The organism is Prevotella sp. P4-119, assembly GCF_002251345.1.
In the GTDB taxonomy this organism is placed as follows: domain Bacteria; phylum Bacteroidota; class Bacteroidia; order Bacteroidales; family Bacteroidaceae; genus Prevotella.
The window spans coordinates 1-57,671 of sequence record NZ_NPJB01000023.1 but is presented as its reverse complement, the minus strand read 5'-3'; the positions used below and the strand labels follow the sequence as shown (position 1 = coordinate 57,671).

51 protein-coding genes (1 of these 51 running past the window's edge) are annotated in these 57,671 nt (G+C 47.2%); 29 read left to right on the top strand and 22 right to left on the bottom strand.

The window, feature by feature from the left end; genetic code table 11:
* The 4 genes from CIK89_RS02400 to ruvB all read right to left on the bottom strand — a co-directional run.
* Positions 1–652, bottom strand: partial view of an L-lactate permease gene (locus tag CIK89_RS02400; RefSeq protein ID WP_094389839.1) — the beginning only. 932 nt of this gene lie to the left of the window's left edge; only the first 652 of its 1,584 coding nucleotides appear in the window; its start codon is at positions 650–652; its stop codon lies off the left edge, out of view.
* Between the two features lie 55 nt (positions 653–707).
* Positions 708–1,133, bottom strand: a complete 426-nt coding sequence (ybeY, locus tag CIK89_RS02395; protein WP_094389838.1) for an rRNA maturation RNase YbeY — start codon at positions 1,131–1,133, stop codon at positions 708–710.
* Positions 1,134–1,198: 65 nt separating this feature from the next.
* Positions 1,199–1,663: a pantetheine-phosphate adenylyltransferase gene (gene coaD / locus CIK89_RS02390; RefSeq protein ID WP_094389837.1), complete on the bottom strand. Its 465-nt coding sequence runs from the start codon at positions 1,661–1,663 to the stop codon at positions 1,199–1,201.
* A 5-nt stretch (positions 1,664–1,668) separates the two neighbouring features.
* Entirely contained in the window at positions 1,669–2,706 is a 1,038-nt protein-coding gene (gene ruvB / locus CIK89_RS02385) for a Holliday junction branch migration DNA helicase RuvB (protein ID WP_094389880.1), read from the bottom strand.
* A gap of 86 nt (positions 2,707–2,792) precedes the next feature.
* Between ruvB and CIK89_RS02380 the strand changes: the two genes are divergently transcribed.
* The 8 genes from CIK89_RS02380 (at position 2,793) to rseP (ending at position 12,907) form a co-directional block, all read left to right on the top strand.
* Entirely contained in the window at positions 2,793–3,893 is a 1,101-nt protein-coding gene (locus CIK89_RS02380) for an SGNH/GDSL hydrolase family protein (RefSeq protein WP_094389836.1), read from the top strand.
* Between the two features lie 19 nt (positions 3,894–3,912).
* Positions 3,913–5,931, top strand: coding sequence for a helix-hairpin-helix domain-containing protein (locus CIK89_RS02375; protein WP_094389835.1), 2,019 nt, complete (start codon positions 3,913–3,915; stop codon positions 5,929–5,931).
* 1,207 nt (positions 5,932–7,138) lie between these two features.
* On the top strand, positions 7,139–7,828 hold the full coding sequence (gene tsaB / locus CIK89_RS02360; RefSeq protein WP_094389832.1) for a tRNA (adenosine(37)-N6)-threonylcarbamoyltransferase complex dimerization subunit type 1 TsaB: 690 nt from the start codon (positions 7,139–7,141) through the stop codon (positions 7,826–7,828).
* A gap of 19 nt (positions 7,829–7,847) precedes the next feature.
* Positions 7,848–8,459 carry a DUF4290 domain-containing protein gene (locus tag CIK89_RS02355; protein WP_094389831.1) on the top strand — a complete coding sequence of 204 codons (612 nt, stop codon included), beginning with the start codon at positions 7,848–7,850 and terminating at the stop codon, positions 8,457–8,459.
* A 29-nt stretch (positions 8,460–8,488) separates the two neighbouring features.
* Positions 8,489–9,793: a UDP-N-acetylglucosamine 1-carboxyvinyltransferase gene (gene murA / locus CIK89_RS02350; RefSeq protein WP_094389830.1), complete on the top strand. Its 1,305-nt coding sequence runs from the start codon at positions 8,489–8,491 to the stop codon at positions 9,791–9,793.
* 52 nt (positions 9,794–9,845) lie between these two features.
* A complete protein-coding gene (gene rimM, locus CIK89_RS02345; protein ID WP_094389829.1) occupies positions 9,846–10,355 on the top strand; it encodes a ribosome maturation factor RimM in 510 nt (169 codons plus the stop codon).
* Positions 10,352–11,512 (top strand): 1-deoxy-D-xylulose-5-phosphate reductoisomerase, encoded by a 1,161-nt coding sequence (locus CIK89_RS02340; RefSeq protein ID WP_094389828.1) that lies wholly within the window; start codon positions 10,352–10,354, stop codon positions 11,510–11,512. Before rimM ends, CIK89_RS02340 begins: the two co-directional genes overlap by 4 nt.
* Positions 11,513–11,536: 24 nt before the next feature.
* Entirely contained in the window at positions 11,537–12,907 is a 1,371-nt protein-coding gene (gene rseP / locus CIK89_RS02335; RefSeq protein WP_094389827.1) for an RIP metalloprotease RseP, read from the top strand.
* Positions 12,908–13,799: 892 nt separating this feature from the next.
* Here rseP and CIK89_RS02330 read toward each other — a convergent pair.
* The 3 genes from CIK89_RS02330 to CIK89_RS02320 form a co-directional block, all read right to left on the bottom strand.
* Positions 13,800–14,483, bottom strand: coding sequence for a hypothetical protein (locus CIK89_RS02330; RefSeq protein WP_094464334.1), 684 nt, complete (start codon positions 14,481–14,483; stop codon positions 13,800–13,802).
* 93 nt (positions 14,484–14,576) lie between these two features.
* Entirely contained in the window at positions 14,577–15,134 is a 558-nt protein-coding gene (locus CIK89_RS02325; protein WP_094389825.1) for a hypothetical protein, read from the bottom strand.
* A 31-nt stretch (positions 15,135–15,165) separates the two neighbouring features.
* On the bottom strand, positions 15,166–15,675 hold the full coding sequence (locus CIK89_RS02320; protein ID WP_144007213.1) for a hypothetical protein: 510 nt from the start codon (positions 15,673–15,675) through the stop codon (positions 15,166–15,168).
* Positions 15,676–16,732: 1,057 nt separating this feature from the next.
* Here CIK89_RS02320 and CIK89_RS02315 point away from each other — a divergent pair.
* From CIK89_RS02315 to CIK89_RS02290, 6 genes are all read left to right on the top strand, one after another.
* On the top strand, positions 16,733–16,996 hold the full coding sequence (locus CIK89_RS02315) for a hypothetical protein (RefSeq protein ID WP_216820462.1): 264 nt from the start codon (positions 16,733–16,735) through the stop codon (positions 16,994–16,996).
* Positions 16,997–17,264: 268 nt separating this feature from the next.
* Positions 17,265–17,726, top strand: a complete 462-nt coding sequence (gene rplM / locus CIK89_RS02310; RefSeq protein WP_094389823.1) for a 50S ribosomal protein L13 — start codon at positions 17,265–17,267, stop codon at positions 17,724–17,726.
* 11 nt (positions 17,727–17,737) lie between these two features.
* Complete coding sequence (gene rpsI, locus CIK89_RS02305) at positions 17,738–18,124, top strand: 30S ribosomal protein S9 (RefSeq protein ID WP_094389822.1); 387 nt, start codon at positions 17,738–17,740, stop codon at positions 18,122–18,124.
* A gap of 120 nt (positions 18,125–18,244) precedes the next feature.
* Positions 18,245–19,087: a 30S ribosomal protein S2 gene (rpsB, locus tag CIK89_RS02300; protein ID WP_094389821.1), complete on the top strand. Its 843-nt coding sequence runs from the start codon at positions 18,245–18,247 to the stop codon at positions 19,085–19,087.
* 40 nt (positions 19,088–19,127) lie between these two features.
* On the top strand, positions 19,128–20,126 hold the full coding sequence (tsf, locus tag CIK89_RS02295; RefSeq protein ID WP_094389820.1) for a translation elongation factor Ts: 999 nt from the start codon (positions 19,128–19,130) through the stop codon (positions 20,124–20,126).
* 319 nt (positions 20,127–20,445) lie between these two features.
* A complete protein-coding gene (locus tag CIK89_RS02290) occupies positions 20,446–20,928 on the top strand; it encodes a hypothetical protein (protein WP_144007330.1) in 483 nt (160 codons plus the stop codon).
* 208 nt (positions 20,929–21,136) lie between these two features.
* Here CIK89_RS02290 and CIK89_RS02285 read toward each other — a convergent pair whose 3' ends face one another.
* From CIK89_RS02285 to CIK89_RS02240, 9 genes are all read right to left on the bottom strand, one after another.
* Positions 21,137–21,334, bottom strand: a complete 198-nt coding sequence (locus CIK89_RS02285) for a DUF4842 domain-containing protein (protein WP_158214958.1) — start codon at positions 21,332–21,334, stop codon at positions 21,137–21,139.
* A 169-nt stretch (positions 21,335–21,503) separates the two neighbouring features.
* The gene (locus CIK89_RS02280) at positions 21,504–22,409 is read right to left on the bottom strand and encodes a DMT family transporter (protein ID WP_094389817.1); all 906 of its coding nucleotides are present in this window, start codon (positions 22,407–22,409) and stop codon (positions 21,504–21,506) included.
* A 415-nt stretch (positions 22,410–22,824) separates the two neighbouring features.
* Positions 22,825–24,813: an alpha/beta hydrolase-fold protein gene (locus CIK89_RS13785; protein WP_254046598.1), complete on the bottom strand. Its 1,989-nt coding sequence runs from the start codon at positions 24,811–24,813 to the stop codon at positions 22,825–22,827.
* A gap of 23 nt (positions 24,814–24,836) precedes the next feature.
* On the bottom strand, positions 24,837–26,975 hold the full coding sequence (xyn10D/fae1, locus tag CIK89_RS02270; RefSeq protein ID WP_094389816.1) for a bifunctional endo-1,4-beta-xylanase/feruloyl esterase: 2,139 nt from the start codon (positions 26,973–26,975) through the stop codon (positions 24,837–24,839).
* 277 nt (positions 26,976–27,252) lie between these two features.
* The gene (locus tag CIK89_RS02265; RefSeq protein WP_094389815.1) at positions 27,253–27,717 is read right to left on the bottom strand and encodes a copper resistance protein NlpE; all 465 of its coding nucleotides are present in this window, start codon (positions 27,715–27,717) and stop codon (positions 27,253–27,255) included.
* Positions 27,718–27,850: 133 nt separating this feature from the next.
* On the bottom strand, positions 27,851–28,810 hold the full coding sequence (locus tag CIK89_RS02260) for a hypothetical protein (protein ID WP_094389814.1): 960 nt from the start codon (positions 28,808–28,810) through the stop codon (positions 27,851–27,853).
* A gap of 1,402 nt (positions 28,811–30,212) precedes the next feature.
* On the bottom strand, positions 30,213–31,595 hold the full coding sequence (locus CIK89_RS02250) for a right-handed parallel beta-helix repeat-containing protein (RefSeq protein WP_094389812.1): 1,383 nt from the start codon (positions 31,593–31,595) through the stop codon (positions 30,213–30,215).
* 15 nt (positions 31,596–31,610) lie between these two features.
* The gene (locus tag CIK89_RS02245; RefSeq protein WP_094389811.1) at positions 31,611–34,409 is read right to left on the bottom strand and encodes a TonB-dependent receptor; all 2,799 of its coding nucleotides are present in this window, start codon (positions 34,407–34,409) and stop codon (positions 31,611–31,613) included.
* A gap of 41 nt (positions 34,410–34,450) precedes the next feature.
* Positions 34,451–35,422, bottom strand: a complete 972-nt coding sequence (locus tag CIK89_RS02240; protein WP_094389810.1) for a metallophosphoesterase — start codon at positions 35,420–35,422, stop codon at positions 34,451–34,453.
* Positions 35,423–35,782: 360 nt separating this feature from the next.
* Here CIK89_RS02240 and CIK89_RS02235 point away from each other — a divergent pair, with 360 nt between their 5' ends.
* From CIK89_RS02235 to ispF, 4 genes are read left to right on the top strand one after another with little or no spacing between them, the layout of a single operon-like run.
* On the top strand, positions 35,783–36,400 hold the full coding sequence (locus tag CIK89_RS02235; RefSeq protein ID WP_094389809.1) for a fumarylacetoacetate hydrolase family protein: 618 nt from the start codon (positions 35,783–35,785) through the stop codon (positions 36,398–36,400).
* The gene (gene porU / locus CIK89_RS02230) at positions 36,401–39,943 is read left to right on the top strand and encodes a type IX secretion system sortase PorU (RefSeq protein WP_094389808.1); all 3,543 of its coding nucleotides are present in this window, start codon (positions 36,401–36,403) and stop codon (positions 39,941–39,943) included.
* 23 nt (positions 39,944–39,966) lie between these two features.
* Positions 39,967–41,130: a type IX secretion system outer membrane channel protein PorV gene (gene porV / locus CIK89_RS02225; protein WP_094389878.1), complete on the top strand. Its 1,164-nt coding sequence runs from the start codon at positions 39,967–39,969 to the stop codon at positions 41,128–41,130.
* A 32-nt stretch (positions 41,131–41,162) separates the two neighbouring features.
* Positions 41,163–41,636: a 2-C-methyl-D-erythritol 2,4-cyclodiphosphate synthase gene (gene ispF / locus CIK89_RS02220; RefSeq protein ID WP_094389807.1), complete on the top strand. Its 474-nt coding sequence runs from the start codon at positions 41,163–41,165 to the stop codon at positions 41,634–41,636.
* Positions 41,637–41,684: 48 nt separating this feature from the next.
* On the opposite strand, the gene CIK89_RS02215 is transcribed toward ispF, so the two are convergent.
* Both CIK89_RS02215 and CIK89_RS02210 read right to left on the bottom strand, forming a co-directional pair.
* Positions 41,685–42,473 (bottom strand): glycosyltransferase family 2 protein, encoded by a 789-nt coding sequence (locus tag CIK89_RS02215; protein ID WP_094389806.1) that lies wholly within the window; start codon positions 42,471–42,473, stop codon positions 41,685–41,687.
* 15 nt (positions 42,474–42,488) lie between these two features.
* Positions 42,489–43,763, bottom strand: coding sequence for a glycosyltransferase family 4 protein (locus CIK89_RS02210; RefSeq protein ID WP_094389805.1), 1,275 nt, complete (start codon positions 43,761–43,763; stop codon positions 42,489–42,491).
* A gap of 397 nt (positions 43,764–44,160) precedes the next feature.
* On the opposite strand from CIK89_RS02210, the gene CIK89_RS02205 reads away from it, so the two are divergent.
* The 11 genes from CIK89_RS02205 (at position 44,161) to CIK89_RS02155 (ending at position 54,791) form a co-directional block, all read left to right on the top strand.
* Positions 44,161–44,628: a nucleoside deaminase gene (locus CIK89_RS02205; protein ID WP_094389804.1), complete on the top strand. Its 468-nt coding sequence runs from the start codon at positions 44,161–44,163 to the stop codon at positions 44,626–44,628.
* Positions 44,629–44,679: 51 nt separating this feature from the next.
* Positions 44,680–45,249 (top strand): hypothetical protein, encoded by a 570-nt coding sequence (locus tag CIK89_RS02200; RefSeq protein WP_094389803.1) that lies wholly within the window; start codon positions 44,680–44,682, stop codon positions 45,247–45,249.
* A gap of 201 nt (positions 45,250–45,450) precedes the next feature.
* A complete protein-coding gene (locus CIK89_RS02195; protein WP_094389802.1) occupies positions 45,451–46,326 on the top strand; it encodes a YicC/YloC family endoribonuclease in 876 nt (291 codons plus the stop codon).
* Positions 46,327–46,333: 7 nt separating this feature from the next.
* Positions 46,334–46,903: a guanylate kinase gene (gene gmk, locus CIK89_RS02190; RefSeq protein ID WP_094389801.1), complete on the top strand. Its 570-nt coding sequence runs from the start codon at positions 46,334–46,336 to the stop codon at positions 46,901–46,903.
* Entirely contained in the window at positions 46,900–47,481 is a 582-nt protein-coding gene (gene nadD / locus CIK89_RS02185) for a nicotinate (nicotinamide) nucleotide adenylyltransferase (RefSeq protein WP_094389800.1), read from the top strand. Before gmk ends, nadD begins: the two co-directional genes overlap by 4 nt.
* A 30-nt stretch (positions 47,482–47,511) precedes the next feature.
* A complete protein-coding gene (locus tag CIK89_RS02180) occupies positions 47,512–49,326 on the top strand; it encodes a phosphoethanolamine transferase (RefSeq protein WP_094389799.1) in 1,815 nt (604 codons plus the stop codon).
* Complete coding sequence (locus CIK89_RS02175) at positions 49,326–50,408, top strand: acyltransferase (RefSeq protein ID WP_094389798.1); 1,083 nt, start codon at positions 49,326–49,328, stop codon at positions 50,406–50,408. The genes CIK89_RS02180 and CIK89_RS02175 overlap by 1 nt, the downstream gene beginning before the upstream one ends.
* A gap of 1 nt (position 50,409) precedes the next feature.
* Entirely contained in the window at positions 50,410–51,396 is a 987-nt protein-coding gene (locus CIK89_RS02170) for an acyltransferase (protein ID WP_094389797.1), read from the top strand.
* On the top strand, positions 51,393–51,977 hold the full coding sequence (locus tag CIK89_RS02165; protein ID WP_094389877.1) for an HAD family hydrolase: 585 nt from the start codon (positions 51,393–51,395) through the stop codon (positions 51,975–51,977). The genes CIK89_RS02170 and CIK89_RS02165 overlap by 4 nt, the downstream gene beginning before the upstream one ends.
* Positions 51,974–53,338, top strand: a complete 1,365-nt coding sequence (locus CIK89_RS02160; RefSeq protein WP_094389796.1) for a DUF6080 domain-containing protein — start codon at positions 51,974–51,976, stop codon at positions 53,336–53,338. The genes CIK89_RS02165 and CIK89_RS02160 overlap by 4 nt, the downstream gene beginning before the upstream one ends.
* A 37-nt stretch (positions 53,339–53,375) precedes the next feature.
* Positions 53,376–54,791: a DUF6080 domain-containing protein gene (locus CIK89_RS02155; RefSeq protein WP_094389795.1), complete on the top strand. Its 1,416-nt coding sequence runs from the start codon at positions 53,376–53,378 to the stop codon at positions 54,789–54,791.
* A gap of 757 nt (positions 54,792–55,548) precedes the next feature.
* Here the strand turns inward: CIK89_RS02155 and CIK89_RS02150 are convergent.
* The 4 genes from CIK89_RS02150 to CIK89_RS13420 form a co-directional block, all read right to left on the bottom strand.
* The gene (locus CIK89_RS02150) at positions 55,549–56,175 is read right to left on the bottom strand and encodes a hypothetical protein (protein WP_094389876.1); all 627 of its coding nucleotides are present in this window, start codon (positions 56,173–56,175) and stop codon (positions 55,549–55,551) included.
* Between the two features lie 14 nt (positions 56,176–56,189).
* Positions 56,190–56,504 carry a hypothetical protein gene (locus CIK89_RS02145; protein ID WP_094389794.1) on the bottom strand — a complete coding sequence of 105 codons (315 nt, stop codon included), beginning with the start codon at positions 56,502–56,504 and terminating at the stop codon, positions 56,190–56,192.
* 15 nt (positions 56,505–56,519) lie between these two features.
* The gene (locus tag CIK89_RS02140) at positions 56,520–56,822 is read right to left on the bottom strand and encodes a hypothetical protein (RefSeq protein WP_094389793.1); all 303 of its coding nucleotides are present in this window, start codon (positions 56,820–56,822) and stop codon (positions 56,520–56,522) included.
* Positions 56,806–57,671 (bottom strand): hypothetical protein (locus CIK89_RS13420; RefSeq protein WP_158214957.1); only part of this gene is annotated, 866 nt, incomplete at its 5' end. The genes CIK89_RS13420 and CIK89_RS02140, both read right to left, overlap by 17 nt.

Below are 57,671 nucleotides of genomic sequence, written 5' to 3'. Positions count from 1 at the left end.
TGAGCATCAGGATGATAAACGGCAGCAGTACGAACAATGGTGAGAGCTGTACCACAGCGAATGCCGATGTCTCGCAAATGGCTTCTGCCGATGCCGATCCGCCCGGTGCCACTTCGTTGCAGAGCGTTGTTACCGGCACTCCCACAGCACCGAATCCCGTAGCCACGGTGTTTCCGATGAGGGCCACCAGTGCCGAGAACATCGGTTTGAATCCCAGTCCGATAAGTATTGCCGCAGGAATAGCCACAGCCGTTCCGAATCCCGCCATACCTTCGAGAAGTCCTCCGAATCCCCATACAAGCATGAGAACGAGTATTCCTTTATCGTCTGTAAACGATGTGAACTGCTGTTTGATAGTTTCTATTTCTTTCGATTCCACCAGTATGTTATAGCTGTAGATAGCCATCAGAATGATGATGAGTATAGGAAATACGGCTTTGAGTATGCCTTCCACAAGACTCCACCACACTACTGCATAGGTACTGGCAGTGGCAAACTTTTCTGGCATCATGCCCATTGCTGGCGCCACGAATAGCGCTAACAGGACGGTGGCAGCCAAAGTGATAAACGCGCTCTTGTGACCGGGCATTTTCAGTCCCAGCATCAATACGAAGAGCAGGATAATGGGGATAATAGCGATAATTGCTGTCATAGGTTTTAGTGTTTTAGTGTATTTGTGTGTAAGTATTTACAGTTTCGTTTTTCGGCTATTGTGCTTCTGCGGTTCGCATTGCCAGCGCTTTGTTTTCTGCAGCCTCCATGATTTCCCGTTCTCCCGGCCCTTTGTCGTTGATGCCACAGAGGTGTAGGATGCCGTGTATGATGACGCGGTGTAGTTCTTCGTCATAGTTTTTATGGAAGAGTTCTGCATTGCTCTTCACGGTGTCGAGTGATATGACGAGGTCTCCGCTGATGATGTCATCCTCATCATAGTCGAAGGTGATGATATCAGTATAATAGTCGTGTTGCAGGTATTCGCGGTTCACCTCCAGTATTTTCTCGTCATCGCAGAAGAGATACCCTATCTCTCCCACCTTTCTTCCATAGGAGGCAGCTACTCTTTTAATCCATGCTGTGGTTTCCCGGCGCTTTATTTTCGGGAATTTCACGTTTTCTGCGTTGTATGTTATCATATTGTATTTATTGTTTCGTTCTATCTGTATATTGTAGTCATACGCTGTATTTTCATTGCCCAGCGTTATTGCTTCGTTGGTGTTTTGGCTTTCGGCAGATAAGGAGAAACATCTACTCCGAAGTGCATCAGTTCTCGCACCATGGTTGAAGAAACGCTCGAAAGTTGTGGTTCGCTGTATAGCAGCAGTGTTTCCACCCCACTCATTTGTCTGTTGATGTCCGCCTGTTCGCGTTCATACTCAAAGTCTTTTACCGACCTAACCCCTTTGATGATGTACTGTGCTCCCTCGTTGCGAGCGAAATCCACCGCCAGTCCGTAGTACGGTTTCACTTCTATGCGTGGTTCGTCAGCATAGAGTTCGGCAATTGCCTTCATCCGATTTTCCGCCGGTTGCATATAAGGTTTCCCCACATGATCGCCCACTACGCCGATAACGAGTCTGTCAAATAGTGCCACACTTCGTCTGACGATGCTGTCGTGTCCGATGGTAAAGGGGTCGAAGCTTCCCACAAATATTCCTGTTCTCATAGTTTTTATTCGTCAAAGAGTCCTGGTTCCATGATGTTTCCCGTATAGGGGTTGCGTCCAAAGTGCTTGTAAGCCAGTTCGGTGACCATTCTTCCTCGTGGTGTTCGCTTGATGAAACCCTCCATGATGAGGAATGGCTCATAGACTTCCTCCACAGTTCCTGCATCTTCTCCGATAGCCGTAGCAATGGTCGTGATGCCCACCGGTCCCCCTTTAAACTTATCGATGATGGTCAACAGCAGTCTGTTGTCTATCTCGTCCAGTCCGTATTGGTCGATGTTGAGCGCTGTCAATGCCACCTGTGTGATATTGGTGTCGATGCGTCCAGTGCCTCTCACCTGTGCAAAGTCGCGCACTCGTCGCAACAGTGCATTGGCGATACGTGGCGTACCTCTCGATCTTCCCGCTATTTCAGCCGCTGCTTCAGCAGTGATGGGTACACCGAGAATCGATGCCGATCTCGTGATAATGCGTTGTAGCGTCTCTGGTTGGTAATACTGCAAGTGCATGTTGATACCGAAACGTGCGCGCAGTGGAGCCGTCAAGAGTCCGCTTCTTGTTGTAGCCCCCACGAGTGTGAAGGGGTTGAGGTCAATCTGTATGGACCGTGCCGACGGTCCTTTGTCTATCATGATGTCTATGCGATAGTCCTCCATAGCCGAGTATAGATACTCTTCAACCACTGGTGACAGACGGTGTATCTCGTCAATAAAGAGCACATCGTTTTTTTCGAGCGATGTCAGGATGCCTGCCAAGTCGCCCGGTTTGTCGAGCACCGGTCCGCTGGTAATCTTGAATCCCACTCCCAATTCATTGGCAATGATATTGGACAGTGTGGTCTTACCCAGTCCTGGTGGGCCATGGAGCAGGGTGTGGTCCAATGGTTCGCCCCTATATTTAGCAGCCTCTACAAACACCCGGAGATTCTCTACCACTTGTTTCTGTCCGCTGAAATCATCGAACGAGAGTGGTCTGAGTGCGTTTTCATAGTCTTTCTCCGATGCTGAGATCTGCTCTTGTCTTATGTCGAAATCTTCGTCCATCATTGTTTTTTTATCGCTTTTGGTGCAAAGTTAATCATAATTTTTGTAATTTTGCAAAGCGAATAACAAAAACCATACTATAGTTCATGAAAAGAATCGTTTTCCTCATGCTCTCAGTTGTTGCCGTCTTTTCGGCTGCGGCATCGACCACACGTCCTGTAACAGGCACAGTTATCAACCCCACCGACAGTTGCATCCAGTATGTGGGACGCATCTGTTTCTCCAATCCCATGCGTCCGCGCTTCACTTTCCCTGGCACACAGATCATTGCGCGCTTTACCGGCACCTCGTTGAAGATGATGGCAAAACCTCGCAGTGGCTATTTCATGGCACAAATAGATGGTGCCGAACCCTTCAAAGTGAGTTTCATGGGTGAGCGCGATTCGGTTGTTACACTTGCCACAGCCTTACCCCAAGGTTGTCATGATGTGCGATTGATGTATGTGATAGAAGGTTATGAACTCAAACCCGACTTCCGTGGTTTCGTTCTCGACGCTGGTGCTAAGTTGTTGCCAGCCCCTGCATTGCCCCAACGCACTATCGAATTTATCGGCAACAGCATCACCTGCGGTTATGGTAACGAGAGTATCGAGATGAGCGATCCTTTCGAATACGAAACAGAGAACCACTATTTCACCTATGCGCAAATCGCTACGCGTGATCTTGATGCCGTAGCGCATGTCGTGGCACGCAGTGGCATTGGAGTATATCGCAGTTATGACGGTCCGAAGACAGGTACTCCCGACAATGTGATGACCACCGAATATCTCTACACCAACCTCTACGACCGTTCGGAGAAATGGGATTTTGCCCGTTACCAACCTCAGTTGGTGTGCATCAACCTTGGCACCAATGACCTCTCCACCAACAATTACGATACAAAGTTGCTTAAACAAGCCTACAAACGCTTTCTCGCTCAGGTGCGCCAACGCAATCCACATGCCAAAATAGTGTATCTTTGCGGTTCTATGCTCAATGGCAAAGAGCTCGACATAGCCCGTCGAATCCTCGATGAAGTAGTGGCAGAGGCACGCAAGGGCGGTGACGCCGAGGTCTATCGCTTCGACTTCACGCCCCAAACCGGCGATTTATACTATGGCGCTTCATGGCATCCATCACTCTGGCAACACCAGAAAATGGCAGCTGAGCTCGTTGCATTCTTGCGACCGCTGATGAAGTGGTTTTGATTAACCAAATAGGGAGGATATGGCAAACTATAGCAAGTGGGGGCAGTGCCTATGTCTGCTTCTATGCCTGACAGCATCGCCTTTGATGCTGTCGGCACAGCAATCGCGCCCTTGGCAAGATGATTTTTGGCAGTGGGTTGAGGCTGATGAGGGCGATGCCGCCCAATGGGAAGAGGCATTCGACCAATTGACAGAACTGGAAAACCACCCCATCAACCTGAATAGCGCCACTCGCGAGCAACTTGAGCGGCTGCCTTTTCTTTCCGCCAGACAGGTGGGCGACCTCTTGGAGTATGTCTATCGCAACAAGGCCATGCTATCCCTTAGCGAACTGCTGTTGGTGAAGTCGATAGGTGACGATGTGCGCCGACTGCTGTTACACTTTGTCTGTGTGGCACCCGTCGAGCGTCAAATGCCCACGTTGCGACTGGACTCAGCCCTCTTGCGAGGTGACAATACGCTGTCAGCCACCGTCTCCATACCGTTTTACACCCGTAAGGGCTACCGCGATGGATATTTGGGCAAGCGCTATGCCCATACCGTGCGCTATCAGCACAACTATCGCGACCGATTGAAAGTGGGGTTTACGGCAGCACAAGATGCCGGTGAGCCCTTCTTTTCCGACCGCAATAAGATGGGGTATGACCACTATTCCTATTATCTGCAACTCAACCATTTGGGGCGTATCGACCGCCTTTGTCTGGGCATGTATCGGGTGCAGATGGGCATGGGACTCATCATGAACGGAGCTTTCGCCATGGGAAAAACCATGATGCTACAGTCTGCCATGCGATCCTCTGCCGATATCCGAGCCTACAGCTCGCGATCTGTTGCCAACTATCTGCAGGGTGCAGCCCTGACCATGCGCCTGTCTGACCATTGGCGCACCACCGTATTCGGCTCCTACCGACCGCTTGATGCCACGCTCAACGATGATGGAACGGTGCGCACACTGCTCACTTCGGGCTACCATCGCCTGCCTGCCGAGATGGACAAAAAGCATAATACCTACCGATGGGATGCCGGTGGAAGTGTTGGCTGGCATGGCAAGAAGGTCTATGTCAATGGCAATTTCGTCTATTCCCACTTCGACCGCACCCTCAATCCCGATCGCGCGAGTGCTCCCTTCCGTCGCTATCAGGCCGCAGGAGCCACCTTTGCCAATATGAGCGTGGATTACGGTTATATAGGCGATAACATCTCGTTGGCAGGCGAAGCAGCCATCAACCGCCATGGCCACTTGGCTTTGCTGCATCGTGCTACTTGGCATCCTGCCACCTCACTGACTTTTTCAGCCATCCACCGCTACTACGACAAGCAATACACCGCCCTCCATGCTCGCAGTTTCTCGGAAGGAGGCAAGGTGCAAAACGAGCATGGCATGTATGTCGGCATGGAATGGCGCCCCTCATGGCGATTTCTGTTGAAGGTATATGCCGACTATACCCACTTTGCTTGGGCACGCTATCAGGTCAGCGCATCGAGCGATGCCTTCGATACCAAGGTAGCTTGCGAGTGGAAGAGTAGCAATTGGATGCTTGATGGCTATTACCGATTGCATCTCACCCAGCGCGACAATGCAGAGAAAACTACCCTCTACAATCGCTACAACCATCGGTTGCGCCTCCGGCTGAGTAGGGCAATAGGTTCGTGGCTATCTTGGCAGACCCAGTTCGACGGCACTTCGGTTAGCATCCATCAGCAGTATTGGGGCTATATGGGTAGTCAGCAGCTGACTTGGAAACGTTCCGCCTTCCGCCTGTCGGGGCGCATGGGCTATTTCCACACCAATAGTTATGAGAGCCGCCTCTATCAGTATGAGCCATCGTTGCGCTATGATTTCTATTTCCCTGCCTTCTATGGTGAAGGCATCCGGTATAGTTTCTTGGCCTCTGCCACCATTGCCAACCGTCTGATGCTAACAGCCAAGTTAGGTGTCACCGATTATTTCGACCGTTCTAAGATAGGCAGTGGCAAGCAGGAAATATGCCATTCCTCGCAACCCGACCTACAGTTGCAGATGGAGTGGAAGTTCTGAACGATCACCATGGTCATACCTTTTGGCATTGTCTGATATTGATGGTTTCAAAAGACCTGTTTTCTCTGTGTTGTTGAAAAGCCATGTAATATGCTTGTATATAGCGTGTTGCATGCTTGTGGATGTTTCGTTGCTCAGCAAAGTAAATTGAATTGCCGAGGAAAGTAAATTGAATTGCCGAGGAAAACAATTTGAATTGCTGAGCAAAATAAATTGATTTGCACACCAATAAAACTTGCATAGCGCTCACAACAGATAGGTATAGGAGTCAAATGAAATATTCAGCGAAGGTGCAAATTCATTGAGTTTGCCGACCAAATTCATTGAATTTGCCAACCAAATTCATTGAGTTTGCCAACCAAATTCAAAAAAAAAATGCCGCTACTCACCACGAGCAGCGACATCCAAAGCCTATGTATAACTAAAAATCCTTTTCTAATGTTGTTGACCTTTCGGTCGGGGCTACCTTGCGGTAGTATATCTTGTATAAAACAAAATTCAATTAAAAAAAAGAAAGTTATGGGAGCCTCACGGCGACCACTGTTATCCATATTTCAAACTTTCTTTTTACCAATAACTAAAAACCTAAAACTATAAATATTACTACTAACCTAAAACAATCTATTTGTGTGTGTCATTTTGGAACCTCTTGTTCCTTTTGACGATGCAAAGTTACGATGTTTTTCGATATCTCGCAACATTTTTGCAATAAATCATGCATTAAATTATCATATTCTTGACGTATATCAAGGATTTGTGTGCGAAAACAATGGTTTGTTAACAGGCTTTAACTATCTGAGCGCTATTTTGTTTTACGTGTTTCTGATATTTTGCTTGGGCTTGTATCCGTCGTATGGATGTCCAGTTCTGAACTAAGAAGATACTATTATATTAGATGTGAGCATATTCCTGGTAAGTTGCAGATGATTCTGAGTTTCTTCCTTTTTTGTATTTGTACACGGCCTATTTAGGCCTTATACAGATTGTATGTAAGTCCCATGTGACTACCAAGTAAGTCCCAAGTAAGTCCCATTTTTACGATGATAAATGGGAGAATGATAGGAGGACAATAGGAGAAAGTTGGAGAGTCTTGCGCTTTGTACTATCTTCTTTGACGTGAAAGTAATGTAAAAATAGGGCAGAATACACAGAATATCGTTTTTTTTTCATAACTTTGCAGCTTGAACTATTATATACTCCAAGACACATGGCTTGTATATTACATATTGAAACCAGCACAGACGTATGTTCGGTGGCAGTGTCGGAAGACAGCCACTGCATTTATCACGAAGAAGACCATAGCGGTCCTAACCATGCCGAACGACTCGGATCAATGGTGGATGAGGCCCTTTCGTTCACTGATAGTCACGCCATTCCATTCGATGCCGTGGCTGTGAGCTGCGGTCCTGGAAGCTATACGGGACTGCGTATCGGTGTGTCAATGGCAAAGGGTGTCTGCTACGGACGTGACTTGAAACTCATTGCCGTTCCTACACTTGAGCTTCTTTGTGTGCCCATACTTCTGCGCGAAGGCATTGAAGACGATGCCTTACTTTGTCCCATGCTCGATGCACGACGCATGGAAGTTTATGCCGCCATCTACGATCGCAGCCTGAAAGAGGTGCGGCCGGTAGGTGCCGACGTGGTGAATGCCGATACTTATCGGCAGTGGCTCGACCAGCATCCCGTATATTTCTTCGGCAATGGTGCGAAGAAGTGTATGGACATCATCGATCATCCCAATGCCCACTATATAGACGGCATTGAGCCACAGGCACGCTGGATGCAGCCGCTGGCAGAGCGCCGATTGCTGGACGGACGTACGGAAGATGTGGCCTACTTTGTGCCTTTCTATCTGAAAGACTTTGTAGCCCTCAAACCCAAGAAATTACTCTAAAAGACAAAACAACATGACAATGGACATCAAAGGAATAGATTACAATACACAACGCGAGAAACTCGTCATGCCTGAATATGGACGCGAGATTCAGTTGATGGTGCAACATGCCTGTTCGTTACCTTCCAAAGAGGAACGCCTGCGCTGTGCAAAGAGTATCGTCAGACTGATGGAGAGTCGTAATCCGCAAGCCAGAGTCAACAACAGTGACGCACAGGCTTATTGGGATCACCTATATCTCATCAGCGACAAGAAGCTCGATATCGACTGGCCTTACGATGTGTCGTTGGCAGAAAAGTTTTTGGCAAAGCCCGCACCGATTTCTTATAACAAGAGCCGGTTTAAGATGCGTCACTACGGTAGATTGCTTGATGAGTCTTTTGAACGCCTCAAGAGCATGCCGCCGGGAGAGGAACGCGACGAACTAGCACGGTTGACTGCCAATCAGATGAAGCGTGATCTGGCAAATTGGGGACATGGTTCGACAGACGACGAGAAGGTGGCTGACGATATTGCCCGACTGACGGACGGTGTGATACAGCTTGATCTCAACGAGTTTAAGTTTGAGAAAATCATTCCCGGTACAGACCCTATTCCCATGAAACGCAATAAGGGAAAAGGTCGCAGATAAGTATTTTTATAACCCCTAACATTCTGATTATGGCATCATTCAAAATCGAAGGCGGACACCTGCTCAGTGGAACCATCGTCCCTCAAGGCGCTAAAAACGAGGCCTTGCAGGTGATCTGTGCAACGTTGCTCACCAACGACGAGGTTATTATACGCAATATTCCCGACATTCGCGACGTCAACAATCTGATACAGTTGTTGAAAGACATCGGTGTGAAAGTCAGTAAGGAACAGCAGGGAGTGTTTCATTTTCAGGCTGATGAACTCAATCTCGACTACCTCGGTAGTGAGGAGTTTGTCCAGAAGTGTGCTGCACTGCGTGGCAGTGTGCTGATGATTGGACCGCTTTTGGCACGTATGGGAAAGGCTGTGATTGCTAAACCTGGGGGTGATAAGATCGGTCGCCGACGCCTTGATACCCATTTTCTCGGCTTCAAATACCTGGGTGCAGACTTCCGACAGAACCCAAAGACGGAAGTTTATGAGATTGCTGCCAAACAGCTCGTGGGCACCTATATGTTGCTTGATGAGGCTTCGGTGACCGGTACTGCCAATATCATCATGGCGGCGGTTCTTGCCAAAGGCACTACAACAATCTATAATGCAGCCTGTGAACCCTATATTCAGCAACTCTGCCACATGCTCAACCGCATGGGTGCCAATATCAGCGGTATCGGATCAAACCTGATAACCATCGTGGGTGTGAAGCATCTGCATGGCACAGCCCACCGCCTTCTGCCTGATATGATTGAGGTGGGATCGTTTATCGGAATGGCTGCCATGGTGGGCAACGGCATACGCATCAAGAATGTGTCGCTCCGCAATCTGGGTATCATTCCAGACGCTTTCCGCAGATTGGGTGTGAAGATTATAGAAGAGGGTGATGACTTGTATATTCCTCGTCAGGAACATTATGAGGTGGACTCTTTCATCGATGGAACTATCATGACGCTGGCTGATGCACCATGGCCTGGACTGACTCCCGACTTGTTGTCGGTGCTCATCGTCGTGGCAACGCAGGCACGTGGAACAGTGCTCTTCCATCAGAAAATGTTTGAGAGCCGACTCTTCTTCGTGGATAAACTCATCGACATGGGAGCGCAAATCATTCTCTGCGACCCACACCGCGCTGTGGTGGTAGGCCACGACAGGGTAAATACGCTGCGCCCGCAACGCATGTCGAGTCCGGATATTCGTGCCGGTATCGCTCTGCTCATCGCTGCCATGAGTGCTGATGGCGTCAGCCAGATCAGCAATATCGAGCAGATCGACCGCGGCTATGAAGATATTGAAGCGCGCCTCAATGCACTTGGTGCACACATTGAACGCATATAATAATATATATAAATAAGGTGTAGAACGACTGCAAACGATAACAAAGAGTGAGATGATTCGTAAAGAAGAGGTCTATAAGATAGGACGACTGGGCAAGTCGCACGGTGTGAAAGGCGAGGTGAGCCTGCAGTTTACCGATGATGTCTTCGACCGTGTCGAGGCAGAATACCTGATTCTCGATATCGACGGCATACTCGTGCCGTTCTTCATGGAAGAGTATCGCTTCCGTTCAGACAGTCTCGCACTCATCAAATTCTGCGATGTCGATACCCAACAACGGGCAGCAGAACTCACAGGGTGTGATGTCTATTTCCCAAGAAGTCTGGCAGAAGAGGAGGACGCCATGCCTTCACTGTCTATGCTCGTGGGATTCATGCTCGTGGATGCCGATACAGGAAAAGAGGTGGGACGCATTGCATCGATTGACGATTCAACCCATAACATCCTCTTTGAACTCGAAGACGGACGACTCATTCCGGCTTCTGACGACCTAATACACCATATTGACACCACGGAAAGAACCATAAAAACAATTATCCCAGAGGGATTGTTAGAGATATGAAAAAGAAACAAATTGCCATCCTCGGATCTACAGGTTCCATAGGAACACAGGCCCTGCAGGTCATCGAAGAGCATAGCGACCTCTATGAGGTGTATTGTCTCACGGCAAACAACCGTGTGGAACTGCTCGCCGAGCAGGCTCATCGCTTTCATCCGGCAGCTATCGTTATTGCCAATGAGGCACGTTACGATGAACTCAAACGACTCACCGACGATATTCCCGACGTGAAAGTCTATGCTGGAGCACAGGCCATCAACGAGATAGTAGAGGCTAAACCGATTGATATCGTACTCACTGCCATGGTGGGATTTGCTGGACTGACCCCCACCATCCATGCCATCAAAGCAAGAAAGACCATTGCACTGGCCAACAAGGAAACACTTGTTGTGGCTGGAGAACTGATTGGCAATCTGGCTACGCAGTATCATGCGCCCATCCTGCCAGTAGATAGTGAACACTCGGCAATATTCCAAAGTCTTGTGGGCGAGGATGTCAACCGCATCGACAAGATACTGCTGACAGCTTCTGGAGGCCCCTTCCGCAACTTTACCATTGAGCAGTTGGCACAGGTGACCAAGGCAGATGCACTCCGACATCCTACATGGGACATGGGAGCGAAGATTACTATCGACTCGGCATCGATGATGAACAAGGGCTTCGAAGTCATAGAAGCCAAGTGGCTCTTCGGTGTAAAAGCCTCGCAAATTCAGGTATTGGTACATCCGCAAAGCATTGTCCATTCGGCTGTGCAGTTTGATGACGGTGCGGTCAAAGCGCAACTCGGAGTGCCCGATATGCGACTGCCCATACAGTATGCGTTCTCTTATCCCAAACGTCTGACGCTCTCTGGTGAGCGCCTCGACCTGTTTAAGACCCGCAGCCTTGAATTCTTTGAGCCCGACTTGAAAAAATTCCGTTGCTTGGCACTGGCTTTCGAGGCCATTGAGAAGGGTGGAAACATGCCTTGTATCGTCAACGCAGCTAATGAAATTGTCAATCGCGGATTCCTTGAAGGTAAGTGTGGATTCCTGCAGATGAGCGACATCATAGCCGAAACCATGCAGCGTTGCACCTACGATGCTTCGCCTACCTATGATACATATATTGCGACCGATGCCGAGGCAAGGCGCATAGCAACAGAACTCATGAATAAATAAAAATCGAATAGACACAAATAACGAATGGAAGTTTTTCTTATTAAACTGCTACAACTGATGTTGGCCATCTCTATCTTGGTGCTCTTGCACGAAGGTGGTCACTTCTTCTTCTCGAAACTTTTTGGAGTGAAAGTAGAGAAGTTCTATATGTTCTTCGACTGGAAATTCAGTCTTTTCAAATTTAAACCCAAAAACAGCGACACTGAATATGGTATCGGATGGATTCCCCTTGGCGGTTATTGCAAGATTGCCGGTATGATCGACGAGAGCTTCGATACCGACCAGATGAAGCAACCCGCACAGCCTTGGGAGTTCAGAAGCAAACCGGCATGGCAGCGATTGCTGATCATGATAGGCGGTGTGCTGGTCAACTTCCTCCTTGCGCTGTTTATCTACTCCATGATTCTCTTCTATTGGGGAGATACCTATGTGCCAGTGAAAGACATGACTGGCGGTATGAAGTTTAATAAAGAGGCTAAGGCTCTCGGTTTCCGCGATGGTGATATTCTCGTGGGAACAGAGAAGGGCGCCTTCAAAGATTTTAGTGCCGACCTGTATCGCGATATCGCTGCAGCACAACAGGTGGAGGTGATTCGTCAGGGAAAAACCGTGACGGTGAATCTGCCTGGTGACCTGAATCTCCTGAATATGATGAAGGCAGAACCCTCGTTCGTGCGTCCGCTCCTTCCTGCAGTGGCAGACTCTGTCGTGCCCAATATGCCTGCATCGCAAATTGGAATGAAGAAAGGCGACCGAATACTGGCGGTCAATGGACATGCAGTGGATTCATACAATGAGATTATCGACCAGTTGGATCGTCGCTCCGACCTGTTGGCAGATGCTAAATCGCCTGCCGATAGCCTCAAAGTGCGCACCATCCCTGTGGTATTTACCAATGGCGTAAAAACCGATACTGCCGTGGTAACGCTCACTGCCGATATGCGTTTGGGATTCACCGTACAGAGCGTAGCGGGTCTCTATAAACCATATACACAGAAATATGGATTCTTTGAAAGCTTCCCTGCTGGTGTCAAATATGGCATGCATGTGCTTGGTTCCTATGTTGACGACTTGAAATATGTGTTTACTGCCGATGGCGCTAAGAGTCTCGGAGGATTCGGAGCCATTGGAAATCTCTTCCCCTCAACATGGGATTGGTATCTCTTTTGGAAGATGACCGCATTCCTGTCTATCATTCTGGCATTTATGAATATTCTGCCCATACCTATCCTCGATGGCGGATATGTGCTTTTCCTCATCTATGAGATCATCACACGTCGTAAACCATCCGAAAACTTCATGATACGTGCCAATTATGTGGGACTTGCCTTACTCATGCTCCTTATGATTGTGGCTAACCTCAACGATGTGTTGCGTTGGATTGGTATCATGTAGTAATCACAGGACAGAACAGCTATCAAATAATATAAGCGCTCGCGCACGTATATATGAATAGGTACGTGCGTGAGCGCTTTGTCTTTAGTGGAACTTTCATCAGGTGGAATGCCACGATGCTTATGACATTCTCTAAAAATTTTAGTTTTCAGAAAATTTCGACCACACGACCACAGAAGTGTGTATCGCATTATCATACAGTGTTTTATGCTGTGGTCGAAACTGTTTCTATCGACCACCCATCGACCACCGCCAAAATTCGTCGAATTTCATATCTCAGTCCAAGATACGTATAGTTAGACATTTCCAAACCTTTGGTAAAGGTATTGCCTAACGTTTGTTAAGAGTGTTTTCTAACATTTGTCAAGATTGTTTCGAAACGATTGAAAAAGGTCTTTTCTGCGTTTGAAAAAGATATTATCTAACGTTTGATAAAGATATTGTCCAACGTTTGACAAAGGTATTGTCCAATATTTGACAAAGGTATTGTCCAATATTTGACAAAGGTATTGCCCAACGTTTGACAAAAGTATTGTCAAGGTTGTGAAAAACGATGATAAACAACATCTCTAACTTATATATCGATATGCAGGACTTGCTTTGCTTGGTCTGTGTTGATAATCGATGGCAATCCGGTGGTCGAAGGGTGGTCGATGATAATAGTTTCGACCACCACTTAAAGTTCTAAACTACTGCATGTTAGACTATAGAGGTGGTCGAGTGGTCGATTTTTACGACATCGCGTGCGCGCGAGTGCGCGTGCGCGATCCTTAAATATTATATATGGACCGAAGCATATTTTATGCTGACCATCATTATTAGTGTGTGCTAAGTAAAAAAGGTGAGAGTGTGTCTGTTTATGACACACTCTCATGATGAATTATTATTTTTTTTAGTTTATGACGCCGCTAACAATTCCGTTTTCTATCATAACGATGCTGCCAGATTCATAAGACCACATGGTACGTTGTGAGTTTTCTGTGACTGTAAGGGGTTTACCCTTTGCCAATATAACCTCGTTGGGGTTCATACCTTTTACTACTTGTCCATTGATAATGGCTTCCCAATGAGACAAATCAATATTTTCTCCAAGGATTTCTTTCATTGTTTGCTGCATAAACTGATTGCATAAAACAGAAAACTTATCAACATATTCCTTGTTCTGGGGTTTCTTCTCTAAATTCAACTTGTCTAATGATACGGTCTTGAATACAGCCATAACACCCTTTGGAATACATTTTACGTCTTTTATAAGAAATTCTATCTTCCCCTTGTTTACCCCAATGTTGAGTTGAAAGGTATAAGCCTTGTCTGAGTTTTCGCTTTCTTCAATGCTACAACCGACGCTTAATGATAGCTTTTTCGCATCACACTTCAGTGTATTCTCAATGATGTTGCTTGATTTCTCTATTGCCCAGAGTGCAGCGCTTCCGAAGGTCGCTTTCTCGTCATATTTGCATGGTTGAGAACCTTTGCAAATATAGCTGTTGCCTTCTTTAATCAAGGTGTAGCTCTCTTGTGCATGTGCAAAGGTAATAGACGTCATCATTAATGCTGTCAAAATCATGAATTTCATATCATCATCTCTTTATTGTTAAAGAAAATAATCTGCCCAACATCCATTATAGTAACAGATGTTCGGCAGACCATTAAGTTATTCTTTTTTTTGTTAGAATACGATACCGACAGTGGCTGCAAGATTGTTCAATTTGCAACTGTATGACTCGTTTCCTGCATAATTGGTCAGACCACCACCATAAGTTACACCAACATAGAATTTACCCAACTCTACATTAACTCCAGCCTGCCAACCAAGGCTAAAGACCTTCACGTCATCAGCGTCTGATAAAATGTTTCCATTGAAAGTCAAACCTGCCAAAGGAGCAATCTTGATGCCCTCGGTAACTGGTAACTTGTATGTTACGTTCAAAGGAATAGTGGCTGTGAGGGCATTTAATTCATCAAATGCGTAAGTGGCACCAATACCAGTCTCTATGTATAGAGGCATGCTTTTAGAAACAGAGATACCTTTGGTCCATGACAACGAAGCTCCACTGACAGATCCAGAACCTTCGGCATCAGTACTGATTGAATTGTACGATGCACCAATACGGTTGTAACCACTGCCCTTTTTGTGAGAATAAGTCATGGTGTTTGAGGTAATGAGCTGGGCTGAAGCGCCGAGGCTCATGATTGAGGCGATAGCCAGAACTAATAATTTTTTCATTGTCTTTAAAATTTAAAATTAATATTGAAATTTACTTGTTTGTGTTTCGTTGTACAGCCTTGTTCTGCTTGTTGTCAACAGATATGGCACGTATGCGAGCACCATCCTGCAATGGAGTAATCCACTTAGAGTCGTCAGCGCCAAGTTGTCCTTCGCCATAGTTGTGGAATTTCACATACTTGGCAGGATAACCACGTACGGTAACATCCAGTCCTTTAGCTTTTTCGTTGTTAATAACATAGAAAGTAGCACCAAGAATAATGTCTGCACCAGCAAGTTTTGTGGCTTTAAATGCTGCGTTAGCCTTGGCATTTTCAAGCATGTCAACACTGATGTCGGAAAGAGGAACACCAGGGAAAATGTTGAAAGACCATTCTTGGCAATCTTTGTTGAGCATTTGAAGTTCGGCTACCATAGGACGAACAAAAAACTCAGACATACCCTCTTGAATACGTGTCTGTGCATGCTCAAATTTAGCCTGTGCAAACATTGAGGATGCACAGCCAACTAATAATAAAAGTGTAAACGCAATCTTTTTCATACGTGTTTAACTGGCCAACTGACTCCCAAGTATCGGCAATAATACATTGTTACATGAAAAAGTTATTGACTATAAACAAAAAGCGTAGGAGTCTGATCTTGTCACTCGTCCTACGTCTTGAGGCTTCTCGCATTGCCCATTCAGTCAAGAACGAGCAACGTCAGAAACCCACGCCGATTGTTGATATAACAATCCCATATACACGTACATTATTATAAAGTAACAACGTACAGCATGATATCAGGGCATTATAAAAACATCCCATGAGCATCTATCGTTGCTTCGTCACGTGACTGAATCATTTTGAAACTTTGCGAGAATTTCAAGACGTCAAGCTACAAAGCGCATGATAAACGCTTCCCATAAATAGTGGCTCTCATTACCTCTGTGGTTTATATCCCTTAGCCTATGCGGAACCTCATACACACTAAAAAAATCTGTGAGCGCATCATGTCGGCGTGGATTCTGCAGTCCAAGTAACAATTCAGCGATAAGTCTCTACTCATCATGTTATAGGAAACTGCATGTTTCATGAAAACCGCTTCAAAATTAAATATTATTTATGAAACGACCAAATGAATTTGAAGTTTTTAACAAAAAAACGGTAACAAATGGCGTGTTTATGCATGTTATATATGTTTTTATGAAGTTAAAATATTGCTTTGTACTGAGGCATATTACTAATAAATAACCATACGCTTGCTGCGCGTTTACAGTGTATGGTTAGTACTCATGAATGTAACTACTCAGCCCCCCACAGCATAAGATAGTCAACTGAACTCGTTAATAATTCATAAACTTGATTTTGTTCCAAAACAAAATCATTGTTAAAGCGGTTTGTATGTATGGTCTTATGTATGTGTAGCCTACATTTGTCAAATTTTAGATCTATTAGGATGCCTGTGGGTGCGGCATACTTGCGCAGCCAAATTATGTCTTCAAGCAGACAGTCGTCAACGAGAGCCTATTTTGCGTTTCGGGCAAACGCAAAACTTCCGTTAATGGATGTGAAACCGCATTTGGTCATTTCACAAGAAATGCCTATCATTGCAGATGAATGGCAAGACCGTGTACTGACATAGACGAAATTTTATGCTCGATTAATCAGCGTCTGCGTAAGCTTGAGAAGTCCGACTCCGAGAAGACTGAGGAGATTGGACGTCTCAACCGTGTCATATGCCAAAAGGACAAGAAGATACACAATCTGAAGGTGGAGCTTGCTTCGTCCAAGTCAGATCTTGCTGATGCCAAGACCCGCATCAAGGAACTTGAGGGCGAGGAACCTGACGAAGAGGACGATTCTTTGTCGAATGTTAAATAATCATAAATATAATAATCTTCAAGCTTAAACACTCTGACTATCAAAAGAAAAGTCGTAACTTTGCAGTCCGATTATTGGGGAGAGACTTAGAATCCCCGTGAACCGTGTGTAAATAGCAGTGCCTTTGGCCGGGCAAAGCGGTTTGTGAATCACGATTCAGCACAAGACGTTAGACTGCTGCAGGGAGTTAGACCTCTGCCGTGGTATTTGTCTGTGCATAAGAGAAAAGAGAATTAAATGTTTTTTAGTAGTTAAATTAAAAAGTAAAATGAACACTTTGAGTTACAAGACTATTTCCGCTAACAAGGAAACAGCTAAGAAGGAGTGGGTGGTTATTGATGCCACAGACCAGGTTGTTGGTCGCCTTGCTTCTAAAGTAGCTAAGCTCATCCGCGGAAAGTACAAGCCCAACTACACACCACACGTAGATTGTGGCGACAACGTTATCATCATCAATGCCGCTAAGGTGGTTTTCACCGGCAAAAAGGAAACCGACAAGGTTTACACCCGCTACACTGGTTATCCCGGTGGACAGCGCTTCACCTCTCCCGCCATGTTGCGCAAGCAGCCATTCGGCGTTGAGCGTATCTTGAAGCACGCTGTCAAAGGTATGCTTCCCAAAGGCCCACTCGGCCGTAGCTTGCTCGACAACCTCTACATCTATGAAGGAACTGAGCACAACCACGAGGCACAGAAGCCCAAAGCAATTGATATTAACCAGTATAAATAATAAGATAGAAGATGGAAATGATTAATGCAATCGGTCGTCGTAAGAGCTCTGTAGCTCGCGTTTACCTGAGCGAAGGCACAGGCAAAATCACGATCAACAAGAAAGATATCAGTGTATATTTCCCTTCAGCTATCCTGCAGTACGTGGTTAAGCAGCCGCTGAACCTGCTCGAAGTGGCTGAGAAATATGACATCAAGGCTAACCTCGACGGTGGTGGTTTCACTGGTCAGAGCCAGGCTCTCCGCCTCGCTATTGCCCGTGCACTCGTTAAGGTTAATGCAGAAGACAAGAAGGCCCTTAAGGTACAAGGCTTCCTGACCCGCGATTCACGTGAGGTTGAACGTAAGAAGCCAGGTCAGCCCAAGGCACGTCGTCGCTTCCAGTTCAGTAAGCGTTAATATCTACTGGACACGTTTAGTATCTAAACTGGTAGGACTCCATCATAGGATTACCTGCCGGCTGGTTCTAACAACAAGAATTAAAAAGAAAGTAAACAACAATTTTAAAGCATTAAGACAATGTCAAGAACTAATTTTGATACATTGCTTCAGGCCGGATGTCACTTCGGTCACATGAAGCGCAAATGGAATCCCGCTATGTCTCAGTACATCTACACAGAGCGTAACGGTATTCATATCATTGACCTCCACAAGACTGCAGCTAAAATTGACGAGGCTGCTGAAGCATTGAAGCAGATTGCCAAGAGCGGCAAGAAAGTACTGTTCGTCGCTACTAAAAAACAAACTAAGGAAATCATCGCCGAGAAGGCTTCGAGCGTGAATATGCCTTATGTTATTGAGCGCTGGCCGGGTGGTATGCTTACCAACTTCCCGACTATCCGCAAGGCCGTAAAGAAAATGGCGAACATCGACAAGCTCATGCAGGATGGTACTTACAGCAACCTCTCAAAGCGTGAGTTGCTGCAGATTACCCGTCAGCGCGCCAAGTTGGAGAAGAACCTCGGTTCTATCGCTGACCTGACTCGTCTGCCTTCTGCACTCTTCGTTGTTGACGTGCTGAAAGAGCAGATTGCCGTTCGCGAGGCTAACCGTCTGGGTATCCCCGTATTCGGTATCGTTGACACCAACTCTAACCCCAACAACATCGACTTCGTAATTCCTGCCAATGATGACGCTAAGGACAGCGTAGAGGTTATCCTCAATGCTTGCTGCCAGGCTATCAACGAAGGTCTCGAAGAGCGCAAGGTAGAGAAAGCCGACGAGAAAGCTGCAGACGCACAGGCTGAGGCTGATGCTGACGAGGCAAAAGCTAAGCGTGCTGCACGCAAGCCTCGCAAGGCTGCTGAAGCTCCCGCAGAGGAAGCTCCTAAGGCAAAAGAGGATACTCCTGCTGCAGAGTAATTAAAGGTTTAATCATCAATTCTAAAAAAGCAAAAAGATTATGGCTATTTCAATTGAAGATATCAAGAAGCTCCGCACTATGACTGGTGCTGGTCTGGCTGACGTTAAGAAAGCGCTGACCGAGGCTGAAGGCGATTTCGAGAAAGCTAAGGAACTGCTCCGTGAGCGTGGTTTGGCTATCGCTGCAAAGCGTAGCGACCGCGAAACTTCAAACGGTTGTGTTCTTGCAAAGGTTGCTGATGGCTTCGCTGCTATCATCGCCCTGAAGTGCGAAACTGACTTCGTTGCCAACGGTGCTGACTTCATCGCCCTCACTCAGAGCATCCTCGATGCTGCTGTAGCTGCTAAGGCTAAGGACATCGAAGCTGTGAAGGAGCTGACTCTCGCTGATGGTCAGAAGATTCAGGACGCTGTTACTCAGCGTTCAGGTATCACCGGTGAGAAGATGGAACTCGACGGTTACAATGTTCTCGAAGGTGAGAATATCGAGGTTTACGACCACATGGGCAAGCATACTCTTGCTACTATGGTACAAACCAACAAACCCGTTGCTGAGATTGGCCACAAGCTCGCTATGCAGGTTGCTGCCATGAAGCCTGTAGCACTCGATGCTTCAAAGGTTTCTCAGGCTGTTCTCGACGAGGAGTACAAGACTGCTGTTGAGAAGACCAAGCTTGAGCAGGTTGAGAAGTATGTTGAGAACATGCTGAAGAAGGCCGGTATCAATCCCGCTCACGTTGACTCAGAAGATCACATCGAGAGCAACATGAAAAAGGGTTGGATTACTGAGGAGCAGGCTAAAGAGGCTCGCGAAATCAAGGTAAAGGCTGCTGCTGAGAAGGCTGCTTCACTCAACGAGAACATGATCGACAACATCGCTAAGGGTCGCGTACAGAAGTTCTTGAAAGAGAACTGTCTCGTTGACCAGGAGTTCCAGTTCGGTGATGGCGACAAAGCTTCTGTTTCACAGTGGCTCGCTAAGCAGGACAAGGATCTCAAGATCGTTGACTTCAAGCGCTTCACCCTTTCTGCTGAGTAATCCGTAGATAGGCATTAAGCACAATCCGATATTATTGGAGGAGCATCCCATAAGGGTGCTCCTTTTTTTGGTTATTATTAATCAACTTGAGTAGCATGCTGGAAATGTACAGTGGATATCACATGACGGATTGTGCTTGATACATGTTTCCCTGCTATCGATAGGGTTTTTCCTATTATTGTTTATGAATTTCCCCTTGACTCTATTGTCATCTTTTCCGTATCTTTGCACCATCAGAAGTCAAACGATACGAGTTTGCGCTCACGTGCTGGCTCTGGAAGAGATAATAAACATGGTATAACCCAAACATCGAAGAGTTATGAAAAGAATGGTATTCGCAATGGCAACAATCCTGATGTTTGCCGTTGCTGCAAAAGCACAACGCCTCGAACATGCGAAGGATGAGGCCAGTTATATCACCCGAATAATGACAGCCGAACTCGGATTGACCCGTGTTCAGAGTCAAGAACTGTTGCGCATCAACCTTGTTTATCTGGATGGTATCAGCAGTTACCGTGACATAGAGGGTAGAGGATGTAAGAGTAGAGACAAAAAGATTAAGTCGTTGCTCAACAAACGTCAATGGCATCAATATAAAAACACCTATTATTTCTACCGTCCCATCTCTTGGCGTGACCATGCTTATGTGCACCATATCTATGCTAAGTATCCTGAGAACAAAAAACATAAATACTGTAAGCATCAGGTAGATCGCAATTGTCGACAACAGGGTAATAACAGTCCCGAAGCTATTCGTCAGCGTCAGAAGATGTGCCGCCATGTGATGAATGGCGCAAGATAAAACCTCACATACATACAATCTTCAATAGAAAACATTTCTGGTCTTAATGACTGGAAAGTATCAGGATAAAATAAAATTAGTAGCTGTAAGAATGTAATAAGACCTCGGCATCCTATAAAGGGTGTCGAGGTCTTCACGTTATCTGATGACAGTTTAGTTTGTGTCTGTGTGTTATAGACTGTCCAGTCTTAATGATTCATTAGGGCCTTTATTTGCGATGCATATACCAGTCTTGTGAATTATGACCGTCGCTTGTTGCCCACGATTTGAAGTTGGGAAACTCTTCATCAATCTTTTTGCCTTCTGTGGCAGGCACAAAGATTTTGCTGTGCTTGGGATCTGCGATGGACGGAAGGGGAATTTCGAGTGCAAAAGGATGATGTCCGCCTTTGTCACTCTTTGTCACTCTTTGAGCTGAAATTTAGCTTTATTTAACTTGTCTATAGACTCTTTTACATGAATTCTGCACAAAGAACAGCTAAACGCTTTTGAAGAGAGATGAGTGATCAATCAATAAGATAATGTTTCTTTTGCCGATAATAAATCCTAATTGGTTGTCTGACTATCTGTAAGCATCATTTACCGCAGATTGTTGCTTCGGCTCGCCTTGATAATGCTGTTTGTAATACTACCGAAAGGATGATGAGCAGTACGCCAAACCAGAATGCGCCATTGAGTTCTTGTCCTTCGTCGAAGAGCATCATGGCGAGTACGATGCTATAAAGCGGTTCGAGGTTATAGCTCAGATTGACGGTGAATGCTGATATGGTGCGTAGCGCTTGTAGCTGTGTGAGGAACGGACCGATGGTAAACACCGATGCAAACATCAATATCATGGCCCAGTCGATACCCGTAGGCAATAGTGTTGCGGTGGGGTAGAGGTGGAGATATATTGGCAAGATGACTGTCAGAGCGCCCCATCCTGCCAGCAATTCGTAGAGTAGCATGGTGCTGCTTGAGCGTCCGGTTTGCTGTTGTACACGTTTGCTGGTAATGGAGAATAAAGTGTAGAACAGCGATGAGAATGTACCGATGATGATACCTGTGCGATGTCTGGTGTCCAGACCGAAGATGAGTAGGATGCCTGCCAGAGTGAGAAGACTGAGTGCCAGTTCATGCCACGACATGCGTCGGTGTCCGATGAGCGGTTCGATGATGGCAGTAAAGAATCCGTTGAGTGCGATACAGACCACAGCGATACTTACGTTTGATGCTTTGATACTGGCGTAGAACAATACCCAGTGAATAGCCAGCAGTATGCCACATCCAGCAATACGTGCAAGTTGGTGGCGTTCGGGTATGCTGACGCGGTGGTTCATGCGCATTACAATCCATAGTACGATGGCTGCAATAAGCATTCTATACCAAACTAAAGGAATCTCTGTTAGTGCGATGATACGCCCGAAGATACCGGTAGCTCCCGCCAACAGTATGCCGATGTGTAGTCTCAGATAGTTGTGTGGGTTGTTTTCTTGTGTCATATTAAGGCGTTTTTTTGGATTTGCTGTAAGTTTGTTATTCCTTCTTTGTCGTCTTTACAGGTTTCTTATCGCTCATTTATCTCTTATAGAGCGTATCTCCGCTTCCTTATCACCCATACGTGAGAACTGATAGTTGGTCATACTCGTACGCATCTGGTGGTTTCGGTGCATGTTGGACATCATTGGGGTTTGTTTTGCAAAATTACACCTTATAATTGTAATGACCAAACATTTATTTGGAAATCTGCAAGACTAAGCGTGTTGCTGTTTTGTCTGACTGTTTGATACTATTCTCTATGACGACAATTTTTTTTCGGTTGTTGACAGAAAAAGGATAGATGCAGGATGGAAAATACAAAGAAAACATGGACTGCTCCATCACCGGAGCAGTCCATGTTGAATCAAAAGTAATGAATTATTTGAAAATCAGTTGTGCAAATTGATAGATGCTTTCGCGCCATACAGGCCAAGTGTGACCGCCTGGGTACTCGTAGTAGTCGTATTTCAAACCCATTTCGTCAAAGCGTGCACGCATGGCTTTGCAGTTTTCATAGGCGATGTCTTCTTCTCCGCCCATTGACAGCCAAAGTTTCTTGAGGTTCTTATTGTAGATGGCAACCTTTTCTTTCAGCGTTTTGTAACATGCCTCCGTATCAATAAACGATGCCCAAGGTACTCGTTCTTTAAACCATCCCGAACTGAATACACCGGCATAGCTCACCAGGTCAGGACTTGACACCAAGGCGTTGAGTGTATGTATTCCGCCCATTGACAGTCCGGCTAAGGCACGATACTTCATGCCTTTCTTCACTCGGAAGTTCTTCTCTACGAAAGGAATCCCCTCTTGTGTCCATTCGGCAGTAAAGTCGCTGGTGTTGCCATCCATCATCACTACAACCATTGGCACAGCCTTGCCATCGGCAATCAAGTTGTCGAGAATGATATCTGTCAGTCCTTGGTTGCTCCATCCGCGTTCGTCCTCACCGCCACCATGCTGCAGATAGAGCACGGGAAAGGTGGCTTTGGGATTGGTATCGTAGGCAGCAGGGGTATAGATATACATAGTTTTCCATTTGTTGTCAACCTTTGAGAAGTATCGTTTGCGGTGTACGTCGCCACGAGCAACATCACGTTGGGCAAAGCGTGGAGCTTTGATGTCATCATAGGGAATCTCTACACCGCTGGTCATCATCGAGCAGCCATAGAACGATTCACTCTGCGGATCTGCCACACGTACTCCGTCTATTACGAGGAAATAGTAGTGGAATCCTTCGCTCTGCGGATCGGTCACACAAGTCCATATGCCATCACGGTCTTTATACATATCATATTTTCGTCCAAGGTCTATCTGCACATGTTTGGCAGTAGGAGCCTTGACGCGGAATACCACACGATGGTCGGCCAATACCTTAGGATACTGTTGTCCGCGGATATTCCACAGCGAAGGCTGTCCTTCTTGGTTAGCGAGTGCTTGCTTGGCTTTGGCCTCTTGTTGGAAGAACGTCACCATTTCGTTGAAGGTATTTTCGTTGAATGTCACAGGACCATGCTCGCCACCTTCCACGGTGATGAACTTTTCCAACCGTCCGTTTTTCTTCAGTGCCGCAGCAAAACGCTCGCTCTGACAGTAAGGCACTACGCTGTCGGAATTGCCATGTATGACGAGGAAACGAGGAATGTTTGGTGTGACGTAGCTGTAAGGACTGGTGAGTGAAATCATGTCAGGCATATCGGCAGGCGCACCACCTATCAGTGCGGCTTCTGGTGATTTGGCATCTTTTACAGTCTCGCAGCGTTCCATAGTTGCCATATCGATTGGTCCAAACCAATCCACTACAGCATCCACTTCACTGGAATAGTCTGTATAATGCCCTACATTGCCTTCGATATCTACCGTGGTCTTACCTACGGTGTGTGTCTTCATGTGGTTGGTTACACCAGCCAGCGATGACAGATGACCACCAGAAGAATATCCTGTGATGCCGATGAACGAGGTGTCGAGATGATAGTCCTCGGCATGGGCACGAATATAGCGGATGGCGGCTTTCACATCGTTGATCTGTGCAGGGAATTTTGCATCACCGCTACTACGATGGTTGATGCTTACTACGGCAAAGCCGGCATCCACCAGAGGTTTGCCGATTGATAGATAGCCCATGGCCTTCATGTTGTTGGCAAACCATGCGCTACCATATATTACCATCACCACTTTATACTTCTCATGACCTGTAGCAGGTAGATAGATGTCCAGTCGGTGAGCTTCCAAACTATCGCCTGCATAGTTCAAATCCTTGTACTGCGGATTGGTTTCGGGCATTTTGAATCCGCCTGGTGCGCTCTGTGGCTGTGCCATCATCACGATGGCACAGCAGAGCATAAGTAATGATAAGATAGCTTTTTTCATTATAGTATTTTTGACTATATGCTTTATTTGAAGAGCAGCGGTGCCATAGTGTGCAGGGCACGGCGCCATGACAGAAACTCGTGGGCTGTGCCCTCAGAGATATGTCCCACAGCGTTGAAACCAGCTTCTTTCAAGCGAGCTGTTGAAGCGTTGATGGCTTCGGGACGCTCTTTGCTACCACAGCTTTGGAAGATCAGTTTCACCTCGCCCTTATCTTTCAGATCGGCAGGTTCATACTGTCCACCGCTCAGCAGTCCCCAGTATGCAAACACCTCTGGGCGGCGCATGGTGATGAGTTTGGTTTCAAAACCACCCATTGACAATCCTGCCATTGCACGATTGCTGCGGTCAGCCTTGGTCTGGAAATTGGCATCAATATAAGGAATGAGCTCATCCACCAATACGGTTTCAAACTCTTTGGCATCAAACTTATTGATATGTCCGAAGCGCACATCGTTGGTCATGCCGTAGGTCATCACAATGATAAACGGTTTGCACTTACCTTCTGCAATCAGGTTGTCCATTATCAGGTTGGCATGACCTTGGTTGCTCCAAGCTGTTTCGTCCTCGCCCCATCCGTGTTGCAGATAGAGCACAGGGAAGCGTTCTTTCTTGTTTTTGCCATACGTCGGTGGAGTATAGACAAAAGCGCGACGCACGGTGTTGGTGCTTTTTGAGGGGAACAATACCTGTTGTACATGACCATGAGCCACATTCATGCGGTTCTCATAGAATGCTTGATCGTGGGCAGGAATCTCAATACCACTCTCCCAACGGCATGAACCATAGTAGTTGTTGGCACCTGGGTCGTTTACCACAGCACCATCAATGGTCAGGTGATAATAGTGGAAACCTTCATCCATAGGACCTTCTGTAGTTCCAGTCCATACGCCGTCCTTGTCTTTGCGCAGTACTGTACCGCCACGACCACCTAATCCGAGACTTACAATAACAGATTTGGCATCTGGAGCTACAATGCGGAAACGGGCATAACCCTCAGAGTTGACCATAGGATACTGTTGTCCAGGCTGGTTCTTTGAACTGGGTACAAAGTCTTCCTTAGGCTGATGTTGGTCGAGTGCAACATTGAAGTCCTTTACTACGCTATATACCTTCTTGGCTTTGTAGTTTGCATCAAAGAGCAACGGATGGTTATTCACGCCAAGCCAGGAGTCGCGGTCAGAAAGATTCCAAAATGTTACGTTGTCAATCACGTCCTTGTGTTTGCGCAATACGCGGAACACACGTGCATACTGGTCTTCCTGCAGTGCAGCAATATATGCGGGCTGTGCAACGGCTTGACCACGTGAGAACTGCAACTGTCCACCCATTTCCTCATTGGTACGGATGTCGAGTTCGGTGATGTGTATATGTTTTACCAACTGAGAATATTTGGTCAGTGCAGCATCAACATCCTTTTCCGATGGTCCATAGATGTTGTAGTGCCCCTGCATACCAATACCAGTGATAGGTACACCGGCATCCTGCATCTTCTTCACCATATTGTATATTCGCTCGCACTTCTTGGGGTCTGCAGCGTTGTAGTCGTTATAGAACAGCAGAGCGTTGGGGTCTGCCTCATGGGCATATTCAAAAGCTTTGGCAATAAATTCATCGCCACAAAGTTTGAACAGACGACTTTGGCGATAGGGAGAAGGCTCCTGTCCGGGACGGAAGCGCATCATATTGTTGTCGTTCATGGCTTCGTTGACCACATCCCATGCATATACAATGTCCTTATATCTGTTGACCACTGTATGGATATGTTCGCGCAAGCGTTGGTAGAACACCTCTTTTTTCACTTCCTTACCTTTTTTATCGGTAAACATCCAGTCGGAGAACTGGCTGTGCCAAACCAGACAATGTCCGCGCAGTTTGATACCATTCTGTCGGCAGAAGTTGGCAATACTGTCTGCAGCCCCCCAGTTCCATACACCTTCTTTCGGGTGTACCGATACAGGTTTCATATCATTCTCGGCAGTCACACTGTTAAATTCTCGCTTGATCAGTGCGATTTGTTCAGGCTGTGCAATATTGTGCTTATTGACAGCCACACCAATAGTGAAATAGTCTTTGTAGGCATCTTTCAAACCCTGTGCCTGAGCGGTTGTTGCGCTGATTGCAGCAAGAGCAACCCATACAATCTTTTGTTTGATCTTCATGTCTTTAGTTTAATTGTTTTAGGATGATGCAAAGATACATATAATATATATAGTAATGGTCATGCGGTGTAACACATTCTTTTTCGGTTCTTTCATTTCTGCTGGTTGAGATAATAGATAAAGATGTTGAAATGGTGTGTGGGATGGAATCGGAAGCAAGTGTAGATGTCCTGATATTGATTATTCTTGAATAAGAAGGCAAAAAATAACGAGTCCACGAAACATGGTTTCCGTGGACTCGTTTCGTATGATAGCGTGAGTGCTTTCTGCTTGAAGTTTAGTTTTTCTTTGTCAGCACATAGTGTTTAGCCATTTCTCCTTCAGGCTCGTTGCCGAGCGAATCGGTCATGATGAGGCTATTGTCATCCTTAACCTTGTAGTAAGAGGCCTCACCACTTGATGGGCGGATAATCTCAATCACGTGATTTGCTGATACCTTGAAGATGCCACTTGCCTCGTCGTGTCCATCCTTGCGGTCAATGTAGTCGGCAGCATACTGGTAAGTGCTATCGCTGTTGAGTGTCAAGACTGTCTTGATTCCTGGGCAATCTGCTGCGGGGAGTGTTCCCTCATAGGTGCCCGCAATCGATTCGATAGCAATGCCATCAGCCTGCAGCGAATCACTCTCTACACAGCTGAGGCTATCTGTATCAGTTTTCTGACCTGTTGTCTTGTTGCCATTGCATGAGACAACAAACATTGCAGCAATAACGGCTACTGCTAAAATAATTGTCTTTTTCATATTTTATACATTTTGATAAATAGTCAAGGGTAATCCACACTTTTCCTGATGAAGTTCCCGTTTCATCATCTAATGAGTGGGATAGTTGTATGTGGAAGTTTATGTGGAGTAGGAGGGTGTTGCACCTGTTTTGTTATTCATCCCAATAGCGAATCTTGCGTGTCTGCACCACGTTGGTAGATTGGCTTTGTGCATCTTTCTCCCAATACACGATGTTGAGTTGGTTGCGTGTCCAGTTGCCGTCATCGTCGTGGGCGGTATATTCATTGCGCATATTGACCGACATCAGACACTCCTTCTGTTCATTATAAACCTTTTGACTCTCGTTGAGTATTTCGTTCTTGTCGTTGTAGATATACTCATTGACATAGGTGATGGCAGCTTTCTCGTTGGTCAGCGTGCGGCGCACCAGTCTGTTTCTGTCATCATACTCATAACTGATGCTGCTTGTGCCGTTGCGTTCCAGCATCTTCGCCTTTGTCAGATAACCATATTCATTATATATGCGCTCCATGATGTCAGGATTCTCCATCTTGCCGTCTCGTGCGAAACGCTCCATGGCATTCTCCGACACCGGATTGGTGGTCATCACCTCTTGCACATTGCCTTTCAGTCCCAACAGTACCGCATCTTTATAAAAAGGAGTAGTAGGTTGGAAGAAGATATTGATATCCGAAGCCCCATCGTTGTTTTTAGTGATAGACACTTTCACATTGCCATAGTCGTTGAAGAAATAGTATGATCCGTTTCGTGTGGTATAGTTGCCATAGTCTTGCGACAGTTTGCGGAGGAAATAAGCCGTATTGCGGTTCATCATCTCTTTGGTACGATAGGGTCCCACGGTGAAATACATCGATTCAACCCGTTTGGTGTCTTTATCGGCACTAACCATCAGTTTGGCACGTATGCCATAGAAGTTTCCCCGGAAATAATAGTCTTCGCCATCTCCCGAATCTCCCCATGGTGTGAAGTTTTTCTCTTGTATGCGTACAAGGAACGAATCGACCGCTCCCTCGATGGGCACACCCATAAAGTCGAGGCAGCGCACATCTGTAGTCTGTGCCTTTCCGCTGGCAAGTGATAGCCAGACCATTAGTGTTATGATGCAGTATCTAACCATTTTCCGTGCAAAGATAGTGCAAACCGAGAGAAATACAAAGAGAAACGTAGTTTTTCTTTTATTTCCGAGGTGCAGCCTATCGAAGAAGCATAGCTTCAAAGATACGATTAAGTGAGCGAAAAGCAAAAGAAAAAGCATTTTTTCTTCTGCTTTGCCGAATGTGAGTATCTTGGGGCTGCAAGTCCAAAGATAGTGCAAACCGAGAGAAGTACAAAGAAAAAACACTTTTTTCTTTGTACTTCCGAGGTGTAGCCTATCTAAGCAATGAGATTGCAGAGATACGATTAAGTGAGCGAAAAGCAAAAGAAAAAGCATTTTTTCTTCTGCTTTGTCGAACGTGAGTATCTTGGGGCTGCAAGTCCAAAGATAGTGCAAACCGAATGCAGAATAGCAAGCTTGCTTAAATATTATGCTTAAAAAAAACATAATACCCCAATTGTTTTGCTATGTTTATTTGGATGTATGTGTCAAAAAGTGTATCTTTGTGATGATTTTATGTGTCAGAAAGTGTAAGATATTACCATTGTTATGTGTCTAAAAGTGTAAATCTATGAAAAGAAAGATATATACTCAGCTTGTAGATTGGAAGAACCAAGAGCGTCGTAAGCCATTGGTATTAAATGGAGTAAGACAATGTGGGAAAACCTATATTCTAAAAGAATCCTTTTGCAGTCTTGATGCTCAGGTATTTCTTGAAAGGTTTGGTATAATAGCCATAGTATTCCTGTTGCCCTCATCTTTCGCGTGATGTTCACGCGCGTATGCGCATGCGCGATGTGTTGTTTTTTCGACCACCGACCACCCGTGACGGTTATGTTTCTGAGTAGTAAAGACTTATATGGTGTTCAATGTTGTGGAATCGACCACCCTTCGACCACCGATCGACCACCAACTATATTTTTCTTTCCCTGGTAGTCTGACGTGTTTGAATCGATTGCCTATCGTTGGAAACTACATTTACCCAACGTTTGACACAACTCTTTCGCAATGTTTGAAATAACTTTTACCCAACGTTTGATATAACTCTTTTCAACGTTTGACACAACCATTATCCAACGTTTGACAATACTATTATCCAACGTTTGACACAACCATTATCCAACGTTAGACAAAACTTTTGTCAGGCGTTTGAAAAACTCTGAAAAAACAAGTGTAGCATTTACATTGATACCAGTTCGTGTGGAAACTATCGTTAGGGCTATCCAAAAACAAGAGAATAGCGATTCCTATATACCTACGAATAGATTGTGTCGTAGTTATTTTTCGTGCGTGAATAATGCATATGAAATCCACCCATATCTATATGTCAACCCACACGAAGAAGTGTATGGATGAACATATAGTTATGGGTGGCACGATATTCAACGAACCGATATTACATCGTTGCTCCGAATCTGGCGCTTGGCAGTGGAGCTGTGAAGTAGTAGTTCTGATCGTTGTTGTTATCCAAGAAAACTACCTTTTTCATGCCAAAGAAAGGAATGCCGTTGGGGAAAAGGCGAGCAAAATCGGTAACACCGCCAGAGCGTGCAGGACTTTCGGCTTTCACGTCGAAGTTCCATGTCTTGTCGAAGGCGAGTGGAGCACCTTTTTCCACATCATCTGATTCGCAATTGATATTCATGTTACTGCTTTGTTTGAAATTTTTGAATAGTGGGTCGAGTTGTCCGGCAACGCCGCTCTTGATGTCGGTATCAAACCAAATGCCGAGTGAAGCCCCTTTCTCCATTTGTTTCACACCCGTTTCTGTTGAGGCGAAATAATAGTTGGGAGTGAGTCGGCTGTGCTCCATATCTGCACCGTCCTGCTTAGGTTGTTTCAGTCCGAAGCGTGAATCGTAGATTAAATTGTTGACGAAAATGGGCTTTGCAGCCTTCTCGACCCATACCGAACCGCCTTTTTTGTTTTTGGCGCGACGCCATCCACAATCTACAACCGTATTGTTATATACGGTCATTTCGGTGAGAGGAATCACCTCGCTGTTACCCGCATTTGAGAGTTTGAAAGCATTGGTGCAGGCATTGTAGATGATATTGTTAGCCACATCAAATTTGCATCCAGCCTTCACGTTGATAGCTTCGCCACCATCGGTCTTGTTTCCGCAATCAGCAAAGATGCTGTTGACAATGACGGCATTGCCGCCAGTAAAGTAGGTTAGGTCGTTGTAGGCATCGTGGAAGAAACTGTTTGCAATCACAAACTTACCGTTTACATTGCAAAAATGGAAGGCAGGCACACCGCCATCGATAGTAGTTTTGAAGAGTTTTCTTTGAAACGAGATGGAGTTTTCTGTAGGTGTTGCTCCTGCGTAGGCTATCTCTACATGGTTGAGCACCACTTCTTCCGAATTGTATCCGCAGATGATACCACCCCATGCCTCAGGTTTCTTGTCGTCTGAAGTAAACACAACGGGCTTCTCGGCAGTACCCATACAGTAGAGGTTGCCCAATACCACGATTTCGATGGGCACTTGCACTTCAGCCTTGCAAGTGACAGTCACACCCGGTTCGATGTAGAGCGAAGTGCCTTCCGGAATTTCTATGCTCTCGGTCAGCGTAGTGTCTTTGGTCCATACCAGCGACCCTATGGGGTATTCGGCAAACGATGTTTTGATGGCATCGGTAGAACCTTGGTTATTGTTATCCTGATTGTTGTTGTTTACGTAATCGTATGGATTGATATTGTCGTTCTCGCATGCTGTTGAGAACACTGTCGTTGCCATGATCAACATGCAGGCGAAAGTATTTATCTGTTTCATATTTGTTCTTGTTTTTTATAGTTTATATCTTACTCCCAAAAGGAATGTTCTGCCGTATTTATACGTACCTACGATGGTCTTATCACTCTGCTGTCCCTCATATTCAAGGTTGGCAGGGTTCACCGTCTTGAGGTATCTCTCTCGTTTGGCATCGAGCAGATTGTTGGCTTTGAAGAAGATAGAGAATCCGTTCTTGAATTGTTTTTCGGCGCTAAGATCGAGTCCAAACATGGCTTTGTCCCATTGGTCGGCATCTTTGAAAGGTGATACCAATGCCAGTTTGGTGCCAGTGAACGAAGCCGCGAGTTGTCCATTCCATCCGTGTTCGGTATCCTTATACAGCAGAGAGAGGTTGGCGGTGTGTGGAGCCTGATTTACCAGAGGTCGGGTCTGGGTCACTCCCGTCTTATATTCCGCGCTGCCTTCTTGATATTCACGCTTTGATGTGGTGATTCTCGAATAGGTATAGGTGTAGTTTGCCTTTATACCAAAGTGGCGGATATACTTGATGACGTCGATTTCGAAACCCATGTTTTTGGCATTTCCCAAATTGTCGGGCATATAGTAGGCATCGGTTCCCGCACCAATCTTACCGTCGGAAGTGACAAACACCTGTTCGATAGGATCCTTCAGGTATTTATAGAATACACCAGCCAGTATCTGCTCATTCTTTGACGGAAACCACTCCCATCGCAAGTCGATATTGTCGATGCGTGCTCGCTTCAGATTAGGATTACCCTTCTCCTGATATTCCTCGCCCTGAATCTGATAAGGCACAATCTCGTAGAATCCAGGTCGGTTGATGGAACGATAGTAGGATAGACGCACATTCATCTTTTGTGTAGGTGTCCACTTGATATTGGCAGAGGGCAGATAGTCCCAGTAGCTCTGTTCTCCCACCTGTCCCATGTTGCGGAAGTGTTGCAGCATGGTGTATATCTGGTTGGTGTGTTCTGCGCGGAAACCAACATTCACCTCGCCCAATTGACTCTTCATGGTCACCATGGCATAGGCTCCACCGATGTGTTCCTTAGAGTCGTAGTTGAGTTGTGAGGCTTGCGAGTATGGAGTTCTGCATGTCCATTCGATATGGCCAAACTGCTCCAGAGTATTGTCATCCAACGTCAGTTCGGTATCGGCAGGATTGAAGATGTAGGAATAGTATCTGTTGCTGCGTTCCTTGCGACGATACTGCCCACCAGTTTTCCAAATAGCTTCCATATCGTTTCCGAAACGGGTGTTGTAAGTGAGGTTGATGTATCCAGCCCAATCGGTATCTCTGTTGTGTTGGAATCGGCGTTCCGCATTTTTTGGATACGTCTTGCTAATGGTCTTGTTGGGCGACCAGATCGAGCCGGAAACGGCATTCCCCTCTGTGTTGTCGGTAGTCACCGTGTTGCTCAGTGTGGCGTAGGTTCTATCGGGATCCTCCTCTTTGGCTTGAGAAAAAATTCCCGCCCAGTCGATGGTGAAATCCTTGGTGAGATGGTGAGTGCCCTTCAGATTGGTGGCAAAAATGCTTTGCGTGGTTGAGGTAGATCGCATCTCGTCATCTTGCGTATAACTGTTTTCGCCGATATATTCAGTACCGATGCCATTGCTGTATCTGATACCTTTGGAGTTGGTATGCACATACATATTATACCATTCCAACTTGTGACCAGGCAAAGTCAGGTCCAGTTTGGCATGAACACCCGTATTCAAATCGTGGATGCTGTAGTAGCGGTGTTGCAGCTTGGAAATATACATGGCCTGTTCGCCCGAAGCCATCTTTACAGAATTATAAGTGCGCTCAGTCCCCCGGAAGGTGTTTTGTATGCTACCTGCAACTATCACGCCCAAGCGGTCTTTCCAGAAGCGATTGCCTATGCTGATGCCACCAATGAAGTTGGGACTTGGAGCGGAGTGACTCTTTAGTTGCATCGGACCATTCTTAAAGTCGCTCATGCTTGCCTTGTATTCCGAACCGAAAGCCTCGTAAGGCGACTTGTGGGTATAGTCAGAACGGTTGCTTGTGAGATAGTCTCTGCCGTCTTTCCAGAAGTAATCGCTCGCTCCAATGGCAGCATTGGCTTGGAGCTGAAAACGTGAAGGAGCGTCCTTCATGACCATATCGACCACTCCACCGGCAGCATCACCTTCCATGTCGGCAGTCAACGACTTCGATACTACGAGGCGATCCATCAGGTCGCTTGGGAAGATGTTCAACGGGATGTAGCGGTTCTTGTCATCGGGACTTGGAATCTTCACCCCGTTCACAAGTGTGTAATTGTAGCGCTTGTCCATGCCACGGAGAATGGCATAAGAAGCCTCACCCGACGCATCGCGCTCCATCGTGACACCCGATACGCGCTGAAGCACACTGGCCACATTGACGTCGGGAGACAGTTGGATGCTCTGCTGGCTAATCACGTTGAGCACATTGCCAGCCGCCTTTACGGTTTCTACGGCACTACGGTCGGAGCGATATTCGCGATGGCCCGTCACCACCACTTCGCCAAGTTCCTTCTGATCTTCAGTCATCGGAATGTCGAGTTTGTCTTTCTTGGCAACATCCACCACAATCTCCTGAGTCTTGTAGGCAATGTAGGAAACGATAAGGGTGAACTTTCCCTTGTTGGGCAATTCATGCAGGGTGAAAGTTCCGTCGAGGCCTGTAGTGGTGGTCACTTCAGGCAACTCTTTCACTCGGATCACAGTTCCGATGAGCGGTTCGCCCGTTTTGTTGTCCTTGACAGATCCATCCAGCGTATGGGCTTGGATAGTAGCTGTCACGGCGGCAAGCAATGCCGCACTGATTAAAAATCTTTTCATCTCAATATATGTCTCAGTAGAATACTTCTCTCTGCTTCCTTTTATTTGCTTTTTTCTATCGTGTGAATCACTTTGCCCTCTTTGTCAATCATCGACATGCGGAGCTGATTCTTGTCGGCTGTGATGACAGAAAAACCATCGGCAGAACTGCAAAATACGGTGCCGTCGATAGGTTTTACAGGGCGTGCCAACGATGACGATGAGTTGACCACATAGTCGATAGCATCTCCTTTCTTCTCGATATGCTGGAAATTATGGATGTGTCCGCAGGCGTAAATTGCCACATTATTATATTTATGGAGTACAGGCAACAGGCGCTTCTGCATATCAAGACGTTCGGTTTCCTTCTTGCCTGTCTCGGCGTAGATGGGGTGGTGACCCACCACGACGACCCAGTCTTCGTGGGCATTCTTTAGCGTTTCGTCGAGCCAAGAGAGTTGCGCTTGCATATCCTCCTTACAGGCGTCGGGGTATGTGTCGGCATTCTTGCGATAAGAATCGATAAGGGGTGTGGTGTCGAGGAATACGATGCGTATGGTGGTATTCTTATGTGAAAACACCTTTGTGTAGTATTTGGCAGGCATCATCCAACGGCGGCTCACCTTGCCATAGTTGAGGAAAGCCTCGGTATTGCCCCGATATTCATGGTTGCCGCAAACAGGAAACCAGTCGAGCATGAGGTCGGGATGGGAGTAGATCAACTCGTAATTGGTCATCCAAAGTGGGTCTTGCAATGATGCCACTCCATTGAAATGATGGATATCGCCCACGGCAAGTACTGCTTCCGGATCTACCACATCAGCCATTTCGCCCATCAGTTCGGCAATCGGCTTTTGGTCGTAATAGCCATTCCGACCCATGTCGTTGGTCATATAAAGTGTGATTTCACCTTTCAATTTCTCCCATTCTGTGGCATTTTGTGCTTGCGCCTGCACGTTGGCAAGCATCAGACAGACAGCCATCAGCATCATGGCAACTCTATTGCCGCATGCTCTCATTACATTGTTTCTCATTTTATTTCTCTTTTAAAATTGATTTTATCCTCATCTAAGTAGTGTTCCGAAATACCGATATATGCTATTAAAGCACCCGAATCTCAAACCCATTCATGGTGGGTGAAATGCGAGTGCAAAGGTAGTGGGACGATGTGTCAAACGCGTTACGAGTGTTTGAACATCTTGATAAAGTCGTGTAACAATACTGTTACAAGTCAGAGAAATAACAGTCGCGATGTTACAAATCTGCAATTACAGATGGTCAATTTGCCACAAAACATCATACTTTTGATGGAAATGTCTTAGTTCTCGATATTTTTATTTAATTTTGCAACGATAAGCAATCAACATATACATTATCTATAATAAGCATACACTATGAAGATATTCGCCGTTGGCATGAACTACCTCCAGCATACCGAAGAACTGGACGGAAAGGCATATAAACCAGAAAAGCCTGTGATATTTACCAAGGCTGATTCGGCTTTGTTGAAAGACCACAAGCCTTTCTTTATTCCTGACTGGAGCAGTCAGGTGGACTATGAAACAGAATTGGTGGTGCGCATCTGCCGATTGGGAAAGAGTATTCCAGAACGCTTTGCCCACAGATACTATGATGCCGTGACCGTGGGAATCGATTTTACAGCCCGTGATCTGCAGCGCGAAGCACGCGAGAAAGGATTGCCCTGGGAACTCTGTAAGGGCTTCGACGGCTCGGCGGTTATTGGCGACTGGGTCGATGTGGAGAAGTTTCGCGACATCCAGGCACTCCATTTCCATCTCGACATCAATGGCAAGACGGTGCAGGAAGGCTGTTCAAGCGATATGCTCTATCGTGTTGACGAACTCATTGCCTATATCTCACAATATTTCACACTGAAAACTGGTGACCTGCTCTATACGGGTACACCTGTTGGAGTGGGACCCGTGCATATCGACGACCATTTGGAAGGATGGATAGAAGAACGAAAAGTATTGGAATTCAACTGTAAGTAGATGAAACACGCATGGCTGAGTCTTATCGTGTTGCTCGTGCAGCTGACACCTTGTCGCGCACAACGCACCATCAACCTGACGGCTTCTGAGGTCAGGATCGACTCTGTATTGCCACGCGTAAGCTATTCCATTCCACTCTGTGGCGCATACCTCGACTCCGTATATACAGTAAGTCTCGACTATCCCGAATTCATCCCGATGGGTAATGCCGATGTGCAGCGCCTGCAGAAAATTACAGACGCATCGTTGCCGCGTATTCCACGCATATCCCAACAACTCAGCGTCGCACGTAAAAAAGGAAGCCTTGAAGTTTCTTTCGTACCGTTGGTGAAGCGCGGACGTAAGCTCCAGAAACTCGTGAGCTTTGTGCTTCGCATCGATGCCAAAGCCAAACCAGCACGCAACCGCACACAACAATCTGCCACAGCACCTGTCAATCGCTATGCCGACCACTCGGTATTGGCAGAAGGGCGATGGGTGAAAATCAGCGTGCCTGCCTCAGGCATCTATCAGTTGACCGACAAACTGCTGCGAAATGCAGGATTTGCAGATCCATCGCGTGTTAAAGTCTATGGCTATGGTGGTGCCTTGCAGCCTGAATGGCTGACGGCAGACTATCTGCAAACCACCGACGATTTGCATGAAGTGGCAACCTGTCGCCTTTCCGATGGGCGTTGCCTGTTGATGGCAACAGGCCCTGTGACGTGGGACAGCAACCATCAGCGCATCCGTAATCCCTATGCCAATTACGGTTGTTATTTCTTGACAGAGGGCGACAACCCACTTACAATCGATACAGAAGCCTTTTTGACCAACTGGCAATCGCATGCCGACCGCACGCATACGCTCTATGAGGTTGATGACTATGCATGGTATCAAGGTGGCAGAAATCTCTATGATGCCACGCGTATCACAGCCGCCAATCCTCGCAGTATCACCCTGCAAGGTGCACAAGACCACGATACCGGATCTCTGACTGTGACGCTCTCTGCCGACCAAGCCACTGCTGTGATGGTGGGAGTCAATGGGCAGAACGTGGGACAACTGGCGGTGGTATCGCGTGGCGAATACGATGAGATGCGTACTGCCACGGCAACTTTTCCCGTGACCGAACTGCTTGCAGCCAACAATAAAGTGACGCTCACGCCCGTCAATGCTCAGGCTGTGGTGCGTCTCGATCATGTCTCGCTCTATCATGCTACACCGGAGACTACACCCAATCTCGCTTCCGCAACATTTCCTGCACCAGACATTGTGGGACTGGTCAATAATCAGAACCTCCATGCCGACGGTCCTGCCGATATGATTATCATCATTCCTGCCGACCGTAAGATGCAGGAACAAGCCCAACGCTTGGCTGATTGGCACGAAACCCACGATACCCTTCGCGTGCGCATCGTTGCGGCCGACCAACTTTACAACGAGTTTAGTAGTGGCACACCCGATGCCAATGCCTACCGCCGCTATCTTAAAATGCTCTACGACCGCGCCACAACAGAGGCTGACCAACCGCGCTTTCTGTTGCTGATGGGGGATGGAGCATGGGATAATCGCATGCTTACCACCACTTGGCGAGGGTATCGGCCTGACCAGTTCCTACTCTGTTATGAGAGCGATAACTCCTATAGCCGTACCGGCAGCTATGTCTGCGACGACTATTTTACGCTCCTTGACGATGGCGAAGGTGCTAATCTCTTGGGTAGCGACAAGAGTGATGTGGCTGTAGGCCGCCTGCCCGTGCGTACTGTGAGTCAGGCGGAGGCGGTAGTGGATAAGATTATTGCCTATGCAGACAATCGCGATGTGGGCAGTTGGCAGAATCTTATTGTCGTGATGGGCGACGACGGCAACGAAAACCAGCACATGGAAGATGCCGATGATGTGGCGAAACAAGTCGAACACCAACAGCCTTCTGTCCAAGTGAGGCGCATTCTTTGGGATGCCTATCAGCGCACATCGTCTGCCACATCTAACAGTTATCCCGATGTGACACGGCAGATACGTCAACTGATGAATACCGGAGCACTCGTCATGAACTATTCCGGTCATGGCGCTGCAACAAGCCTATCCCATGAGAAGGTGGTGGATGTTACCGATTTCGCCAATGCCGTTTCCAGTCATCTGCCCCTTTGGGTTGCTGCCACGTGTGATATTATGCCCTTCGACGGACAGACAGAGAATATCGGTGAGACCGCACTGCTTAATCCCCATGGTGGCGCCATTGCCTTTTACGGTACTACGCGCACCGTCTTCCAGTCGTATAACCGCCTGATGAACCAGACCTTCATGCGTCATTTGCTCAATATTTCCGATGGGCGCCCCATGCCTATTGGTGAGGCTGTGCGCCGAGCAAAGAACGAATTGATAACTACCGGAGGCGACCTTACCGCCAACAAACTACAGTTTCTCCTACTTGGCGATCCTGCTTTGCGCTTGTCGCTCCCCGTCAGAAAGGTGCTTATCGATAGCATCAACGGTGTGGCTTTGACAGATACCGACCGTCCGATATCACTCTCTGCCGGTACTCCAGTCAAGGTTTGTGGTCATGTGCAGCAGGGGGAGGGGGCTGATCCTGCTTTCAATGGACAGATCACCGCCACGGTATGTGATGCTGCAGAGACGGTGGTGTGCCGACGAAACGATTCGTCACAGGCACAGAAAGCCTTTGTATATACCGACCACACCCATACTTTGTTTACTGGAAGTGATAGCATCCGGCAGGGTGTGTTCTCGTTTTCCTTCACCGTGCCACGTGACATCAGCTATTCCGATGCCATAGGACTCCTGCATGTCTATGCGGTGAATACCGACCGCACACAGACTGCCAATGGACATTGCACCCGTTTTACTCTGGGCGGAACCGATGCCAATACCGATGATAACGAGGGTCCCGAAGTATATTGCTATCTCAATAGTAGCGACTTTGTGGATGGAGGGCGCGTCAATCCCACTCCTTATTTCATAGCCGAACTGGAAGATGCCAGCGGTATCAATGCCGCAGGCAATGGTTTGGGCCACAACCTGACCTTGGTGATTGACGGACAAACCACACAGACTTACAACCTCAACGATTATTTCGCTTATGATTTCGGTAGCCACACCCGTGGCACGGTAGGCTTTAGCATTCCCCAGTTGACAGCGGGCGACCACCATTTGATGTTCCGCGCTTGGGATATGCAAAACAATGTCACCACCTGCGAACTCAACTTCCGTGTGGTAGAAGGCCTTGCTCCTGGAGTGTTCGAAGTGGAAACCACACGCAATCCTGCCACTACCACTACCGGTTTCCGTATCATTCACGACCGTGTGGGTACAGCGCTCGACATCAGTATTGAGGTATTTGACATGGCAGGGCGCATGCTTTGGCAGCATCGCCAACAGGCAACACCATCAGACCGAAGTCTTACCATCGACTGGGATTTGTCTGCCAGTAACGGGCATCGTCTCTCTACCGGAGTCTATCTCTATCGGGTGCGCTTGGGTAGTACGGGAGGACAACAGGTGTCGAAAACCAAGAAACTGATAGTGTTGAGCAATAAATAATGCATGGCTACGTTATATTGATGATGAACAAAGTAAAGATTCTCCTTATAGCCATGTTGATGGCAACGGCAGCAAACGGTTGGGCGCAAGACGGAAAAAGTCAGTTCAACCCCATTGACCATGCCGTCATATCACAGACCATTGCACCCGATGCACGTGCGGCAGGTATGGGCGATGTGGGTGCTGCCACCGATCCTGATGTCAATTCACAATACTGGAACCCCGCTAAATATCCCTTCTGTATCAGTAGGGCAGGCATAGCGCTCAACTATACGCCATGGCTCCGACAGTTGGTCAACGATATCGATTTGGCATATCTGTCAGGTTACTATCGCATCGGCGACTATTCCGCTATATCTGGTTCGTTGCGCTATTTCTCCTTGGGTGAAGTTTATACCGGCAGTGGTGACGATGCCATGACGGTGAAACCCTATGAGATGTCGCTCGATGTGGCATATTCGCTCATGCTCAGCGAACGCTTTTCTATTGCTGCCGCCATACGTTGGCTCTATAGTGATCTGCGTTACGACTATAGCGAAGACGCTTCGCCAGCATCGGCAGTGGCAGCCGATTTGGCATGCTACTATAACAACTACATCAATATCGGACAGCGCGAATGTCAGTTGGGACTGGGTCTGAACATCTCCAATATCGGTAGTAAGATTACCTATTTCGGCGATGAGCGATCCAACTTCCTACCTGCCAATATGCGTCTGGGCGCTTCGCTGATGGTGCCTGTCGATGAGTATAACCGCTTTACCATAGCTGCCGATGCCAATAAACTATTGGTACCGACGGTGCCCAAACAAAACGAAGGCGAGAGCAAAGAGGAGTATGAACAGCGTGTCATCGATGAATACAACAATGTGAGTGCCATTTCCGGCATCTTCAAGAGCTTCCATGATGCACCTGGCGGACTGAAAGAGGAGTTGCAAGAGATACAGTGGAGTGTCGGTGCTGAGTATGTTTACCATGATCAGTTCACACTGCGTGCAGGCTATCACCATCAGAGTGAGAACAAAGGCAACTTGAAATATTTCACTGTGGGAGGCGGTTTTCGCATGAATGTCTTTTCGCTCGATGTGGGATATGTCATTGCCACAGCCAAAAGCAATCCGCTCGACCAGACCTTGCGCTTCACACTGGCATTTGATATGGACGGTATCAAGGACCTCTTCAAACGATAAATCTACACCAAATATAATACAGACAAACAACTATGATACGAGTAGGAATGGGATATGATGTCCATCAGTTGGTCAGCGGACGCGACCTTTGGATGGGCGGCATCAAGATAGAACACACCATGGGACTGTTGGGACATAGCGATGCTGATGTGCTGATACATGCCATCTGCGATGCCATATTGGGTGCAGCCAATATGCGCGACATCGGTTTCCATTTTCCAGATACCAGCAGCGAAACTGAGGGAATGGATAGCAAGATTATCCTCCGCAAGACTATTGAACTGATTGCCACCAAAGGGTATCGGTTGGTAAACATCGATGCCACTATCTGTGCCCAGCGTCCGAAGATGAATCCGCATATTCCTGCCATGCAACAATGTATGGCAGATGTTATCGGTACCGATCCCGATAATATTTCTATCAAGGCCACCACTACCGAGCGTTTAGGATTTACTGGTCGTGAGGAGGGTATCTCTGCTTATGCCGTGGCGCTGATAGAAAAGTAGTGGCGATTGTTTTGGCAATCCCTTTCAACTATCTGTAGGCAGATCTTTTTATTTCTTTATCACTGCTCTTATTACAAACCAAAGATGGCACAGCAGTGTGGAAACAAATCCATAATGGTTGCGCATGACTGTGAAACGCTCACGGAGCGAGGCACGGTGATGTTGTGTGGTATTGCCGCCATCCATAAAGTCGGATAGAATTTGATGGCTGTTGACAATAGGTAGATGTCGCTTCTCCGCATCTTTCATCAGTCGGATACACCAATCTACATCGGCAGAGTGGCGGTACTGCAGATTGTAATGATGCTGTTGCGCCACATCCGTGCGGGCATAAAACGACTGGTGACATACCAACATGCCCCATCGGAACGATCGCCAAGAGAGTTGGTGGGGTGGGCGAAGTCTTCGTAATCGTAGGAAATGGCCTTGCTCATCCACTATTGCTGTATCTCCATAGACCACTGCAGGCAGTGGGGCAGAGGTGTTGCCGGCTGTCTGTAGGTCTATCGTCTGACAAACAGTCTGTAGGGTGTCGTCGGCATGAAACACGTCGCCAGCATTGAGAAATACCAGATAATCGCCCGTTGCCTTCGCCATTCCTTTGTTCATGGCGTCATAGATACCCTTGTCGGGTTCCGACAGGATGACTACGGGATAATTCTTGCCCTCGGCATAGCGATGCGCTATGGCGAGTGTATCGTCTTTCGATGCACCATCTATAATAAGGTGCTCGATATGCTGATATGTCTGATGCGCCACACTGTCGAGGGTGCGTTGCAACACCGTAGCGGCGTTGTAGGTGATGGTGATGACGCTGATGGTAATGGTCTGTTGCATGAATAATAGTGGAAATTATTGTTTGGCTGTGGTCGGACGCATAGCATTTTCATAAACCTGAATATACTGTCGTGCCACACGCTGGTGTGAATAGCAGCGTGTCACCTTGTCGAGACACGCTTTGCCAACGGCAGTCGGATCGGCTTCCGATAGTGCCCAGCGAATGCCATTGGCAAGGTCTTCACCACTGCAATAGTCTGCTACATAGCCATTCTGCTGATGGTCAATCTCTTCGGGAATACCTCCGATGCGGAATCCTACGCTGGGCAACCCACATGCCATAGCCTCCATGATAGTGTTGGGAAGATTCTCCGAGAGTGAAGGCAATACAAAGACGTCGGCAGCCTGATAGACACTGACGATGCGTTGCTCGTTGCTGATATAGCCCAGTGGGTAGGAACGGAACGGCAACTGCGCCACTACATCTTCGGCATGACCGCCGAGGATAGCCACTGCGGTATGTTCCACCATGTCGGGGTAGCGCTTTGCTAATAGTTGGCAGGCTTCCGTCAGATACTGCATACCTTTGTTGGGATTGGTAGCGCGCTGTGATACAAATAGAATGATACGGTCATCGATAGGCAACGATAGGCGTTGGCGTGCAACCGTTTTGTCTCCAGGTCGATAAATATACGTGCTGATAGGGTTGGGGATAGCGCTGACAGTCTGTCCTTTCAGCAGTGCGCTCTGTCGAGCCTCACCTGCCAACCACTGGCTACAAGCAACGAAACTGATGTGTCGTCCCTCGAGCATGTGTTGTTTGCGACGCCATATCAACGATGATAGGTCGTTGGCAGAACCGCCACCGGGCAGTAGCCGACAGTATTGACAAGCGGTTTTGAACCGTTCACATCCGAGTGTAAGATGGCAGATAGCTGTTGCAGGCCATATATCGTGCATGGTCCACACCACCGGTTTGCCACTCTCCAGGATGCGTCGGATGCCGTTGAGCGATAGCGTGCCTTGGTTGATCCAGTGGAGATGAATGATGTCAGCTTCTCGAAATTCGGGCAGTTTGGTGATGTCGCAACCAGCATTTGCCATATCCACTTCAAAGAGATGGCGGCGCTGAAAGCGTAGGCGCACCCAAATGCACAGGCGTTCCCATAGAAAATTCCAGTGTAGCCGTTTTTGATGAGGTATTTGTGCTACGCTGATATGATCACTTTCTTTAGTGCCTACCAGCATTTTTGCTTTCACACCATTGCCGTTTAGAGCCTCCAATAGACGCTTAGCTGCCACTGCTGCACCACCTGTTCGTTCGCTTGTGTTGACTATCAGAACTTTCATATCTTCTAATTTTGCTACAAAATTACAAGTTTTTCTATAATTCCATTCTATTTTTTAGAGAAAAATCGTCTATGGGCGTGGAGGCAGAAGGTGGTTTGCACTATCTTTGAGGCAATGCCTCTTCGATAGGCTGCACCTCGGAAATAAAAGAAAAACTACGTTTCTCTTTGTATTTCTCTCGGTTTGCACTATCTTTGAGACTACGACTCTTCGCTACTCACGTTCGGAAGAACAAATAAAAAACTGAGTTTTTCTTTGTTCTTCTCTCACTAAATCGTATCTTTGAGGCAATGCCTCTTCGATAGGCTGCACCTCGGAAATAAAAGAAAAACTACGTTTCTCTTTGTATTTCTCTCGGTTTGCACTATCTTTGTGGCAAAAAAGAAAGAAATAGAATATGAATAAGAACGACTTTATGGCAAGAGCCATTGAACTATCGGAAAATAGTGTGAAGAATGGTGGTGGACCATTTGGTGCTGTCATTGTGAAAGATGGAGCGATTGTGGCAGAAGCATCCAATTGCGTCACAATAGACCTTGACCCGACTGCACACGCAGAGGTTAGTGCTATTCGTAAAGCAACAAAAGTGTTGGGAACATACGATTTGGCAGGGTGCGAAATCTATACCTCATGCGAGCCATGCCCTATGTGTTTGGGTGCTATCTATTGGGCACACCTCGACAAAATCTATTATGCGAATGACAGAAAAGATGCTGCCGACATTGGTTTCGACGACGATTTCATCTACCAAGAACTCGAACTGAAGCCTGAATATCGTAAGAAACCCAGTGAAATAGTGATGCAACACGAGGCTAAACGAGCCTTTGAGATGTGGAGCGAGAAGACAGATAAGACCGAATACTAATATGGATATGATATTTGTTGATTATATAATCCCCAAACAATAAATATCTTTATGTTGAAACGCACAATTCTATTTATCCTTTTGTCTTGCATCTCAGTAGTCTGTATTGATGCGCAACGCCGTTGGGTTGTAACCGACGAAGACCTTACAGTGTGGGATTCTCCCCAATACCTGAATAAACTCGGTATGATACATCGAGGCTATGAAATCACCGAAACGGGTATGGATGGCGATATGATTCGTTTCGAATATCATGGAAAAACAGCTTATGTTGCTGAGTATTGCTGCAAATTGTTGAAACAAGAACCTGCAAAGAAAACTGAGCCAGCACAGCGTGAAGCAGTCATAGAGGTTAAGAAGAGCGAGAGCGATCGTGCATCGAATACAATACAGGAAACCCCTCAACAGCAAGCAACAACAGCAAATGAAGAAGCTGTTGGTGATGCAACCGACGTCCCCGAAATGGTTGCTGCACCTAAAGAGAATAATAAAAGTGCTGAAAAAGTAACTTTGTCATCTGTAGTATTCAGCAGTCTATCCTCATTTTACGATGTGCATACTTTGTTGGAACCTCTGAAATCCAAAGAAAATAATAAATTCTTTTGTATTTCGCTCACTTAATCGTACCTTTGACCTGCGGTCCAAGGTAGGCTGCACCTCGGAAATGAAAAGAAAAACGAGTTTTTCTTTTGCATTTCGCTCGGTTTGCACTACCTTTGCACCTAATATTATAGAGAAAGAGATTTGTACTATAAGAATAATATTAGGTAAACAAGAGTGTAGCAACAGATAACAATTGCTCGAAAAAACGATAACGACAGCATGATACAGTCAATGACAGGCTACGGTAAAGCCGTAGTAGCATTCAAAGAAAAGAAGATTAATGTGGAAATCAAGTCGCTCAATTCCAAGCAACTTGACCTAACCACTCGTATAGCACCACTCTATCGTGAGAAAGAAATGGAGGTGCGCCAACTCATAGCAAAGCATTTGCTGCGCGGAAAAGTGGAAATGTCACTCTGGGTAGAAAAGGATGTCACAGTTGATGCCACTACCATCAACACCGCATTGATGCAGAACTATTACGATCAGTTGCGCTCTTTTGTTGAGGCTAATGCTATCGGACAGCAGGTGGATTGGTTGCAGACACTGACCCGCATGCCCGATGTTATGGCAAAGACAGAAGTGGAAACACTGACCGATGAAGAGTGGGAAGTGGCACGACAAGCAGTCGAGCAGGCCATCAAAAACCTTGTTGACTTCCGTATTCAGGAAGGTGCAGCTCTGCAAAAGAAGTTTGCTGAGAAGATCGACAATATCGAAGCACTGCTCCAAAGCATCGAACCCTACGAGAAAAGTCGTGTGGAGAAGATTCGTACTCGCATTGTAGATGGACTCAAACAGATACCTTCTGCCGAATACGACAAGAACCGTTTGGAACAAGAACTCATCTACTATATCGAGAAACTGGATATCAGCGAAGAGAAACAGCGCTTGGCAAACCATCTGAAATATTTCCGCGAAACCATGGCAGACCATGCCGGACAGGGTAAAAAGCTCGGCTTTATCGCCCAAGAGATGGGTCGCGAAATCAATACCACCGGTTCGAAAAGCAATCAGGCAGAGATGCAGAACATTGTGGTGAAGATGAAAGACGAATTGGAACAAATCAAAGAACAAGTGCTCAACGCACTCTAAATCGCCTATGAAAGGAAAGCTCATCATCGTTTCAGCCCCATCCGGCAGCGGCAAATCGACTATCGTGCGTTGGCTGATGGAGCAACATCCAGAGCTGAAGCTCTATTTCTCCGTATCCTGCACCAGTCGCCAACCACGCGGAACAGAGCAGGATGGAGTGGATTATTTCTTTCTGCAACCCGACGAATTCCGTCAGAAAATAGCCAATGGCGAGTTTCTTGAATATGAAGAGGTCTATACCGACCGCTTCTATGGAACACTCAAAGCACAGGTGGAACGCCAGCGTGAAGCAGGCCAGAATGTCGTCTTCGACGTCGATGTGAAGGGTGGAGTAAACATCAAGAAGTATTATGGCGATGAAGCCATGAGCCTTTTCATCCAACCCCCATCGGTAGAAGAACTGCGCCGCCGCCTTGAAGGACGCGCCACCGATACTCCCGAAGCCATCCAACAGCGTTTGGATAAGGCAGAATACGAATTGACCTTCGCCCCGAAATTTGACCATATCGTGGTCAACGACGACCTCGAAACAGCCAAACAAGAGGCACTCCGACTGCTCAAAGACTTCCTCGGATGAAGCATATCGGCATCTTTGGAGGGTCGTTCAACCCTATCCACTGTGGACATGTGGCACTCGCGGAAGAGATTCTCCGCCACACCAGCCTCGATGAGATATGGCTGATGGTGTCACCCCACAATCCCCTGAAGCAGCAAAACGACTTGCTTGATGACCAGAAGCGACTGGCATTGGCTGAGAAAGCCCTTCAGGGTCACCCTCATATCAACGTCAGCGACTACGAAATGCACATGCCACGACCGTCCTATACTTGGAATCTTCTTGAGGCATTGACCGCCGATTTTCCCGGCCATGCGTTTTCGCTCATCATCGGAGGCGATAATTGGGATCTCTTCAATCGCTGGTATCGCGCTGACGACATCCGTAGGAAATACCCCATCATCGTTTATCCACGCCCCGGAAGTACGATGGTTCCTGCCGACGATGACCATGCCTGTTGTCACCTCACCGTGGTAAATGCACCGCTCCTTGACGTGTCGAGCACCGCCATCAGAGCCCGCATACAACGAGGCGAAAGCATCATTGGAATGGTGCCCGATAGTATTATTGCCGACGTAGAACGATTCTATCATCAATAAACGATAACTAAAAATAAGTAAATTATCATCATGGAGAAATTGTTGCGAATCATCAGCATGCTTTGGAGGCCTATCCGATCCAATGCCTCCTTCTTTGTCTTCATGTATGCATTAGGATATTGCTGCACACAGACAGAGATACGACTGCACCTGCGCGGTGCCGTTCCCTACGAGCTGTCGGCTGTCGAATTGTTTTTCGATCTCTATCTGTTGTGTGCCATCCTGGCGGTAATCCCGCGTAAAGTGCGCCGTGTCATCCGTGCCGTTCTGGCTTTCATATTCTATGCGGTGGCACTCATCGACATGTTCTGCTATGTGCATTTCGAATCCACTTTGACCCCCACTATGCTGATGCTCTTCTTCGAAACCACCGGACGTGAAGCCGGCGAGTTTCTGCAATCTTATGTCGGATGGGATCTCATCACCTCTAAAACAGGACTCATACTGCTTATCGCGCTGCTCCATCTGGCATGGAATATGGTGGCACAACAGTTGCGGAGCAATAAAATGGTTGGTCCACGACTCGCTCCCCCGGTGGTATGGACGCTCAGTGCACTGGCAGGAATCGCTGCCTTTGCCTTTTTCATCCATTGTGGTTCCCGTTGTTGGGACAATAAGTGTGCCACGGTACGCCTGATGAGCAAGCACAATCTGGGAGAGGTGGAACACGAACTGACCCAAAAGGGGTGTGCCAATCTCTATCTCCCCATCTACCGTTTGATGTTTAGTCTCTATGCCAACCGATTGGCAGCGAAGCAGGTGGATCGTCTTCTTGCCACTTCCGAGCATGTCAGCGTAGAGAGTTGCGACTTCCGTAGTCCGCAGATCGTACTCATCATCGGCGAGAGTTACAACCGTCATCGCTCTCAACTCTATGGCTATCAGCGGCCCACTACCCCCCGACAGCTACAGCGCATGCAGGATAGCACCCTTGTGGCGTTCACCGATGTGGTAGCTCCATGGAACTTGACAAGCTTTGTTTTCAAGCACATGTTCTCACTTCACTGTATTGGCGACGATGGAGAGTGGTGCGACAGTCCACTTTTTCCGCAGGTTTTCCGCAAAGCTGGCTATCACGTGAAGTTCCTTACCAATCAATTCCTACCCAAATCGGGTGAAGAAGTATATGACTTCAGTGGCGGCTTCTTCTTAAACAATCCCACGCTGAGCCGTGCACTCTTCGACGAGCGCAACTCCAAACTCCATCGCTACGACGAAGGATTGCTTGAAGACTACGACCGCATGGTGGCAAAGAAACGCTATCCCCACCAGCTCACCATCTTCCATCTCATGGGCCAGCACGTCGATTACCGTGCGCGCTTCCCGATGAAAACCCGTCGGAAGTTTACTCCTGCCGACTATAACCGCACAGACTTGTCGCCACAACGTCAGCAGATCAATGCCGACTATGATAATGCTGTGCTCTACAACGACTCTGTGGTCGATCAGATTATCCGTCGCTTTGAAAACGAAAATGCCATCGTCATCTATGTGCCCGACCATGGTGAGGAGTGCTTCAACGGCAGTCTTCCCTTCTATGGTCGCATGCATTCTGCCGATATCGACTATCGGTTGGCACGCGAGGAATTTGAGATACCTTTCTGGATATGGGCTTCCGATGAATACCGCATGACCCATCCCTACGGATGGAAAGCCATACAGGAGTATCGCCACCGTCCGCTGATGACCGATGCGCTGCCCCATACGTTGCTTTTCCTTGGTGGCATCCACTCCAATTACTATCGTAAAGACTATGATGTGCTCAATGCCGAGTATAACACCCAACGGCCACGAGTGCTGAAGATGACCACCGATTATAACCATCTGAACAAGACATCACGCTGATGAAAACCACTCCTACGCTCCTTACGCGCACCGAATGCGCCGCCTTGCGCGGTCTTGCCATCATCGCCATCGTGCTCCATAACTATTGTCACTTCGTGGGATCGATAGTCAAGGAGAATGAGTATCAGTTTTTCACCTCTAATAATGACCGCCTGATGCAAGCGCTGTCCAGTCCCGACAGTCTGCTTCCTGCCCATCTGCTCTCGTATTTTGGCCATTACGGTGTACCCGTATTCCTCTTTCTCAGCGGTTTCGGACTGGTGATGAAATACGAGCGTGGCAGTGCCCCTGCCGATTCATTGGATCGCCGCTTGTCGTTTGTGCGCTACCATTATCTCAAACTCTTGCGCATGCTCATCGTGGGTTTCACCATCTTTCTCATGGTCGATGCCGTCACTCCGGGACGTTTCCACTTCCATTGGAATCATGTAGTGGCACAGTTGGTGATGTATATCAATGTGTTGCCCACACCCGATAAAATCATCTGGCCTGGCATCTATTGGTTCTTCGGACTGATGATAGAACTCTATATCGTCTATCGTTTCCTGCTCTATCGCCGCCATTACGGATGGACCGTAGCGCTGATGGCAGTCTGCTGGATACTTCAAATGGTATGCGACCCAGAGGGCGAGACCCTCAATCGACTGCGCTATAACTTCATTGGCGGCATGGTGCCCTTCGGCATGGGCATCCTCTGGGCACGCTATGAGCAGTGGCGCAAGGCGATGCCCCTATGGGGACGCGGTGTCTGGAGTGTGATATTGCTGGTGTCGCTGATATTGCTTTTTGTCATGAGCTACACCTTCCAGACATGGCTGTGGGTTCCTGTTATTGCCATTGTGGGTAGTGTGGCATTTGTCAAGAGCATACCTGCAGGTGCAGGCCATGTGTTGGCATGGTTTGGTGGTCTGTCAGCCGCCATGTTTGTGGCACACCCCATCATCCGCAAACTCTTTATCACCGTGGCATGGCGAGGCGACCTTTACGACGGACTGATGCTCTATGTCGTAGTGGTCATCGGTGCTTCGTGGGCGGTGCGACTATTGATAGACCAGATACCACAACCCCAAAGCGATAAATAGTATGCGTACCAAGGACATCGAACTGGCAAATATCAGCCGTTTCCGAGGCGAACTGATGGGAGCCGCCATGCTCTTCATCATCCTTTTCCATGTGGGATTACCTCGCACCGATTTGTTTTTTGGCCTCCGTCGCTGTGGCAATATCGGCGTCGATATATTTCTCTTTCTTAGTGGCATAGGCCTTTGGTTCTCCTGGGTGAAGCAACCTTCCACCTGGAGTTTCTATCGTCGTCGCCTGTTGCGCATCTTGCCTGCGTGGCTCATCATGGCATCGCTCTACTATATTCCACGCTTCAATCCGCAAACCGGGAGTATCATCGATCTGATAGGCAATATCACCATCAACTGGAATTTCTGGCTTCACGACGAGCTGACTTTTTGGTATATTCCCGCCATCATGATGCTTTATCTCTGGGCACCACCTTATATGAAACTCATCACCAAGCACCCCATCTATCGTTGGTCGGTGGTATTGATGGTGTTGTGGTGTGTCATGGTGCAGTGGATCATACCCGTCCACCATGCTGTGGGACATCTGGAAATCTTCTGGAGCCGCGTGCCCATCTTCTTCCTTGGCATCAATTTCGGTGAAATGGTACGTCGTGAAGTGCGCATCGACGGTGCTGCCGTATGGCTTGCCCTGATCACCTTTGTGGCATGTTTCGCATCGTGCATCTATCTCGAACAGGTATCTCACGGGCGTTTCCCACTTTTCGTAGAGCGCATGATTTATATCCCTTTGACGCTGACAGCCATTCTGTTGCTCAATAGAATATTTCGCCGACTGCCCCAACGCGTCAACCGTTTCTGGGCTTTCTTCGGCGGATTGAGTCTGGAGGCATATCTCATCCACAACCACTTTGTGATGGCTTGGCTCAGTCCCTACCATCTGGGTTACTGGCCCACGTCGCTGTTGACCATCGTGCTGACCATCCCCTTGGCGTGGTTGCTCCATCAATTTGTGAAACGACTGTTGCAATGGCTATGAAAGAAGTAGTGGTATATGATTTCGACGGAACGCTGACCAAGAGCGATTCGCTATTGGATTTCATCCGTTATGTGCATGGGCGATGGGCAATGCTGTGGGGATTTCTGTGTTATTCGCCCTTGTTGGTGCTGATGAAACTGCACTGTTATCCCAACTACAAAGCGAAGCAAAAGGTGTTTGCCCATTTCTTCCGAGGCATGACGCTTCAGGAGTTTGACCGCCATTGTCGGCAGTTTGCTGCCGACAACCGCACGATACTGCGCGAAAAGGGTATGGCATCGCTGCAACGCGATTGCGATGCCGACCGCCAGGTGGTCATCGTCAGTGCCTCTATCGACAACTGGGTGCAGCCGTTTTTCCCCCATGTTTGTGTGCTCGGCACACAGGTTGAGGTGGCTCATGACAGGTTGACCGGTCGCTTTCTCACCCCTAATTGCTATGGCAGCGAGAAGGTGCGCCGCCTGTTGCAACGCTTTCCCGACCGCCAGCAATATCGCCTGACCGCCTATGGTGATAGCCGTGGCGACCGTGAGATGCTTGCTTTTGCCGATGAGGCTCATTATAAACCATTTCGAGTATGAGAGAAAAACAGGTGGAAAAGATGCTGGTGACGGTTGTTGCCGTGCTGCTGTTGGTGCTCAACGTGCTGATGGTGATGAAGTATGATGCGGTGTTTTCCGTTGTTGCCGCCGACTATGCCAAGCGCTTGTCGTATCTCTTCCATGTCTCTGGCTTTGATCCCAACAACTATGCGATACTCACCGAGTGGGGCATGAAATATGATGTGTTGCGCCATCCGCTGTTACCCTATCTCATGGCATTGCCCGCTTCGGTCAACGAGGTTGTCATGTCGCTGTTCGGCTTCAATGCCGCACTCTATATATCCGCCATGATCGTATGGTTTAGCGGCTGTGTGTCGGCATGGTTGCTCTATCGCATCATCCACCGACTGGTGGGTGTCGTAGCCGAAGATGCTGCCCTGCTGACCCTGTTGCTCTTTAGTTTTGCCTACATCCAGGTCACGTTTTTCGTGCCCGACCATTTCAGTTTGTCGCTCTGTCTCATCCTACTTTCCATCTATTTGATAGGCCGTGCAGCTCAGAAAGGCCGTGTGCTGAAAACCTGGCAGACCGCTCTGCTCTTTATAGCAACCGCCGGTGTGACACTGACCAATGGTGTCAAGGTGTTTGCAGCCGAATGGATAGCCCGTGGGCGTCGCTTCTTCCAGTGGCGTTACTTCCTTTTGGCGGTGGTCGTTCCATCGGCATTGATGGTTGGAGCAGGCATGCTGGAGGAGCGAATCTATGTTTATCCGAAACAGCAGGAACAGCAGTGCTACTTCGAAGAACACAAGGCAGAGATGATGGCGAAAGCACGCCAGAACCATCAACGCTATAAGCATGCGCCATGGGTCATCCATAAAGGCAAGGCGCTGGGACAGGGCGGACTGCTCCGATGGACCGATATCTCGACCTCCCGATGGGACACGATGACCGAAAACCTCTGGGGCGAATCCATCCAGTTCCACGAAACTCACGTGCTCGACGATGTGCTGACGAGTTATCGCCCGGTATTGCTGTCCTATCAGTCGGTGTGGCGCTATGCCGTTTCACTGCTTCTGCTTGTGCTCTTTGTGGCAGGTATCTGGATGGGACGTCACCACCATTTGCTATGGATGTGCCTGTTGGGCATCGTGCCCGATGCACTGATGCACCTCGGACTGGGCTTCGCCATCAACGAAGTGTATATCATGGCAGCCCATTGGCTTTATGTGGTACCTATCGCCCTGTCGTTTCTCTTTGTGCGAGCTCACGGTCGGTGGCTGTTGGCGCTACGTGGCGTCACGTTGGCACTGATGGTCTATTTGGTGAGCCACAACCTCGCTCTCCTTTTCGACTGGATGCAGCAGCCCATCGTATCTACCGCCTTCTGGTATGAATAAGTGTATGATTTCTCAAGCAACAAAATAAAAATTTGGTATGATAAGTATATTCAACGACATTTTCAAGATTCGTAAGGAAGAGCGCTGGATGGCACTCATCGTCCTGCTGGTGATAGTGGCACTCAACGGCTTGTTTATTACGCGACTCTCCCCGCTGTTTATGCAAGAAGGCTTCGGCCCCTATTGGAAAGTCTTTATGCGCGAGTTCCATCTCTCCGGCTACGACCCCTTGACCTATCTTGGCGTTACCGATTGGGGCACCGTCTATAATGTCTATCGTCATCCGCTATTGGCATTTTTCATCTGGCCCCTGTTCCTCATCAATGCTATGTTGAGTGCATTGACGGGTGTCAACTGTGTGCAATATGTCGTAGCACTGCCACTCGTGGCAGCTTCGCTCTATTCCTATCTGTTCACCTATCGCATCATGCGCGAGTTTTTCCTCTTGCCCAAGGGCGATGCCACACTGCTGTCAGCGTATTATTTCTCGATGGCATATATCCTGTTGTCGGTCATTGTGCCCGACCACTTCACCATTTCGATGTTCTTGCTGCTGCTCACCGTCTATGTGTCGAGCCGTTGCATCCATGCCGGGCGACAACTGTCGTGGTGGCAGACCGCATTGCTTTTCGTGGTGACAGCGGGTGTCACGCTGAGCAACGGTATCAAGACCTACCTCTCGGCACTATTGGTCAATGGCCGTTCGTTCTTCCGTTGGCGCCATTTGCTACTTGGCGTGCTGCTGCCGGCAGCATTGATATGGGGATTCTCGCGCTGGGAATACCGCACCTACGTATGGCCCAAAGAGCAGCAACGGGCTGCCGCAAAGGCTAAAAAGGCAGAGGAACGCCAGCGTTTCATGGCTTCGTTGTCGGTAGATGAACGTCAGAAAGCCGAGGAAAAACAGCAGAAGCGCAATCAGGTGCTTGCGCGTCAGGCAGCCAAAACAGGTAAGCCGATGAAGAAAGTGGGCTTCTTGAGCTGGACCGATACCACCACTCCGCGACTGAAAACAGCCTATGAAAACCTCTTTGGCGAGGCTATACAGTTCCACCAGCAGCATTTTCTGGGCGATACGCTCGTGTTCCGTCCCGTCTTTGTGCGCTACGATTGGGCTATCAGCTATGTGGTTGAAGGCATCATCGTACTGCTTTTCATCGTAGGACTGTGGGTAGGTCGTCGCAACAGAGTGTTGTGGTTGGCACTATCATATTTTGTTTTCGACATGGGCATCCATCTCGTTTTAGGTTTCGGCATCAATGAGATATTCATTATGGCCCCCCATTGGCTCTTCGTAGTGCCTTTTGCAACAGCCGCATTGTTCCATCGGTTGCAGGGCATACCGCGTCAGATGCTTCGCCTATTGACCGCAGTATTGTCGATCTACCTCCTTCTCTATAATGGTGTGCAGCTGGTAGATTTCCTCCTGTCGCCCATCAATGCAACGCTCTGAAACGTGTGACCGTACTGAAAAAAACTACCTATACGATACTTACGGACGTTGGATGAGATATCCATCCAGCGTCCATAGTTTTTCTGTTGACAGGCTCTTTCTCTGCAAATCAAATTGTTTTGCTGAGTAAATCAAATTGTTTTGCTGAGTAAATCAAATTGTTTTGCTGAGTAAATCAAATTGTTTTGCTCACGCAAGTATTGTTTCTGATAGTGCAATATATTGTCTGTTGGTGGTTTATGCACGTTTGGAAGGTGTGCGACAAATGGTACTTTGCAGCGTCATAGAAGTCATGTGCCGATGCAACGCAACATGGTTGTGATAGCAATCTCAATGAATTTGCAGAGGAAATTCAATGAAATTGCAGAGGAAATTCAATGAATTTGCTAAAGGAAGTGCCGTCTGTGATGGTCTAATATTCAGTAAGCAAGCGAGTTATCTTCGCTTCCAACAATGGCTGTAAACGTAGGGGAATGGACGTAGGGAAATGCAAGACGAGAGAAAATATGGCAATCCGTGGTGTTGTTACAAAATGTTTTCGTAACTTTGCAAGAATGCTCAGCTTTTCTTTGCATAAAGGCAGTCTGGGGAATTGAGGAAAAACTGGGTTACGATTTGGCAACCGTACTCAATTCCACATTCTGCTATAATTTGCATCAAAGAACACCCGATGCTGAGCCAGCAACCGTACTATGACTCATCATCGAGTGCAAAGGTAATCATTTCTTTTAAATTACCAAAAACATTTATTGTTTATTTACTGTATAATTTCAATATTAATCTCCGTCTTGAACTTCCTCACATAGATAAAATCTGAAAGGGCGAAGTTCATGTGCTGAAAGAGCGTGTGAAACTGATTGATCAGATGCAAATCCTGTGTCAGTTCCTGGTCTAGGCCTTCGTTCCAATTAGGAGGAGGGCAGTCCATACCAATAAAAGAATCAAAGGAGTCATCTTCATCTCTTGGGAGTGTTAGCGTCAACACAGATACACCATCAGCATACATAGGATTCAAGTCACCATCACACAGTGCATACCACAAATCTTGTCTATCTTCACCCTGTATAGGATGCAAAACCGGATAGTCTGTATCGAGATAACATTTAGCAGTAAGCACCATCTCTTCGCCATCACCTTCATCTATGATATTTATCATCTTATTCCAAATACAATGAGCTCGATCGTACATTTCACGAAGTGCCTCACGCAGTGCATCATTAAAGGCGATAATATCAGGTAACAGTTCTTTCTGATTTGCCAGAACCTGCTTGTTGATGATGTCTTTTCGTAGGGACAAAAGCACATCATTATCAGAGTTATAACTGCGATAATCATTATATTTTAGCATGATCTCCCTCTCTATTGCATCTACATTGTAGTCCATAATAAAACGATTAGTTAATCCCATAAATATCTATAATGCCTGCAGAACAGTTCAAGTCCTTCCTCGATGATCTTTTCTTCTTCCTCACTGAACGATGTTATATGCTTCAGTAACTCAAAAGCATCAATCATCTTCTGTATGGCCTTATTCCATTCTGCCATTCCCTTAAATGCAGGACAATAGCCATGCTTGTCAAGAGCCTTGAATGCTTTTAATCGAGCAGCAATCACCCCAGCCAAACAGTTGTCAGTGTTCCATACCTCTTCTATGGGGTAGTCATTCTTGTAACTCCAGTTCTCAGCGGAGTCATCTTTCTTCTTCCTTTTCATACAGAATCAATAATATTAATCCGACAAATCACGATAATACTTGCAGAACAATTCCACCCCTTGTTCAAGAGTCCGTATATCTTCCTCATAAGACGGGGAATAATCTTTCACCAATTCGAATGCATCGATCATCTTCTGAATGGTTTTATTCCAATCCTCCAGGGTCTCGAAATCTTCTGGCCATCCGTGCTTTTTATGAGCCTTGAAAGCTTTCAATCGAGGAGCAATCTCTCGTGCCAAATAGTGATAAGTCCCCCAGACTTCACTTATTGGATAACCATTTATATAGTCAATAGAGTCATCATATTTCTTTTTCATATTGCTTGCCAATTAATGGATGTTCAGAATTAAATGTTGCATAGTCGATACGGACCTGTCTGCCCAAAGAAGGATCTGTGGCTACAAGGATGTCGCTGGATTTGCAATTGCCTATAAGGAGCTTGCACAAGCGCTGTTCATCCTGAGTCAGTTCTTGGTGCCATTCGTCAGTGGTTAGAACCACTACCATTCTGTCTAATCTGGTATTGATATCTTCCATCTCCAGCAACTCGCATAGGTACTTGACCCCATTGGTATTCTCATCCGCATACGACGTGATAGTTTCTGGACTGAACAAGTCAGACTGAAACAGGCCGCACAATTGATTCATGCTCATATTGTTTCTTTCGTCACTCAAAGCCGGAATGGCCTGAACGATAAACCTGCTGATAGCTGCCATACGCTCATAGTAGTGTGCCATAAACTCTCTACGAAACATCTTCTTCCTTTTAATCTTGTTCATTGATGCGCTAATACACCAGAAATAATCTTTGGCCTTGCTGAACAATTCTTGTTTCTTTGATGGTGCTAATTCTCTAACAGAAGGTATGTAGCCACCATTTCTGCGGATGACGGAGAAATACTTCTCTGCACGTACCTTATGATATATATAATCATCCCACCTATCTTTGTGGTAATTGTCGAGTTTGAAGAATCTGAATTCTTCTTCCTGTTGTTCTCTTACAAAACCATAGAATGAGGTATGCCAAATACAACAAGCGGCAATCTCTGCATTGGTAGCCTTGACCTCAGGGGCAATGACGATTTCTTTTGTCAGCGAATGCTCCCAATAATCTCCCTCCATAGGGTGAGCATCGAGATGTGGTTCACTGTCTTCGTCCCATTTGC

What these genes read in the sequence shown, in the direction of transcription:
- ybeY (WP_094389838.1), bottom strand. Translation starts at nt 1,133, where the DNA reads ATGATAACATACAACGCAGAAAACGTGAAATTCCCGAAAATAAAGCGC.
- coaD (WP_094389837.1), bottom strand. Translation starts at nt 1,663, where the DNA reads ATGAGAACAGGAATATTTGTGGGAAGCTTCGACCCCTTTACCATCGGA.
- ruvB (WP_094389880.1), bottom strand. Translation starts at nt 2,706, where the DNA reads ATGGACGAAGATTTCGACATAAGACAAGAGCAGATCTCAGCATCGGAG.
- CIK89_RS02380 (WP_094389836.1), top strand. Translation starts at nt 2,793, where the DNA reads ATGAAAAGAATCGTTTTCCTCATGCTCTCAGTTGTTGCCGTCTTTTCG.
- CIK89_RS02375 (WP_094389835.1), top strand. Translation starts at nt 3,913, where the DNA reads ATGGCAAACTATAGCAAGTGGGGGCAGTGCCTATGTCTGCTTCTATGC.
- tsaB (WP_094389832.1), top strand. Translation starts at nt 7,139, where the DNA reads ATGGCTTGTATATTACATATTGAAACCAGCACAGACGTATGTTCGGTG.
- CIK89_RS02355 (WP_094389831.1), top strand. Translation starts at nt 7,848, where the DNA reads ATGGACATCAAAGGAATAGATTACAATACACAACGCGAGAAACTCGTC.
- murA (WP_094389830.1), top strand. Translation starts at nt 8,489, where the DNA reads ATGGCATCATTCAAAATCGAAGGCGGACACCTGCTCAGTGGAACCATC.
- rimM (WP_094389829.1), top strand. Translation starts at nt 9,846, where the DNA reads ATGATTCGTAAAGAAGAGGTCTATAAGATAGGACGACTGGGCAAGTCG.
- CIK89_RS02340 (WP_094389828.1), top strand. Translation starts at nt 10,352, where the DNA reads ATGAAAAAGAAACAAATTGCCATCCTCGGATCTACAGGTTCCATAGGA.
- rseP (WP_094389827.1), top strand. Translation starts at nt 11,537, where the DNA reads ATGGAAGTTTTTCTTATTAAACTGCTACAACTGATGTTGGCCATCTCT.
- CIK89_RS02330 (WP_094464334.1), bottom strand. Translation starts at nt 14,483, where the DNA reads ATGAAATTCATGATTTTGACAGCATTAATGATGACGTCTATTACCTTT.
- CIK89_RS02325 (WP_094389825.1), bottom strand. Translation starts at nt 15,134, where the DNA reads ATGAAAAAATTATTAGTTCTGGCTATCGCCTCAATCATGAGCCTCGGC.
- CIK89_RS02320 (WP_144007213.1), bottom strand. Translation starts at nt 15,675, where the DNA reads ATGAAAAAGATTGCGTTTACACTTTTATTATTAGTTGGCTGTGCATCC.
- CIK89_RS02315 (WP_216820462.1), top strand. Translation starts at nt 16,733, where the DNA reads ATGGCAAGACCGTGTACTGACATAGACGAAATTTTATGCTCGATTAAT.
- rplM (WP_094389823.1), top strand. Translation starts at nt 17,265, where the DNA reads ATGAACACTTTGAGTTACAAGACTATTTCCGCTAACAAGGAAACAGCT.
- rpsI (WP_094389822.1), top strand. Translation starts at nt 17,738, where the DNA reads ATGGAAATGATTAATGCAATCGGTCGTCGTAAGAGCTCTGTAGCTCGC.
- rpsB (WP_094389821.1), top strand. Translation starts at nt 18,245, where the DNA reads ATGTCAAGAACTAATTTTGATACATTGCTTCAGGCCGGATGTCACTTC.
- tsf (WP_094389820.1), top strand. Translation starts at nt 19,128, where the DNA reads ATGGCTATTTCAATTGAAGATATCAAGAAGCTCCGCACTATGACTGGT.
- CIK89_RS02290 (WP_144007330.1), top strand. Translation starts at nt 20,446, where the DNA reads ATGAAAAGAATGGTATTCGCAATGGCAACAATCCTGATGTTTGCCGTT.
- CIK89_RS02280 (WP_094389817.1), bottom strand. Translation starts at nt 22,409, where the DNA reads ATGACACAAGAAAACAACCCACACAACTATCTGAGACTACACATCGGC.
- CIK89_RS13785 (WP_254046598.1), bottom strand. Translation starts at nt 24,813, where the DNA reads ATGAAAAAAGCTATCTTATCATTACTTATGCTCTGCTGTGCCATCGTG.
- xyn10D/fae1 (WP_094389816.1), bottom strand. Translation starts at nt 26,975, where the DNA reads ATGAAGATCAAACAAAAGATTGTATGGGTTGCTCTTGCTGCAATCAGC.
- CIK89_RS02265 (WP_094389815.1), bottom strand. Translation starts at nt 27,717, where the DNA reads ATGAAAAAGACAATTATTTTAGCAGTAGCCGTTATTGCTGCAATGTTT.
- CIK89_RS02260 (WP_094389814.1), bottom strand. Translation starts at nt 28,810, where the DNA reads ATGGTCTGGCTATCACTTGCCAGCGGAAAGGCACAGACTACAGATGTG.
- CIK89_RS02250 (WP_094389812.1), bottom strand. Translation starts at nt 31,595, where the DNA reads ATGAAACAGATAAATACTTTCGCCTGCATGTTGATCATGGCAACGACA.
- CIK89_RS02245 (WP_094389811.1), bottom strand. Translation starts at nt 34,409, where the DNA reads ATGAAAAGATTTTTAATCAGTGCGGCATTGCTTGCCGCCGTGACAGCT.
- CIK89_RS02240 (WP_094389810.1), bottom strand. Translation starts at nt 35,422, where the DNA reads ATGAGAAACAATGTAATGAGAGCATGCGGCAATAGAGTTGCCATGATG.
- CIK89_RS02235 (WP_094389809.1), top strand. Translation starts at nt 35,783, where the DNA reads ATGAAGATATTCGCCGTTGGCATGAACTACCTCCAGCATACCGAAGAA.
- porU (WP_094389808.1), top strand. Translation starts at nt 36,401, where the DNA reads ATGAAACACGCATGGCTGAGTCTTATCGTGTTGCTCGTGCAGCTGACA.
- porV (WP_094389878.1), top strand. Translation starts at nt 39,967, where the DNA reads ATGAACAAAGTAAAGATTCTCCTTATAGCCATGTTGATGGCAACGGCA.
- ispF (WP_094389807.1), top strand. Translation starts at nt 41,163, where the DNA reads ATGATACGAGTAGGAATGGGATATGATGTCCATCAGTTGGTCAGCGGA.
- CIK89_RS02215 (WP_094389806.1), bottom strand. Translation starts at nt 42,473, where the DNA reads ATGCAACAGACCATTACCATCAGCGTCATCACCATCACCTACAACGCC.
- CIK89_RS02210 (WP_094389805.1), bottom strand. Translation starts at nt 43,763, where the DNA reads ATGAAAGTTCTGATAGTCAACACAAGCGAACGAACAGGTGGTGCAGCA.
- CIK89_RS02205 (WP_094389804.1), top strand. Translation starts at nt 44,161, where the DNA reads ATGAATAAGAACGACTTTATGGCAAGAGCCATTGAACTATCGGAAAAT.
- CIK89_RS02200 (WP_094389803.1), top strand. Translation starts at nt 44,680, where the DNA reads ATGTTGAAACGCACAATTCTATTTATCCTTTTGTCTTGCATCTCAGTA.
- CIK89_RS02195 (WP_094389802.1), top strand. Translation starts at nt 45,451, where the DNA reads ATGATACAGTCAATGACAGGCTACGGTAAAGCCGTAGTAGCATTCAAA.
- gmk (WP_094389801.1), top strand. Translation starts at nt 46,334, where the DNA reads ATGAAAGGAAAGCTCATCATCGTTTCAGCCCCATCCGGCAGCGGCAAA.
- nadD (WP_094389800.1), top strand. Translation starts at nt 46,900, where the DNA reads ATGAAGCATATCGGCATCTTTGGAGGGTCGTTCAACCCTATCCACTGT.
- CIK89_RS02180 (WP_094389799.1), top strand. Translation starts at nt 47,512, where the DNA reads ATGGAGAAATTGTTGCGAATCATCAGCATGCTTTGGAGGCCTATCCGA.
- CIK89_RS02175 (WP_094389798.1), top strand. Translation starts at nt 49,326, where the DNA reads ATGAAAACCACTCCTACGCTCCTTACGCGCACCGAATGCGCCGCCTTG.
- CIK89_RS02170 (WP_094389797.1), top strand. Translation starts at nt 50,410, where the DNA reads ATGCGTACCAAGGACATCGAACTGGCAAATATCAGCCGTTTCCGAGGC.
- CIK89_RS02165 (WP_094389877.1), top strand. Translation starts at nt 51,393, where the DNA reads ATGAAAGAAGTAGTGGTATATGATTTCGACGGAACGCTGACCAAGAGC.
- CIK89_RS02160 (WP_094389796.1), top strand. Translation starts at nt 51,974, where the DNA reads ATGAGAGAAAAACAGGTGGAAAAGATGCTGGTGACGGTTGTTGCCGTG.
- CIK89_RS02155 (WP_094389795.1), top strand. Translation starts at nt 53,376, where the DNA reads ATGATAAGTATATTCAACGACATTTTCAAGATTCGTAAGGAAGAGCGC.
- CIK89_RS02150 (WP_094389876.1), bottom strand. Translation starts at nt 56,175, where the DNA reads ATGGACTACAATGTAGATGCAATAGAGAGGGAGATCATGCTAAAATAT.
- CIK89_RS02145 (WP_094389794.1), bottom strand. Translation starts at nt 56,504, where the DNA reads ATGAAAAGGAAGAAGAAAGATGACTCCGCTGAGAACTGGAGTTACAAG.
- CIK89_RS02140 (WP_094389793.1), bottom strand. Translation starts at nt 56,822, where the DNA reads ATGAAAAAGAAATATGATGACTCTATTGACTATATAAATGGTTATCCA.